Origin of the sequence: uncultured Oscillibacter sp., assembly GCF_910579365.1 — a bacterium.
Classification (GTDB): domain Bacteria; phylum Bacillota; class Clostridia; order Oscillospirales; family Oscillospiraceae; genus Oscillibacter.
In genome coordinates this window covers 1-52,003 of record NZ_CAJTUX010000013.1, presented here as the reverse complement: position 1 = coordinate 52,003, position 52,003 = coordinate 1, and the positions used below count along the sequence as shown (strand labels likewise).

The window sequence follows — 52,003 nt, the reverse complement described above, 5'->3', positions numbered from 1 at the left end:
GTATATACAAGCACCCGGGCTTCTGGCAGTGCATGGACACCCAGCGGGACCGGGGAAGACTGGAGGCACTGTGGGCCCGCGGCCGTGCGCCATGGGCGGTTTGGAAATGAGATTTCCGATTTCATAGACGGGATATGCGTGTGAGGAGAAAGACATGGAAGAACAAGTCGTCCTCCAGATTTTGGAGCTTTTGGAGACCATGCAGGAGGCATGCCAGGAACTGTATACCAGCGCAGAGGTGGAAGACACTCTCCACTTCGATCAGCTTTGCGGAGATATGTCCCTTGGACTGACGCAGATTTTGCAGGCGATCGAAGGGACGGACACGGCGGGAAACCAAAAACTGACTCCCGCCTGTGAGTCGATTTTGGATTCTCTTCGCAGGGTGAAGAGGCATTACCGCACGGATCGGGAAATGTGCCTACGCAAAATTGAGTTTGAATTGCTGCCGCTGTTGCAAACCGCATATGGAACATATTATTTTTTTCAATACTTAGTAGATCATCCGGATCGAATGGCGGAATATGATGCCGAAAAAAAGAAGTTGCTGTTTGCAAACAGTTATATTGACGACGCCGTAAAAACGGGAACTTTTAAGTATGAGCTTTCTATTTTTATTCAGGCGTATAATAAATTGGATTATACAAAAATGTGTGTGGAGAGCTTGCTGGCCAATCTTCCGGCGGATTTGAACTACGAGCTGATTTTGGTCAATCATGGCTCTAGCGATGGGACAAAAGAATATTTTGAAAGTCTTCACCCCCAAAAGCAGCTGGATGTTGCGGTTAACGGAGGCGGAGTGAGTGCGGTTTCCCGCATTTTTGAGGGTGAGTTTTTGCTTGGCATTTGTAATGATGTCCTGGTAATGCCCCATGCTATTGAGAATATGCTGTCCTGCCTTCGCTCCGCCCCCCAGATTGCCTGGGTAGTACCATCGACCCCCAATGTCAGCAATTTACAATCGATTCCGGCACAGTATTCTTCTTTAGAAGAATTGGTAAGGTTTGCAAGACAAAATAACTTCTTATCCCCTTTTCGCTGGGAACAGAGGGTTCGGCTGTGCAATCCGATTCATATCATGCGGTCCAGTGTGTTTTATGCATCTGAGGGACTGTGCGTTAATGGTGCATTTCATACCAGTAACCCGGTCTATGCCACATCTTTTCCGGATGATAAGACATCTTTGCTGCTGCGTAGGAATGGCTATAAAATGATGCTGGCTAAGGATGCGTATTGCCACCATTTTGGCTCTGTGACTTTGAAGAGCGAGATTCAGCAGCATAATGAGCAAAAATATTACGCAGAAGGCCGGGAAGAATTTCGGGCGGCCTATGGCGTAGACCCATGGGGATGTGGCTTTTGTTATGACCCGGTATTTATGGACCGGATAGTTGGAAACGACCAGGGGCATATTGAGGTGCTTGGAATTAACTGCGGCCTGGGGAGCAATGCTTTAAAAGTCAAAGAGCAGGTAAAAGAATTTGGCCACAATATGGACTGTAAGCTGAGTTTTCTTACCGACGACACCAGATACTTGTCCGATTTGATGGGAATCGGGGATGAAGCGAAAACAGTTTTATCGTATGAAGAGTTGGCTGAGGCTCTAAATAATTGCTTGTTTCATTATATTGTATGGGAAACCCCTATTTTGATTCAATATGAATTCAAGATGCTTTTGGACTGTTTCAAGAAAAGCCTGTCACTGTCTGGAAGATTGATTATGAAGCGAACGGATCAGAACCGGAGCATGTTTTCAAAGAGCAATTTAGACGCGAAAGCACTGGGAAATGATTGGTTCGTGTTTCAATATAAAGACTTGGCGTGATTTAACCGTATCCGGCCTTTGTAATACGTACGGTGCATCTAACGAATGGAGAATGGTGATGAAATACGGAATTCTTAGCGTAACTGCTACTTCAGAGGCGGATGACATGTCCTTTTTGAATCTGGGAGATCAAATGCAGTCCGAAGCGATTGCATATGTTTATCAAAAGATGGGCATTCCGGAAAAGGATATTATTTCAATTGAACTGAAACATTTGGCAGGAGGCTGTACGCCGGCGGCAGCCGAGAAAGAATATATAATTCTTCCTATTAATATAAATTTGGAGTTTAACAACTCGATAAAAATGTTTCCACTGTCCCCTCATATTATCCCCGTATTTTTAGGCTTGAGCTTTTACTCTGCGGGTTCCCTTCCTCAGGAGCTGGTCGATTATTTCCGCTGTTACGCTCCTATTGGGTGCAGAGACGAATCTACATTAAATCTGATGAGACAGCATCAGATTCCCGCGTACTTTTTCGGCTGTGTTACCGCTCTTCTCCCGCATAGATATACTGCCGGGAATAAAGATGGAGCAGTATTTTGGGTCGATGTTCCGGAGTCCTTTGAGCGTTACTTCAAGACGTGTGGAAAAACATTTGACCATATCGAGCATATTACACATATCCGTCCTGGCGGCAATAAAAATGGAGAAGAATACCTGCGGAAGGAAACAAGGGCTTTGATTGAACGGTATTCTTCAGAGGCCCGGCTGGTGATCACCTCCAGACTCCATTGCATGGCTCCGTGTATGGCAATGGGAGTTCCTCTGATACCTGTAACCGATAATATTTCCACAAGAATGGCATGGATTGACCGGTATCTTCGAATTTACACACCAAAGACGTATTCAGAAATTGATTGGAATGGCCAAGTCGTTGATTATGAAAATCGAAAACAACAGATGCTTAACATTGCCGTCAAAAGGATTCGGGATACGGCGAGAGACTATGAAATGATTTCAGATTACAGCTGTTATCTTGAATCGAGAGAGCGTGCGGATTATGGGAATTTCTATAAAGAGCGAATCGCAGAAATTCCAAAAGAGCGGCAGGAAAGACTGGAATACGTGATCTGGGGATGCGGGCAAGCTGGAATTCACACGTATCATGCCATGCGGGAAATGTACCCGGACAGCAGGCTGGTTGGTGTGGTAGACAGCTATTGTGAGGGAATCTTTTGCGAAGGCACGCCGATTCAAAAGCCCACTGTGCTCAAGGAGACGGATGGGAAGTATATATTGATTGCAACTCACTCGGGCGAATTCTGTGCGCGCTGCTGTCTTGCATCCTTAGGCAAAGAAGAATATCGAGATTTTTTGAGCCTGTCAACCATCACAGGGTGACCGCTCAGAGGAAAAGAGGCTTCATAATATGGCGGACAGCTTTATTCCGCTCTCTACCCCCAACTTCTGCGGGAACGAAAAAAAATATGTAGACGAGGCCATCGACACGGAGTGGGTCTCCACCGCCGGGGCCTTTATCAGCCGCTTTGAGGAGCAAATGGCGTCAAAACTGTCCGTCCGGCAGGCCTGTGCCTGCCAGTCCGGCACAGCGGGCCTTCACCTCTGCCTGCGGCACTTTGGCGTTTCGGCAGGAGACTTGGTGCTGGTTCCGACGCTGACCTTCATCGCCACCATAAACGCTGTGCTGTATCAGTCCGCAGAACCGGTGTTTTTCGACTGCGACAACCATATGTGCATCCAGGTGGAGCAGGTTGCGGCGTATCTGGAACAAGAGTGCCGTCTGGAAAATGGACGCACGGTGGAAAAGGCCTCCGGCAAGACGGTGAAAGCCATCATCCCGGTGCATGTCTTCGGCGACCACTGTGATATGGAGCGCTTGATGGACCTGGCGGAGCGCTTCCGCCTGGTTGTAATCGAGGACGCCACTGAATCCCTGGGCGGCGTGTTCAGCCAAGGGCGGTACAAAGGGCTCCCCACCGGCACGGTGGGCCACGCGGGAGTGCTGTCCTTCAATGGAAACAAGATCATTACCACCGGCGGCGGCGGGATGATCGTCTCCAACGATCAGAGCGCAATAGAGCATATGCGCTATTTATCCCAGCAGGCTAAGGACGACGCCGTGTACTTTGTCCATGAGGAGTGGGGCTACAACTACCGCATGACCAATTTACAGGCGGCCCTGGGCCTTGCGCAGCTGGAAGAGCTGGACGGCTTTCTGGAGATCAAGCGCCGGAACTATGCCCTCTACCGGGAGAAACTGGCAGACTGCGGCTATGGAGAGCTCCTTCCTTTTGGAAGCGGAGACGGCTCCAACCGCTGGTTCTACTCCTTCGCTCTTCGGAAGCCCGACGGCGAAAAGCGGGACCGGCTGCTCCGCTATTTGAATGACCGTCACATCCAGGCCCGGCCCATCTGGAAGCTGAACCACACCCAGACGCCTTTTCGAACATACCAAGCCATGGACTGTGGGACCGCGTTAGACTTTTACAATCGCGTCATCAATATTCCCTGCGGGACGAACCTGACCAGGGAGCAATTGGATCGGGTTTGCGAGGAATTGCTGGCATTTGCGCCCAAAGCCTGAAGTCATCCTCTGGGGGCGCACCTCAAATCTTAAACATATGAAAGGAATCCACGATGTTGACGAAAGAGCTGCTGCAATTTGTCCAACAGGAGAAAAACATCAGCATGGAGTTTGTAAAGCAGGTGAACGCCTGCGAAGAGGGAGACTATAAGGTCCATTTGTACGGAGCCGGCGTACAAAAGCTGTATGTCGTCAGATTCCTGCAAAAGCATGGAATCAAGATCTGCGCAATTCTAGACAGCTTCCAGCAAGGATGCTACAAAGGAATCCCCATCGTTTTATTTGACGATTTTCTTCGTTCCAACCCGGACCCCAAGAGTTTGTTTGTCATTTCCGCGCCTTCCGTGGAACATGAGATTCGTGAAGCGCTGGAGGGGCATTTTCCGGAGGAACAGATTTTCTGCTTTGAGACATCGCCTTATGTGGAGTGGATTCCGGATGTGGAAGAATACCGCGCCTACCTTGTAGAGCATTGGGATGAGTTCTCTCAGATGTACGATACGCTGGCGGATGCGCGCTCGAAGGAGACCTTTGTCAATATTATAAAGGGGCGGATTTCCGGAAGAACCGATTATTTTCGGGCTGTTTATGAGCCTGACCCGTATTATCCCAAGGATGTAGTGCATCTTTCTGATAGAGAAGTGTTGGCAGAGGTGGGCTCATATGACGGGACAACGCTTGGGAACTTTTTGAGGCGCTGTCCGGATTATAAGGCTGCGTACTGCTTTGAACCAGATTCCAGCAACCTGCGGGTTTTGTATAGAGCCGTGGAGAGGTTGCAGCAGGATGGAAAAATCAAAGTAGTTCCTTATGGCGCATGGGATCATAAAGGAACCTTATATTTCAGCAACAGCGGCGGAGCCACAAATCTCTCTCATGTTGTGGAAGAGCGGTCGCAGAGCAGGGACTGCATTGAGGTTGTAACGGTTGACGAAACAATTCCCGAGCCCATTACCTACATGACGATTAGCAGCAACGGCGCTGAAATGCACGTGCTTTATGGCGCAAAACAGCAGATTGCAAAAAATCATCCCAAGTTGGCAGTTTATGGTTCCTGCAGCGGAGGAGAATTTTTGGACATCTGGAACTATTTGCGGGAATTGGTTCCGGGCTATCGGTTTTATTTGCGCCATCATCTGGAGCACGGAGGAATCGAGAGCTTTTTGTACGCAGTCTGATTCTCCAAATTCTTCAATACGCGGTCGTCATACATACTGAGGTGATTCAGATGGATTTCCACCAATATCTGATTCCGGACACGCTGTCCGTCTCCGGCGCGGTCAAAGCCATTGATGAGGGCGGCAAAAAGGTGGTCTTCTGCCTCCGGGAAAATCGCCTCTCCGGCTGCTTTACCGACGGCGATATGCGCCGGTACATTCTGCGGGACGGCGATATGCAAAAGCCGGTGTCTCAGGCCATGAATCCGGCTCCCATAGCCTTCTCCCGTTCTCGGGAGGAGGAGGCCCGGAAATTTATCCGGGACAGCGGAGCTGTGGCCGTGCCCCTTGTGAACGAGGGGGAGGAAGTCGTCAAGATATTGTTTCGCGGAGACGATACATCCATTGTCCGTCTGCTTCCGGAGCCGGTTCCGTTGGTGGTGATGGCCGGGGGAAAGGGGACGCGGCTGTACCCCTTTACCAAAATCCTCCCCAAGCCTCTGATTCCCATTGGCGAGACGCCAATTTTAGACCGGATCATGGACTGCTTTGGAAGATACGGCGTTCAGGATGTATATCTGATTCTGCATCATGGGCGGAACATGATCAAAGCCTATTACAACGAGACCGGCCGGCCATACCAGATTCATTTTGTGGACGAGGAGCGGCCCCTGGGCACCGGGGGCGGGCTGTCCCTTCTGAAGGGGCGGATGAACGGCACATTTTTTCTCTCCAACTGCGATTGTCTGCTGGACGCGGATTATCTGTGCATGTATGAGTACCACAAGTCTCACAAAAATGCCATGACCATGGTGGTGGCGGCCAAGAATATGGGAATTCCCTATGGCATTGTCGAACTGGACAGTGGGGGGAATCTCCAGACAATCCGGGAGAAGCCGGAATACAGTTTTTTGGTCAACACGGGAATCTATATCATGGAGCCGGACGTGATTGACTTTATAAAAAGGGATGAACATATTGACATCCCGGAACTGGCGAAACGCCTGCTATCGTCCGGACGCAAGGTGGGCGGCTATCCCATTACGGAAAAGAGCTGGCTGGATATGGGCCAGTTCAGCGAGATGAAGACCATGATGAAAGAGCTGGGGCTATAACGATCAAGAGGACGGAAAAGATTTATGGGAAACACAAAGGCAGAGTTGCTGGAATTTATAAAAGCGCAGAAAAATATTTCCCTTGATTTTGTGGAAAAGGCAAGGGATTTTCAAGGGGATATCTATCTCTTTGGAGCGGGAAGTCATCTGCCGTTCGCCGTTGGGTTCATGCAAAAATACGGTCTGCGGGTAAAAGGAATTTTGGATAGCAGCAAATCCGGCAAATATCATAGAAGCTCTTGTAAGAGCTTCTATGATGGGGATATCCCCATCATAAAGTTCGATGAATTCCTTTTGGGAGAGGATGCAAAGAAGAATTGCTGGTTTGTGATTTCAGCCCCCTCTGCGGAGGAAGCCATTCGGAAAACAATTGCGCGGTATTTCCCGGAGGAGACCATTTTTTCCTTTGAAACAGAGCTGTATGTGGACTATTTTTCTCTTTTGGATGTAGAAGCTTACCGCGCATACCTTTTGGATCATTGGGACGGATTTTTGGAGCTGTATGATGCGCTTGCTGACGGCAAGTCCCGTGACACGCTTACATCTGTACTGAAGGGACGGCTTTCTGGAGAGCTGTCGTATTTCCGCCAGTGTTGTGTTTCAGATCAGTACTATCCCTCCGATATTATCCGTTTTTCAAAGGATGAAGTGACGGTGGATTTGGGGGCATATGAGGGTGAAACGCTGTTGGAACTTATCCCCAGGTGCCCGGATTATCAAGCGGCGTATTGCTTTGAGCCGGATGTAAACCTGCTGCCGCAGCTTGAAAAGGTCAAGGAGCAGCAGGCTGAGCGGAAAAAGAGGGTCTATGTTGTTCCCAAGGGAGCGTGGGACTGTAGCACAACGCTGAAGTTTTCCACCGCAGGCACGCTGGAGGGCTCCTCCCATATTATGGATGATTGCGAGGGGGAGCGCAGCTATGCAATAGAAACAGCTGCGGTGGATGAGGTGGTTAAAGAACCCATTTCCTATATGAAAATGGATATCGAGGGCTCGGAGCTTCGGGCGCTTCATGGAGCGGAGACGCAGATCAGGACAAACAGGCCAAAGCTGGCGGTATGTGTCTATCATAGAAATGAGGATATTTTGGATATTTGGAACTATCTGCGCAGTTTGACGCCAGAATATCAGTTTTATCTGCGCCACCATACGACGGCAGGAACGGAAACCGTACTGTATGCCGTGCCTATTGTGCGCAGGCCCGTTGACGTATGGAGCGTCCGGAGGTTCTGACCGGTCGTATCCGAAAACGATGAGGTAAGGAAACGCAGATATGAAAGTATTGGTAACAGGGTCAGAAGGTTTTATAGGCAGCCACTTGACAGAGATGCTTCTGGACATGGGATATGATGTCCGTGCCTTTGTGCTATACAATTCCTTTGGTCAATGGGGGTGGCTGGACACGCTGCCAAAGGAAAAGCGGGACGCGCTGGATGTGGTGATGGGCGACGTGCGGGACCCGGTGTTTGTGCGTAAAGCGATGGAGGGTGTGGAGTGCGTGTTTCATCTGGCGGCACTGATTGCCATTCCTTACAGTTATTACGCGCCGGACGCCTATGTCGACACGAACATCAAGGGTACGCTGAATGTGCTGAATGCCGCGCGGGAACTGCGCACAAAGCGGGTATTGATAACCTCCACCTCTGAGGTTTATGGAACCGCGCAATATGTGCCTATAGACGAACGGCATCCGTTCCAGGGCCAATCGCCTTATTCCGCCACAAAGATCGGCGCAGACCGTCTGGCGGAATCGTATTTCCGCAGTTTCGATCTGCCAGTGACCATCGTCCGGCCATTCAATACCTACGGCCCCCGCCAATCGTCCCGGGCGGTAATTCCTACCATTATTTCCCAGCTGCTGGCTGGGTACGATGAGATTCAAATGGGAAGTCTGACGCCGACGCGGGACTTTGTGTTCTGCAAAGATACCGCCCAAGGCTTTGTAGAGCTGAGCAAATGTGCCGCCGCCATTGGACGGGAGGTCAATATTGCCTCGGGCCGGGAGATTTCCATTGGCGATTTGGCGCAGAAATTGATTGCTTTGCTTCGGCCGGAGGCGAAAATTGTCTGCGAGGAGCAGCGTCTGCGCCCGGCGGCAAGCGAAGTGGAGCGGCTGCTGGGGAGCAACGAGCTGCTGTATGCCCTGACGGGGTTCCGGCCTCAGACTCCGATTGAGGAGGGGCTGAAGCTTACGGCGGATTGGCTCCGGTCGCATATGGACGCATATAAAATTGACCGCTATATGTTATGACTGCATGGGAGGACCCACATGAAAGTTTCAGACTATATCATCCGCCGTCTGGAGGAGCACGGGGTCAAGGACGTATTCCTCCTCAGCGGAGGCGGCATGATGCACCTTCTGGACTCGGTGTTCCGGAGTGAGATCATCCGCCCCTGGTGCAACCTGCACGAGCAGGCCTCCGCCGTCTGCGCCGAGGCGTACGCGCAGGCCTCCGGCGGGCTGGGGGTGTGCATGGTGACCTCCGGTCCCGGCGCCACCAACGCCATTACCGGCGCGGTGAACGCCTGGATTGACTCCGACCCGGTGCTGGTGATTTCCGGACAGGCCAAGACCTCTGACCTGGTGGGAGAGCGGGGCGTCCGGCAGACGGGCTCCCAGGAGGTCAACATCACCGCCATGATGCAGGGCGTGACCAACTATGCCGTTACGATTACGGATAAAACGCTGGTGAAATACCACCTGGATAAAGCGGTCTATCTGGCCACCCATGGCCGGAAGGGCGCCGTGTGGCTGGACGTCCCTCTGGATATCCAGGGCGCGCAGGTGGAGGAGGAAGAGCTGGCGGAGTTCGACCCTGCGGCGGAGGGGCTGCTTCCGGACTGCGCGGTCTCCGAGAGGGACCTGGATGAAATTCTGGAAATGCTCAAAAACGCGAGGCGACCGCTGGTTCTGGCGGGCAAAGGCGTGCTGCTGGGCCGCGCGGACGGCGTCCTCCGGGAATTTTGCCGCCGCCTGCAAATTCCGGAGCTGTCCACCTGGCCGGCCAGGATGGTGTTCTCAGACGACGATCCCCTGTATTTTGGCCAGCCCGGCAGCCCCGCCCCCCGCTATTCCAACTGGATGCTGCAAAGCTGCGATCTTCTGCTGACCATCGGTTCCCGCCTGAACCCGGCGGTCACCGTTTTTGACGAGGCCCGTTTTGCCTGTCAGGCCAAGCACATTATGGTGGACATCGACCGGAATGAGATCGCGAAGCTCCGCATGAACTTTGCCAAAACGGTGGTCTGCGACGCCGGGGTGTTTCTCACGGAGCTGAACGCCCGGTCCCAGGGGCTTGGTCCCCTGGACACGGCGGCGTGGCTGGCCTACTGCCGCTCCGCAAAGGAGGCGTATCCCGCTTGGCGGGAGGCGCAGCCAAAGCCCCAGAGCCAGGTGAACGCCTATCTCTTCGGACATGTTCTGTCGGACCTGCTCCGTCCGGAGGATGTCAAGGTATACAGCTCTACCGGCCGGGCCTCCGTGATCTCCGGAATGTGCTATGAGCGGAAGGCCGGGCAGACGGTGGTGGATTTGGAGAGCCTCGGCAGCATGGGCTTCGCGCTGCCCGCCGCCATCGGGGCCTGTATTGCCTCCGGCAAACGCCGGACCGTCACCATCGAGGGCGACGGCAGCATGCAGCACAACCTCCAGGAATTGGCGCTGATCCGGGGATACGGGCTGCCTATTAAATTGTTCGTCCTGAACAACGGCGGGTACTCTTCTATTTCCGTGATGCAGGACAACCATTTCCAGGGCCGTCACGCCGGCTGCGACACGGCCAGCGGCGTGTTCTTCTGCGATATGAAAAAAGTCGCGGAGCTGTATGGCCTGCGCTATGACGCCATCCGCAGCGACGATGAGATCGAGCCGGCGCTGGGGAGGGTCATGGCGGATGACGAGCCGGTGCTCTGCGAGTTTTTTGTGGACCGCACCTTTGATGAGATTCCCAAGGCGGTGTCCCGGGTCAATCCGGACGGCGCCATGTCCTCCTCCTCCATGGAGGACCTGTTCCCCTTCCTGCCCGGGGAGGAGACGGAAGCGTGGATGCGGGCCGGGAGGGAAGTTTGATGAGGCGGATCCTGCTGACAGGAGCCGGTCCGCATGGGTTCATCGGGCGGAATCTGGCTCCCGCGCTGCGGGAGCGTTACGAGGTGTTCGCCCCCTCCAGCCGGGAGCTGAATCTCTGCGCCTATGACGCGCTGGCCCGGTATGTGGACGCGCACCGGATTGACACGATAATCCACGGAGCGGTCCAAAACATAACGCGCGTCGGGGCGGAAGACGCCATGCTCCACGATATGCAGATGTTCTATAACGTAGAAAAGCTCTCGGGACAGTTGGACAAGGTCCTGTATTTCGGCTCCGGCGCGGAGTTTGACAAGCGGCTTCCCATGGAGCGGATTCGGGAGGAGGAACTGGGCCGTTCCGTCCCGGCGGACTACTACGGATTGGAAAAGTACGCCATGGCGCTCCGGGCCCGGGAGAGCCGGAATCTCTATAATCTGCGGCTGTTCGGCATCTTCGGGCGGTATGAGGAGTGGCAGAGCAAGTTTATATCCAATCTCTGCTGTAAGGCGGCCTATGATCTGCCGCTGACGGTCCGCCAGAACTGTATGTTTGATTTCCTCTATATCGACGACCTGATTCCGGTTGTAATTTGGTTCCTGGAGCACACGCCCCGGTACCACGACTATAACGTCTGCACCGGACAGCCGGTTGATCTGGTGAGCATTGCGAAAACCGTGCTGGAAGTTTCCCGGAAGCAGCTGCCCATCGTGGTGGCGAAGGAGGGCTGGAATACGGCCTATACGGCGGATAACAGCCGCTTGGCGGAGGAGATGGGAGGCGTGGGGCTGCATGCGCTGCGGGATGCTGCGGTGGAGTTGTATGCGTATTATCTGAAAGAGAAACCATGGATTTCATTTGATGAGCTGAAAGAGACGCGGTAGGTTGAGTAGAGTAAGCGTTGATTTAAAGGAGAATTTAGTGTATGAGACGCGAAACAAAGCGTACGGCCCTACAGGAGGTTATCCCTCTGGAAACGCCCTTTGTGCTGCATATTGAGCTTACAAATGTATGCAATTTGAAGTGCAAATTTTGCACGGAACAAAATGAGGACTTGATGCGGAAATTAGGGATTCAGCGGGGCTTTATGAAGCGGGACGTTTTTGAAAGCATTATTGATAATTTAAAGAAGTTCCCCAAAAAATTAAAGCGTTTATATCTCTACCATGGGGGAGAGTCTTTGCTTCATAAGGACGCCATATCCTTTATCCAATATGCCAAGCAAGCTCAGATTGCGGAGCAGCTGGTTCTATTTACAAACGGGACGCTGTTAACGGAGCAGTTGGGAACGGAGTTGGCGCATTCTGGTCTTGACCTGATTCAGATTTCAGTGGAGGGCGTATCTGCGGAACAGTATGAGGAGATAGCGGGAAGGAGAATTGACTACGATAAGTTCCTTGCCGGTATAGCGAATTTGTACCGGCAGAAACCATTGGGCTGTGAGCTGCATGCAAAAATTTTAGATTGCGGACTGTCGGAAGAGGATAAAGCGAAATTTCACCGGGATTTTGCCGGTATTTCCGACCAGCATTACATCGAGCAGCTTTTGGATTCCTGTCCGGCAGACGTGATGGACACCACTCTTGGACGTGGGGCGACGACCACACAGGAGGGTAAGGAACTGAAAGAGAAGCTGGTATGCACACAGCCGTTCTATGTGTCGGTAATCTATTATGATGGAACCGTGGGGGGCTGTTCATGCGGTGATTGGCGGCGGGCAACGCATATAGGAAACGTGACAGAAGAGATGTTTTATCAGATTTGGAACGGAGAAAAGCACCGTGCATTTTGCAGGCTGCAATTGGCGGGTGAACGGAAAAAGTGCCTTTCGTGTAGCGATTGTAAAGATATTCAAAACCAGTTGGACGACATCGATCCATACCGAATGGAACTTTTAAAAAGATTGGATGAAAAGCAGGTGATTGTGTGATTGCAAAGCGGGAAAACCTTGTTTGTCAAGAGCGCCATAAGCTGGAGGACGTTCTGCCGCTGAAGACACCCTATTCCATTAATATAGATCCTTGCAACATATGCAATTTCAAGTGTAAGTTCTGTGCAGTTCAAACCTCCGGAGAGGCATTGAATTTTAAAAAGCAAATGATGCCCCTTCCATTGTTTGAGAAAATAGTGGATGATCTCTCCGCCTTTCCCGACAAACTTAAGCTGCTTGGAGTGGTGGGCAACGGGGAGCCGCTCCTCAATCCTGACTTTCCCCAAATGGTCCGTTATGTGAAGGACAAAGGTATCGCCAACCTTGTGGAGACGAATACAAATGGCAGCAAGCTGAACCCGGAACTGAACCAGGCTTTGATTGAAAGCGGGCTGGACCGGATTCGGATTTCTGTTGAGGCAGTCAGCGAGGAGGGCTATCTCGAAATTGCAGGGGTTAACATAGACCTTGAGCGGTTTATTTATAATATCAAGGACCTGCATAGGAGAAGTATCCATGCGGGGGGGAGTTGCGAGATTTATATTAAAACCGTGGATGCTGCGGTAGATACTGAGGAAAAGCGGGCGCTTTTTTTCCGGCTGTTTGAAAGTGCTTGCGATAAAATATTTATCGATCATGTGATACCTCTTTGGGCGGACTGGCAGGACATTCATGACCGCTTTTCCATACAGAAGGTCGGCGTTCATGGACAGGATGTGCAGACGATACAGGTTTGTCCGTACCCGTTTTACAGCTTGTGCATTAACTCGGATGGAATGGTGGTGCTGTGCTGCGCAGACTGGAAACGGGAGCTGGTTGTAGGGGATTTGAAAAAGCAGACGATGATGGAGATTTGGAATGGCGAGGCGTTGCGGACATTTTGGATCGATATGCTGTCCGGGCATAAAGAACCATATTCCATGTGCAAAAAATGTCAGCTGCCAATGTATGATTGTAACGATAATATTGACGCCCATGCAGAGCGGATATTGAAGAGAATGCAGAAATCTTTTTAAACGGCTGCCATTTCAATGAAAGCCTGCCCTGCAGAAACGTGCGATAGCGGAACAGGAGTCAGGGAGCGGAACAGCAAAGGAGACGCGACAGTAATGAAAGCAAAACGAGAAAGCCCTATCAATCGCGAACGCCATAAATTGGAAGAGGTCCTGCCGCTGAGGACGCCATACGCAATGGATATTGATCCCTGCAATCTATGCAATTTCAGATGCAGGTTTTGCGCAATGCAATCCTCCGAGGAATCCTTGAACTTTAAAAAGCAAATGATGCAGATGCCGCTGTTCAAAAAAGTAATTGACGATATCACGGAGTTTCCGGAGAAATTGAAGATTCTGCATCTTGCGAATTATGGCGAACCCTTACTTCATCCCGATTTTCCGGAAATGGTTCGCTATGCGAAGAAAAAAGATGTTTCTGAGCTGGTTGCAACGGTAACAAACGGAAGCAAGTTAAACCCGGAGCTGAACCAGGCGCTGATTGATAGCGGCCTTGACAGAATTCGTATATCGGTTGAAGCGGTCAGCGAAGAAGGATATTTAGAAATCGCGGGCGCGAAAATAGACCTTGAGCAGTTTGCCGCCAATATCCGGGATTTGCATGGGCGGAGTCTCAAGGCTGGGGGAAGCTGTGAGATCTATGTTAAAACAGTGGATGTTGCGGTGGAAACGAAAGAGAAGCAGGAACGGTTTTATCAGTTGTTTGAGGAGGCCTGTGATAGAATCTTTATAGATTGTGTTACGCCGATTTGGGCAGGCTGGGAAGAAATTAACGAGCGGTTTGATATAAAGAAAATTGGAAGCCACAAACAAGAGTGGCAGAGGGTGCGGGTATGTCCGTATCCATTCTACAACTTATGTGTTACACCGGACGGAATTGTGAATGCCTGCTGCGCAGATTGGAAGAGAGAACTGGCCTTAGGAGATTTGAAGGAACAAAGCCTTGTGGAAATATGGAATGGCGAGAATCTGCGCAGGTTCTGGATGGATATGTTGTCCGGGCATAAAGACCAATATCCTATTTGCGAAAGCTGTCAGTACCCTATGTATAATTGCAATGATAATATCGATTCGTATGCAGAAGTATTATTGCAGAAGTTTCAAGCGAAGGGATAATAAAATTTTACGGCAGGCAACGCTGAAGGCGCGGTACCTGACTTGGTGAGTTATCGGAAGCCCTGCAAGGGAGAAGTGTATGTTGAAACTGGTTGAAAGCAGCCAAAAAGAGCTGTGGGACAGCATTGTGAAGTCGTTTCCCAATTGGGACGTCTACTACCTGTGCGGATATGTCCGTTCCATGGAGATTCACGAAAAGAGCCGCGCGTTTTTGCTGGACTTTTCGTTTGGCTCCGAGCGGCTTTGTTATCCTGTGGTGGAAAAGGACATCGCGGAAGTTCCTGAGTTTCAAGGGCTCCTCCCCGGCAATACCTGGTTTGACTGGGAAACTCCTTATGGCTACGGCGGCCCCCTGACGGATGGAAACCTGTCCGCAGCGGCGCAGAACGCGTTTTGGGATGCGGTTCTAGCGGTATGCAAAAAAAGACGGGTGGTCACGCAGTTCCTGCGCTTTCACCCGCTGCTGCAAAATCAAGCCGTATTGGGCGGCGCCGTCCAGTATAAGACGCTGAAAAACACGATTTTTATGGACCTTACCGATGAAGAGAGCTTATTCCGGCAGCTGGACAGCAAGAACCGGAATATGGTCCGCAAGGCTCAAAAGTCCGGTGTTACTGTCTTTATGGACCACGGGGAGCACCTGCCGGATTTTTTGGACATCTACCATGAGACGATGGACCGCGCCCATGCCGAACCCTATTATTACTTTGAATTGGAGTATTACGAGGTCTTACGAAATGCCCTGGGCGAACATGTTCTCTTTTTCTATGCTGTACGAGAAGGACAAATCATCGCCGCGTCCATATTCCTCTATAACGAACGCTTCATGCACTACCATCTCTCCGGCGGCAGGACGGCCTTTCGCCAATATGCCCCCACCAATCTCTTGATTTACGAGGCGGCCCGCTGGGGAGCGAGGCATGGAATCCCATACCTCCATCTCGGCGGCGGCACCGGCAGCGGAGACAGCTTGTTTGCGTTTAAAAAGCAATTTAACCGCAGCGGCGAAATTCCATTCTATATTGGCAGAACGATTCTGAACCATGCTGCCTATCAGGAGCTGCTGCGAATCAGACAGGCGGCTAGTTTCGATTTCAAACCCAGCGCATCGTTTTATATTCAATACAGGGCTCCGGAGAAGGAAGGAAATATGAAGGGTACATACATTATTGCGGAAGCGGGCGTTAATCACAACGGCAGCCTTGCGCTTGCGCTGAGACTGGTAGACGCGGCAAAGGAAGCGGGCGCGGACTGCGTGAAATTTCAGACGTTTGTTACGGAGGAAGAGGTTTCCAAATATGCCGTAAAAGCAGAATACCAAAAAGAGACCACAGAAGCGGAGGAAGGCCAGTTCGAGATGATAAAACGTCTGGAGCTGTCTTTTGAGCAGTTCCGGCAGATCAAGGATTATTGCGACGAGAAGGGCATCCGCTTTTTATCGACGCCCTTCGATCTTTTGAGTATCGGTTTTTTGGATACCATAGACATGCCCTTCTGGAAGATTCCCTCCGGCGAGGTGACGAATCTCCCCTACCTCCTGGCTATCGCAAAGACAAAAAAACCGGTAGTCATGTCCACCGGCATGTGCGAAATGGAGGAAATCCAGGCGGCCATGGACGTTTTGAAGGCCAACGGAACGCCTAAAATCACCCTGCTGCACTGCAACACGGAGTATCCCACGCCCTATGAGGACGTCAACCTCCGGGCCATGGAGACCATGCGGGAGCGGTTCGGCGTGGACGTGGGGTATTCGGACCACACGCCGGGGATAGAAGTGCCCATCGCGGCGGCGGCCATGGGCGCGGTCATCATTGAAAAGCACTTTACCCTGGACCGAAACATGGAGGGGCCCGACCACAAAGCCAGCCTGGAGCCAAATGAACTGGCCGCTATGGCAGCTGGCATCCGCAAGGTTGAAACGGCGCTGGGAAGCAGAGAAAAGACCGCAAGCCCCTCGGAGGGGAAGAACCGGGACATTGCCCGAAAGAGCATCGTTGCCCGCCGGGCCATTAAAAAAGGCGAGCTGCTCACAGAGGAGAACATCGCCGCCAAACGGCCCGGAGACGGCGTCAGCCCCATGCGCTGGTTCGAGGTCCTGGGCACGCCCGCTGTGCGGGATTTCGAGGAAGATGAGCGGATTGAGCTTTGACGGAAGGGGAGAATCCCGATGAAGACCGTGCGGAAGAATGCGCGTTTTCAAATTTGCGTCCTCACCACCACCAGGGCGGACTATGGGATATTGCGGAGGCTGCTGCTGGCCCTTTCCGAGGATGACAGCCTGGAACTCCGCCTGGCGGTGACGGGAACGCACCTGTCGGAGGCCTTCGGCATGACCGTTCAGGAAATTGAGGCGGACGGCGTTCCCATCGACGTGAAAATCCCCATCCTTCAGGGGCCATGCGATTCTCCCGCGGAGATGTCCCGCGTAATGGCCAAGGCGGCAGAGCGCTTCGGCGCCTATTTTCAGGCGCGCCGCCCGGACCTGCTGGTGGTTTTAGGGGACCGCTATGAGGCTTTTGCGGTCTGTGCCGCCGCAGTCAGCGCCTGCGTTCCCATCGCGCACCTGTCCGGCGGAGAGACCACCGAGGGCGCGATGGACGAGTGCTTCCGCCACTGCATTACGAAAATGAGCTATCTCCATTTCACCGCCGCCGAGGCGTATCGAAAGCGGGTCATCCAGCTGGGAGAAGACCCTGAAAGAGTGTTCTGCGTGGGGGAGCTTGGCGTGGAAAACGCGCTTCATGAGGAGATGCTCTCCCCTGAGCAGCTGGAGGCCGGTCTGGGGTTTCCGCTCCTCCGTAAGCCGTATGTGGTAACGACCTTTCACCCCGTTACACTGGAGGCCGGCTCCGCAGAAGAGCAGCTGGAGGAATTGCTGGCGGCCATTGCGGAGCGGACGGATTTGCACTTCTTAATCACAAAGTCCAACGCCGACATCGGCGGGCAGGGCATCAACGAAAAATTGGACGATTTCGCGAAGCGGGCCTCCCATTGCCGTGTGGTTGCCTCGCTGGGAATGCGCCGGTATTTGAGCGCTTTGAAATACGCCCTCTGCGTGCTGGGGAATTCCTCCAGCGGCTTAGTGGAGGCTCCGTCCTTCGGAATTCCCACCATCAACATTGGTAACCGCCAGAGGGGGAGAATTCAGGCGGAGAGCGTCATCAACTGCCTGCCGGAGAAAGCGGACATCCTCCGCGCCCTGGAGACGGCCTGCTCGCCGGAGTTCAGAGAATTGGCGGCGAAGGCGGCTAATCCGTATGGGGATGGAAATACCGCGGGGAAGATACACGAGGCGATCAAGCATACGCTGTTGTCCGGTGAGATCGATCTGAAAAAGAAATTTTATGACATTCCCTTTTAGCAAGGAACGACACATGTCTACAGAAGAGTGGAAAGGGAGCAACCAGATGGACGGGATGAACGAGATCGTAGGGTTTTTCCGGGGCAAGCGCGTCTTTCTGACCGGACACACCGGCTTCAAGGGCGCATGGCTCAGCGAATTGCTCCTGTACGCGGGGGCGGAGGTGACTGGCTATGCCCTTCCGGCCCCCTCCGGCGGAATCTTTCAGGCGCTGTGCCTGGAAGAGCGAATGACCTCCGTCATGGGGGATGTCCGGGACCTGGAGCGCCTGGAGCGGGCCTTCCGGACCTGCGGACCGGAAATTGTCTTTCATTTGGCGGCACAGCCCCTGGTGCGGGAATCTTACCGGGACCCGGCGGGAACCTATTCCACCAACGTGCTGGGGACCGTCAACCTGCTGGAGTGCGTCCGGAGCTGCGAGGGGGTCCGGTCTGTGCTGAACGTCACGACGGACAAGGTGTATCGAAATGAAGAGCGCGTTCAGGGATACCGGGAGGATGAGACCCTGGATGGCTACGACCCCTACGCAAACAGCAAATCCTGCTCCGAGCTGGTTACCTGGACATACGTCCGCTCCTTCCTGGCGGAGCGGGGCGTCGCCGTCTCCACCGCCCGCGCCGGGAATGTGATCGGCGGAGGCGATATGGCCGCCGACCGGATTCTTCCGGACTGCATTCGGGCGGCGAGGCGGGGCGAGGCCATCTTTGTGCGAAATCCGCATTCCGTCCGTCCATACCAGCACGTGCTGGAACCGCTGAACGCTTACTTACGGATCGCAAAGGAGCAGTACGCTGCTCTGTCCCTGGCGGGGGCTTACAATGTGGGGCCGTCTGTGGAGGACTGCCTGACCACCGGAGCCCTGGCGGACCTGTTCTGCCGGTGCTGGGGAGACGGCTCCAGATGGACAGCCGCGCCGGACGGCGGGCCCCATGAGGCGGCGCGCCTGACGCTGGACTGCGCCAAAATTGCGGAAACGCTGGGCTGGGCCCCCCGCTGGGGAGCGGAGACGGCGGTGAAAAAAACCGTGGAGTGGACGAAGGCGGTCCTCTCCGGGCAGGGGGCGGTTGACGTGACCCGCCGCCAGATTCAAGACTATTTTGGCGCCTCCCCGGCGCCGCAGGAGCAATGCGATGGATAAAGAGACCATTTTACAGGCCGTATGCCAGTACTACCAGGAGCATCACCAAAGGGAACCCTACCGGCCGGGCGGCCGGATTCCATACGCCGGCCGGGTATACGACAAAACGGAACTGTGCAGTCTGGTGGACGCCGCTTTGGACTTCTGGCTCACTGCCGGGGACTACACGAAGCGGTTTGAACAGGGATTGGCGGACTATCTGGGTATTCCGTTTTGCTCGCTGGTCTGTTCCGGCTCGGCGGCCAATCTGCTGGCGGTGGCCGCGCTGACCTCTCCGCTGCTGGGAGAGCGGCGGCTGAAACGGGGTGACGAGGTCCTTACGGTTGCCGCCGGGTTTCCCACCACCGTTGCCCCCATTGTCCAGTGCGGCCTGGTACCGGTGTTTGTGGACGTGAAGATGCCGGACTGCAATGTGGACGTGTCCCTTTTGGAACAGGCGAAGAGTGAGCGAACAAGGGCCGTTATCCTGGCGCATACGCTGGGCTGCCCCTTTGATTTGAACGCAGTGAAGGCGTTCTGTGACCGCTACGGCCTGTGGCTGATCGAGGACAACTGCGATGCCCTGGGGGCGGAGTACCAGCTCGGCGGGGTGTGGCGCAAAACGGGAACCATCGGCGACATCGGAACCTCCAGCTTTTATCCCGCCCATCATATCACCACCGGCGAGGGCGGCGCGGTTTATACCGGCAACCCCCTGCTGCACCGGATTATCCGGTCTCTGCGGGACTGGGGCCGGGACTGCGTCTGCGGCGGGGGACAGGACAACGCCTGCGGACGCCGCTTTACCGGCCAGTTTGGGACGCTGCCGGTGGGCTACGATCATAAATATGTGTATTCGCACCTGGGCTATAACCTGAAGGCCACGGATATGCAGGCGGCCATCGGCGCGGCGCAGCTGGAGAAGCTGCCGGAATTCGTTGCCCGGCGGCGGGAGAATTGGGCGTTCCTCCGCCGTGCGCTGGAGCCGCTGGAGGGGCGGCTGCTGTTCCCGGAGCCCGGCCCGGAGAGCAGCCCCAGCTGGTTTGGGTTTCTCATGACGGTCCGCCCGGGGAGCGCCGTCTCCCGGGATGAGTTGGCGTCCCATTTGGAGGCGCATAATATCCAGACGCGGCCTCTGTTTGCCGGGAACCTGACCCGGCATCCCTGCTTCCAGAGTCTGCGGGAGGGCGTGGATTACCGGATCGCCGGAACGCTGGAGGTTACGGACCAGGTGATGAACAACAGCTTCTGGGTGGGCGTTTACCCGGGGATGGAACGGGAGATGCTGGAGGAAATGTCTAAGCGAATCCTGGAAAAGATGCATCATAAATAGGATTCCTATTGGAGCGGGTTTATTGGTACGGGGCCTGTTCACAACACCCAAACGCACGTTTTTCTTAGGTGAACAGACCCCGGCTATCCGTTTTTATTTTCATTCTTTTGAGATGCGAAGTTTCATAAAAATAAAACATCCAATCCGGTTAAATGGCGGATGGAACCAACGGCATGCCGTTGGTTTAAAAGGATCGAAGATCCTTTTAAGATCAACTGTAAATATCTTGATAAAGAATAGGGATAGTGGCGATGGACGAAATTTTAATGCTTTACGGAGAGCTGCATGAGCTCTTGGGAACTCATGAACTATGTGCTGGGTTTTGTGAGAAGATTATACAGGTAATTCAGGATGCAGTGGATAAAATACCGTTTGGCTCCAGAGTTGGTATTCGATGCGCGGATCCTTGTATGGAGTATATTTTCAATAAGATTGACTTTAGCCGGACAAATGTAATCGGAGTCTTTGATCTGAGAAGAGAGGGGAGCTTTTGCGGATATCCGTTGTTCTTATCGGAGAAGCTGCCGGAGATGAATTGTGACTATGTGTTGTTTGCAACATATACGTACAGGGATGCCGTTTTGCGGGAGCTGAGTTCCTTTCCGGGAATCATTCTTGATGTGTACAGTTTGTTGGATGAGCACGGGATAACCCTGCGGGGTCCTATTAAATTTTATCAGATGGGCTGTCCGATGGTACTAAATCATTTTTACCTGAAATATGCGGAAGAGCGCCAAAGAATTCTGGAAGAAAAAACATTGCGGGATTGTTTGCAGGCCGCAATCGAGTACAAGGATTTTGTTTTGGTCTCTGAAATCTATAAGGACAACGGAGGAGAGCAAAGCAAATACCCAATTCTTGCGGAGGTTTGGGAACGGACACAGCATATATTAAGGAGTATTCAAAAGCAGATCAATGGACGAGAGGAAAAGGACATTGCCGCTTTTTGGATAGATTCTATGGATTATTCAGATTTAGATAATATGCCGCTTCTAAAAAACAAAGCGGAGAATGGATGCTTTTTTGAAAAGACATATGCGAATTGCCCTTGGACACGCCCTACGATGCAGACAATCTTCCAAGGTGTGCTTCCCATTGAGGGATTTTCAAATGAGAGAAAAGCGATTAACCATTCCAATAGCCCTATGATTTCTTATTTGGAGGATAATGGGTATGAGGTCCGGTGGGCGTCTTTCCCAACGTGGGCTATGGACTCTGAATATACGGTGCCGCAAATAGTAGAGGGAATGTCCAGCAGCGTGATATGGTGGCAGGGACTTCAGTCGATGCTACGCTCAAAAAAACCATGCTTTTATGTGTTTCACTTTTTTGTGGAAGGGCATGAGCCCATGCTTTCGCCCAATATGACAGAGTTTCATTTTTCAAGTCCACACCTTCATTTGCAGAGTGCGCAGATAGAGGAACAGAGAAAAAAGGCATTATCATATCTGGAACAATGCTTAATGCTTTGGAGTCAATTGCTGGAGAGCAAGACGCAGATATTTTTCAGCGATCACGGACCGAGCTATCCCAATATACCGAACTGGTCTGAAAAACGGCTGCATACCTATTGCTTTGTTTCAGGGAATGGCATTTTGAAAAGAAAGGCCGCTTGCTTTTTCGAGTATATTCATTTTGAACGGCTGATTCGATGGATACTTAACCCGCAGGAAACGCATTTTGACAGCCTTTTATCAAAAGAGGTTGTTTTTCAGGGCGAAGACTATTATGCGGAGAGGATTGTCAATTCCGCAATTAGTTTTATAAAAAAAGGACATCCCCACAACGGCATTGCCTTCCGCGGTATTCGCACCGGAAACTGCAAATACGTCCTCAACGCCCTAGGCGAGGAGTATTACTACATCATCAACGAGGACGGCACGGAAACGCTGACGCCGCTGGAGGACGACGCGCTGCGGGCAGAGCTGCGGAGCAAAAGTGGAACATATTTCATTGATATCCGAAAATACGACAAATTCAAACACAGCAGAAAATTATACGAGAGCATCTTACAGGATCACCCGGAGCTGGGTCCTCCCCTTTGGCTTGCCGGGAAACCGGAACACACGGTTTGAACAAAAGATAATACAAGAAGGCGGAATGAATGATTTTATGGCTTATGGGCATTTCCGGAGCCGGCAAGACCACAATCGGCCGGAAACTTCAGAGGTATTTTAACGAAACGGGCATCAAAAATTATCTGCTGGACGGCGACGAAGTTCGGGATTTGTTTGACCGGGATTTGGGCTATTCCGACGCGGACCGGGAGGCGAATGTGAAGCGCATCATCCTCGGCGCGTACCTCCTGGACCGAAATGACATCACGGGAATCATCTGCAACATCTCTCCCCTGGAGCCCCTTCGAGCCCTGGCCCGGCGGAAGATTGCCGGCTACAATGAGATTTACCTCAAAAAGGACCTGCGAACCAGTATGGAGCACGATGTGAAAGGCGTCTACCGGGAGAATGCCGGGAAGACGCAGCTGGTCGGCATTGACGCAACCTTTGACGAGCCCCGGCATCCGGATTTGGTGCTGGAGGTGGACCGCATGACAGAGGAAGAGACCTTTCAGGCCGTTCTTTCATACATCCGGCGGAAATACGGCGCGGAGTTTGGAGGCGTGGAATCATGATTGTGAAGATCAACGAAGAGACCCTTCAGGACGTCATCAATATCGCCTCCGGTGTGCTGGCGCCTCTGACCGGCTTTCTGGGCGCGGAAGATTTCCGCAGCGTGGTGGATCACTGCCGCCTGAAAGACGGACAGGTATTTCCTCTGCCGGTGACACTGGACCTGCCCAAGGAGCAATACGAGAGCGCGGAGCCCGGCAGCGTGCTGTCCCTGTCCTTTCAAGGAAAGATCGCGGCGGAATTAGAGATAGAGAGCCGGTTTTTGTTTCAGGAGTCCGACCTGAAAGCCGTGTTTCGGACTCTGGACGATGCGCATCCCGGCGTACATAAGGAGAGGGAGCGCTCCCCTTACCGTGTGGGCGGCCGGGTGACACTGCTGGATCCCGCGCTTTTAAACGGCGCGCTGCGTCCGGAGGAGACCAGGCGGGTTTTCACGGAGAAAGGATGGAACACGGTGGTGGGCTTCCAGACCCGCAATCCCATCCACAAAGCCCACGAGCATATCCAGCGCATCGGCCTAGAGGTGTGCGATGGGCTGTTTATCAATCCCCTTGTGGGCTGGAAGAAAAAAGGGGACTTTACCGAGGAGGCGGTGATGGCCGCCTACCGGAAGATGGCGAAGGAATTTTATCCGGCGGGGCGTGTCCATATCGCGGGGCTCAAGACGCAGATGCGCTATGCGGGGCCCCGGGAGGCGGTTTTCCATGGGATCATCCGCCGCAATCTGGGCTGCACCCACTTCATCATTGGACGGGACCATGCCGGAGTTGGCGGGTACTACGGTCCTTATGACGCCCATGCGCTGGCTCGGGAGCTGGAACCGGATTTGGGCATTCGCCTGCTTTTGACGAGGGAGCCTTATTATTGCAAAAAATGCGGGCAGATTGTTACGGACAAGCACTGCGCCCATTACGATACGGACCGTTTGGAAATCAGCGGAACCATCATCCGCCGGTATATTCAAGACGGCTTCATTCCCGATGAGCTGATGCTGCGCAGGGAGATTTTCCAGGCCATTCTGGACTGCGGGCAAGTGTTTATTTCGTGACGCCGTGAACTCGAAAGCGGCGTTGAGAAAACTGCGGGAGCTGCTGGACAGCGAGACGTATGAGGCTGTGGTGGAGCTCCTGGCCGGGACCACGGTGTACTTCCCCGCCAATGTCCGGTTCACCGATCTGGAAGAGCGCAATCTGCAAATCAAAGACGACTTTTTCAGCGGAGCCTATGAGGTGGCGGACCTGGCGCGGAAATACGACTTGAGCATTTCCCGAGTTTACAAGATCATACAGGCAAAATGACAGGCTCTACCCTGCGACGGACCGCGTTTCCCGTTCCGGTCCTTCCCAGGGGGAGAGCGCGTCAAATCCGGTCGCCTTTGGTTTCTCGCTTTCTTGGAGTGTAACCAAAGAGCGGCCGGATTTCTTGCGGCTGCGGATTTCATTTGCTAAACTTACGTCAGCAAACGCAAGGAGAAATCGGCATGACACTGAAAACGCTCTCGGAAAGCGAGATTTTTGCAACCTTTTTGGCGCTGGCCTTTTTGCTGGCGGGAGCCTACGTCTGCGGAAAGCTGATGGAGGCGATCCGGGCGCCGAAGGTTGTGGGCGAGATTGTGGGCGGAATGCTCTTTGGGGGAACGTTCCTCTATCATTTCTGCCCGGATTTGATGACAGGGATTTTTCAGGCATACCCCGAGGAGGGAAAGGTGCTGAACCTGTTTTACCAGTTGGGACTCCTGTTTTTGATGTTCTCCTCCGGCTTCAATACCCGCATAGAGATGGATCGGAAAAACGGGAAGATCATCGGCTACGTGTTTACGGGGGCGACGGTGCTGCCCATGCTGGGGGCGCTTCCCTTTGTTCCCTTGTTCCGGGAGCATTTCATTGGCGAGAAGGGAAACGACATTTCGTTTTTGCTGGTGTTCATCATTGGCGTGGCGATTACATCCATTCCCGTAATCTCCAAAATCTTTTTTGACATGGGAATTATGAATACCCGCTTTGCCAATACAGTTTTGACGGTTTCCACCTTCCAGGACCTGTGCCTTTGGATTTTGCTGAACGTGGCGACCCGGATGGCCTCCACCGACACAATCAACTTGGCGGACATGCTGCTTGTGATTGCCTTTACGCTGGGGATGTTTGTGATTGCCAAGCTGGTCAGCGACCATATTCGCCGCGGGTACAGCAAGACGCTGAAGGCCACGGATTTCTACACGGTCAGTTTCATCGCTCTGCTGCTGATCTCCGCGATTCTCTACCATTTCGGCATCAACCTGATGTATTCCGCGTTTCTGATCGGCTATATTGTAAAGGCGGTCTCCCAAAGCGACCGCGACGCGGAGGGACGGATGGAAGCGGTGGCCAATTTCTCGTTTTCGTTGTTTGTCCCCGTGTACTTCGCCCTGGTGGGAATCCAACTGAATCTGATTCACAATTTTTCCCTGGGCAGGTTTGCGCTGTTCTTCCTCATTGCCTTTAGCCTGGAGGGCGTCGGAACGGTGCTGATGCTGCTGTTTTCTGACCTGAAAAAGCCGGTAATCGTAAACTTCGCCGTGACGATGAACGCCCGGGGCGGCCCGGGAATCGTTCTGGCCACGGTGGCGTATTCCTATCAGATTATCAGCGTGGAATTTTTCACCGTGCTGATTCTCACAACCATGCTCTCCTCGCTGATCGCGGGCTACTGGCTCCGTTACCAGCAGAAGAGGGATGCGCGTATCTTTGTGGAACTGACAAAAGGGAATTGAGGAGGAGTAAGCAATGCAGAAGTACATTTTGACCACCGGACCAGCGCTGGCGGAGGAGGTGCCGTTGAGCCAGGTCCACAGCGGCAGGAATATTTACCGCATCAACGGCGCCCATGGCGGCATTCCGGATGTGGAACAGAGCATTCGAAACATCCGGGGCCAGATTCCGGGAGCGGAGATTTTACTGGACCTGCCAGGGAACAAGGTGCGCACGGCCAATATTTCCGAGGGTATCCGGCTGGAGAAGGGGAAGACCTTTGAAATCGCGTCGCCCCAGTTCAACTATCCGGATTTTTACCGCCACCTGAAGCCAGGTATGACCGCCTGGGCAAACGACAGCGTGTTCGAGTTTGAGGTGATCGCTGCGGACAGCGAAAAGGTGGTGTTCTTGTCGAAATCGGACGGGGTGCTGATTAACAACAAGGGCGTCCACGTGCGGGGTATCCACCAGGATATTCCCTTCCTGTTTGAAAAGGACCGGCAGCTGATCCGGCTTGCCAACCAGTACAAGCTGGAGTATGTGGGACTCTCCTTCGTCCGGACGGCGGAGAACGTGAAGGAGGCCAGGGCCCTGATCGGCGAGGGAACCCAGGTCATTTCCAAGATTGAGACCATTGGCGCGGTGGAACACATCAACGAGATTTTACCGCTGGTAAACTACATTCTGGTGGACCGGGGAGACCTGTCTACGGATATCGGAATCGAGAAGATTCCCCGCTTCCAGAGATATATCATCGACAAGGCGCTGTACTTTGACGTCAAGGTATTTCTGGCTACGCAGGTGCTGAAGAACATGGAGACCAAGCCGATTCCAACCATCGGAGAGATCGAGGCGCTGTACGAGATCATGAAATCCGGCGTTTACGGCGTGCAGATGTCGGAGGAGACGGCGGTGGGCCGGTATGCGGCGGAGTGCGTTGAGCTGCTGGAGCGTATGAACCAGGAGGTCATGGCGGAGACCATCGGACTTTGAGTCATAGGGCGAGCCCCCAGCGGCCATACCGCTCCGCCAGGGCCACGGCGGCGGCGTACTCCTGGGGGGTGTTGCAGTTCATCAGGAGCTCCGGCGGTCCGGCGTAGTCAAAAAACGAACGGGCGGCGATGCGTTCCAGGGCGCGCACCGGCGCGCCTCCGGGTTCGATCAGGGACCCGATGGCCTGGAAGAGCGTGGAGTCGTAGACGCCGGTCAGGGGTTCCTCCATGCCGGAGCGGCGCAGCACCGTCACGCCGCCCCGGTGGACGTCCCGGAGCTTGGCCAGGGCGGCGCGGGGCGCCAGAGGCGTGTCCACGCTCAGCACCAGGCAGGCGGGATGCTCCGCAGCGCGGAGGCAGGCGTGCAGCCCGCCCAGAGGGCCCCGCCGGGGCAGCGCGTCCGGGATGACCCGGGTCCCGGGAAGGGCGGGACAGTCTTCCCCAGAGAGGAGAATGTCCCGAATGCCCAGGGCCCGCAGCTTTTCCGCCTGCCGCTCCAGCAGGGTCTGGCCGGAGAGCTTCAGCGCGGCCTTGCAGGTTCCCATTCGCCGGGAGCCCCCTCCCGCCAGAACGATTCCGCTGAGGGGCGGCGGGGAAGGACGGGCCTCTCTGCGCAGACGGAGGCGCAGACGGGCGTCCGCCAGGGTTTCCTCCGGCACGCGGAAAGCCTGGAGCAGAAGTCCGGCGGCCTGCCGCTTCACCGGCGTGCCGGCGGGGTCGTAGGCCAGCAGCGCCGCGGAGAGCTCTGCGGCGCTTTCCTCCGGCGGGCAGGGGCGGAAGCTCTCAAAGTCCAGACCCAGGATGGATTCCCCTCCGGCGTCCCACAGGAAATTTCGCAGGTTTCCCTCCGCCGGCAGTTGGCCGCAGATTTGAAAGCACCGGCGGAGCCAGTCCGCCAGGGCCGCCCAGGGGGCGGGAGAGAAGCCCCCGCGCTCCTGGCGCTCCAGAACGTCCAGCAAAGAGGGGTGGGGGCAGTATTCCGTCACCAGCAGGCCCGGTTCCGTGTGAAGGACGGCGGGGTGGGGGAGCGCGCCTCCAAGGACTTGGTAGAGCCGGGTCTCCCGCTCCCAGTCCTCCATATGGGAGAAGTGTTTTTCCACGGCGGGCCGGTCCTGCCGCAGTACGGGATAGACCTGGTTTCTCCGGCTGAAAAAGGGGATCATGCGACGCACAGGGACACGACGCCGGAGACGCGGCGCTTGCTGTTGGGGTCCCCGAATACGACCATCTGCACGGCGTCTTCCTCCATCACCAGATAGACCTTGTCCGGGGCAAGAATTTCCTCCCGGGTTACGGCGGCGGAGTAGGCGTCGTCCGCTGTGACGGTGACCTGACGGAAGTCCGTGACGCCGCAGTGGGCGAGAAGCTCCGAGAGAAGAAGGCCCTGCCGGTGGATGGCGGTTTCCTCCCCCTTGCCGTTGACCACCGTTCCGCGGACGGGGGACAGCGTCAGCTCTGACAGGGCGGCTTCCACCGTTTCCCCCTGGGCCTCCACCAGGAGCGTGCCCTTGGGGACGGCGGTGCGGGTGGTCAGGTGCAGGGCGGCCAGGACGGCGGTGAGAAGGACCAGACCGGCCAGGAGCAGAAGGACGCGCTTGTTCAGGGTGCTGGCTTTCATAAGAGATGCTCCTCCTTTCGTGGATTGTCCCGCTGGAGCTCCGCGCCGATGACCGGCGCGACCCGGGCCGCCAGCCGGGCGGCCAGCAGGCCGCAGAACGCGCCGGAGGCGGAGGCGACGCAGAGGTACAGCAGCAGGGGAATGCCGCTGAGGCGGAAGACGATGAGATTCGCGGTCAGCGCCGCGCAGGGGGCGGCGGCGGTGTTGGCCAGAAGGATGCCCTCTTCCCGGGAGAGGGAGGCCCTTCGGGCAAGGCGCAGGGTCAGGTCCACGACCAGGCCGGGGACGATGTAGCCGATGGGGGAGAGGGCCCCCATGCTGCCCACCATGCCAAAGCCCAGGGCCAGGACGCTCTGCACCGCGCCCATGATGGAGCCGCAGAACATGCCGGGGAGCATGGAGGCGGCGACCACCAGGAACATCAGGGAAAAGCTGGTCCCGATGCCGCCGGGAATGTGGAGGGCGTCCGTGATCAGGTTGGCGAAGGGGTTGACGGCGCGCTTGGCGAAAAGGCCCAGGTCACAGCAAAGGGCCAGGAAGATGAGGGTGCGGAGTTTATAGGCTCTCATGAAGGCGCCTCCTTTATAAAAATGGGAAAACCGGAAGTCGGTCAAGACTTCCGGTTTTCCGTTTAATAAGGGAGAGTATGGACAGCGCCGCAGATAGAATTCCATCGTATCCACCTTCGCGGCGTCTCCTTTTCAAATACGGAAGGCCATCCCGTTTCCAGAATGACCCGGGCCGGCCGCCGTGGTTTCCTTTAGGCGGGGAGGCTCGGAGAAGTCGTTTGCTATTCAGTTGGAGAGAACGTCCAGCAGCAGCGTCTGCCCCATGCCCCGCTGCCGGGCGCGGTCATAGACGGTAACGGCGCAGTTTACGTCATGAGCGCCCATGCCCATGTGGGTGGAGACGATGATCTCCTCCTCCCGCTCCCGGCCGGGAATTTTCCCGGTGAGAAGCTCCGTCATGTCGCCGAAGACGTCCTCCTCCCGGAGGGCGAGGCCCGGGTTCAGGCGGGGGCTGCGGAGTATGAAGGCATCCGGCGGGCGATAGCCCAGATACCATTTGGCGGCCCGTTTCCCAATCTCCGGGTCCAGGTCCCGGAACCCCTCGATACCGACGACGGTGACGCCGGGACGGAGCATGTTCCACGTGAGCAGGGGGGACTGGGCTCCGGAGGCCGCCAGAACCAGATTGCTGCCTTGCAGCGCCTCCTCCGGGGAGGCGCACAGCACGGTCTCCGCCCGGCCGTCCAGGTCCTGGCGCAGCCGCTCCATGGGGCCCCGGCTCCGGCTGAAAACGCGGACCTGCCGCAAAGAGGGGAACTGGGTGAGAAACCCGAAGACGCCGGCCCGGGCCTGGGCGCCGCAGCCCAGCACGGTGAGGACGGCGGGGTCGGGGTTGGCCAGGTATTTGGCCTGGACGGCGCCGTGCCCCCCGGCGGTCCGCATGGCGGTGATCCGGGTGGCCCCGGCGATGGCCGCGGGAGACCCGGTGCGGATGCTGCTGAGGATGACCAGGTTCCCGTGGCTGAAGGGATACCCCGGCAGAGGCGCGCCGAAGGTGCCGATCCACTTCACGCCGGCGTAGCCCTTGTGGCGGAGGATGGCGGGCATGGAGTGGAAATTGTTCTTTTTCGCGTCGTCCGCGTACATCAGCGCCATCTCGCCCACGGTGACGTCGCCCAGACCGATGTGGAGGAAGGTGTCTTCCGCGGCCTCAATGGCGTCCGCGGGGGTCAGAAGGGCCTCCACGTCCCCCTCGCCTAAAAAGAGCAGTTCCTCCCGGATTTCCACGGCGGACCCTCCCCTCTTCAGACGGCGGCCAGAATGTCGGAGACGGACATCTCCGGGGAGAAGCCCAGATTCTCCAGCGTCCGGCCCCCGGCCAGATAATCCTGCCCGGTGATGACGCCGGCCACGCGGGTGAACGCCTCCAGCACCGGCAGCTCCAGCCCCAGGCGCTTGGCGAAGGACAGCAGGATTGCCGCGCCGCAGGAACAGTCCTCCGTCAGATAGCGGTGATCCACCCGGTCGGGACCCGCCAGGGTCATGAACACGCTCAGCTCCGGGTACTGGTCCGGATGGGTGATCTTCTCGTACATGCCCAGGGGGTTGGCGTGCTCCTCAAAGCCCAGGGCCTGGATGACGGACATGCGCTCTTCCCGGATGAGCCCGCCCACGCGGATGCCGGCGGGGGTGAAGCCGTGCTGGAAGAGGACGAAGTCCTCGCCCATGGTCTCGATTTTGGAGGCGGAGAGCACGGTGGTGCCGATGTGCATCACGACGTTGTTGGCGTTCAGGGCGCACTCAAACACGTTCCGGTTGGCCTTGAACTCCCAGACGCCCTCCAGCGCCCGGATTACCCGCTCCGTGTCCGACGCGGGAAGGGAGGCGATGCGCTTGGGCTTTAAGGGCATGCCCACGGTCACCTCCGCGTCCCCGGTCAGGCGGCAGGGGCAGAGGTTGCCCTCCTGGTCCGTGACGGTTACGTCCGCCGTCACGCCCAGCTCCCGGAAGACGCGGCGGAACACGAAAGCACCCAGGTTGCCCGGGACGATGAGGATGTGCTGTCCGTCATGCAGGTAGGGGGCGATGGTCCGGGCCACCTCCTCGTGGCGGGGGGACATGACGTGTACCGCGATGAGCTCCGCGCCGGGGATGGCCTCCTCCGGGGAGGTGGAGACGCGGGCAACCTGCCCGATGCCCCGGACCTTGCCCCGGAGGGCCACGCCGCCCAGCTCCCGCACCCTGGAGAGGCGGGGGGCAAACTCCTCGTGGTCGAACAGGGTGACCGCAAAGCCCTTCATAGAATAGATCGCGGCGGCGGCGTGGCCGGTGGAGCCCGCGCCGATGACGGTGATGTTCTGAATCATGGCCTGATATCTCGCTTTCGTTTTCATTCTTGGAGTTTGGAATGATAAAAGTCTATCCGCTTTTCCCGGCGCCGTCAAATCGCTTTTTCTGCTAAAGGCAATCAAAAAATGCCATTGGACGGGAGGGGGGAAAATCGTCTATAATTGTTGCTATAAAGCGGGAATTTCGCACGCGGGACGGCACGGAGACCCATGGGGCCGCCGGGGCGGACGAAGAGGCGCTTTCCCGCCGGACCGAGGCGCTTGCCGATCGGAGTCTACAAATTTCATGGGAGGGTCGTTATGAAAAAAATACTATCCGGATTGCTGCTGGCGGCCATGATTGTGGGAATGACCGCCTGCGGCGGACAGAAGCCCGGCGCCCAGGGGGCCGCCGCCCCCACCGCCGAAAATCCCGTTACCATTAAATGGGGCCTGTCCGTGTCCACGTCCAACCAGGCCTACATCAACGCGCAGGTGGTGGCGGACCATGTGATGGAGGCCACTGGCGGCGCCGTTAAGGTGGAGCTGTACCCCAGCAGCCAGCTTGGCAACGAGGCCGCCATGTGGGAGGGCATCCTCAGCGGCACCATCGACATGGCGAACATCTCCACCGGCACCCTGGCCAGCACGATTCCGGACTTCGAGGCTTTCACGCTGCCCTGTGTGTTCGGCAACGCGGAGACCTTCTGGAACGTCATGGCCCAGGAGGAGTTCCGGGAGAAGTTCTCCGAGCGGGCCTCGGAGAAGGGCGTCGTGTTCGTGGGCATTTCCTCCATGTTTACAAGGGGCATCGCCTCCAAGTCGCCGGTGACCCTGCCGGAGGATCTGCGCGGGAAAAAGATGCGGATCATGTCCGGCCACACCTATTCCGACATGTTTGACTCCTGGGGCGCCGGAACGGTCATCATGGGCTTCAACGAGGTCTATACGGCGCTGCAGCAGGACGTCATCGACGGGCTGTGCGTGGACGTGGGCGGCGCGGTGGACCAGAAGTTCTTCGAGCAGGCCCCCTATTTCGTGGACACCTTCCACGCCTTCCACTGCTCCCCCGGCGTGATGCGGGCCGGCCTTTGGAACAGCCTCAGCGCCGAGCAGCAGCAGGCCTTTGTGGACGGGTACAAGCTGGTGGCCGAGACCGGCGTGGACACCTATTACGCCGAGCTGGAGGCCTCCGTCAAGAAGGCCGGGGAGATGGGCGTCACCTTTACCTATTTGACGCCGGAGCAGAAGCAGCAGTGGATCGACGCCGTTTCCTGGATGTACGAGGACTATCCGTACATCGACGGCGATTTCCTGAAGTGGTTCATCGAGTTCATCGATTCCAACCGGGTGGACTCCCGCGGCTGAACGATCGACGAGACTTGAGAGGCTGAAAGGTGCGCCATGAAACTGATGAAAAAGCTGTATGCCGCCCTGACCATTTTTGAGGAGACCGTGTGCAGCATCGCGTTTTTGCTGCTGACGGTGGGAGTCGTCTGCGACGTCGTCTCCCGCAAGATCACCGGAAACAGCATCTCCTGGCTGGAGGAGAGCTCCCGGATGATCTTCATGTCCATCACCATGATTACCGCCAGCGTCGCCGTCACCACGGACGAGCATCCCCGGATGAACGCGGTGCTGGTGGCCCTGGGAACCAAGCGGGGCAATTACCTGATTTTGTTCACCGACGTGCTCTGCGCCGCGTTTTTCCTGTTCATGCTGCGCTACGCGGTTCAGTCTGCGGTGAATATGTACACCTTCGGAACAGCCTACACCTCCATTCCCTTCAAGGTGTGGCACACGTATATCTTCTTCCCCTTGTCCTTCGCGGGCATTGCGGTCCGGTATTTCGTCAAGGCCGTCATGGGCGTCCGGACGGTCCGGCGGGGCGAAGACATCGAGAGGGGGGAGGAGTCATGATTGTCATCGCGCTGTTTTTCCTCCTGCTTCTGCTGGGCGTCCCCATCGTGTTTATGATTACGATGGCGGCCACGGCGGGGGTGGCGGCCTACACCACCACGCCGCTTCTGATCGTCATCCAGTCCATGTACTCCACGCTGAACAGCTTTGTGCTCCTGGCCATTCCGCTGTTCGTGGTGGCGGGGTCCCTGGCCTCCGGCGGAAAGACCTCCAAATACCTGATTGACGTGATGAACATCTTCTTCGGCTGGTTCAGCGGAGGTCCCGTGGTGGCGGCCATTGCCGCCTGCGCCTTCTTCGCGGCGATCAGCGGCTCCGCCGTGGCCACGGTGGTGGCCATCGGCGGGGTGATGATTCCCGGCCTGATCAACGGCGGCTATTCCCAGCGCACCGCCGTGGGCGTCATCGGGGCGGGAGGCACCCTTGGGGTCCTGATTCCGCCCAGCACGCCGATGGTGGTCTTCGCGGTGGCGCTGGGGTGCTCCGTGGGCAAGCTGTTCACCGCCGGTCTTGTCCCTGGCATTCTGCTGGCGGCGCTGTGGGCGGTCTATTCCGTGATCGAGTGCCGCCGGAAGGGCTGCGGAAAGCCCATCAAGTATCCCCGGAGGGACGCGCTGGGCATCGTCGTCCGGGCCGTTCCCGCCATGCTGTTTCCGGTGATCGTCCTGGGGTCCATCTACGCCGGGTGGGCCACGCCCACGGAGTCTGCGGCGATTTCCGTGCTCTATGTGCTGCTGATCGAGCTGTTTGTGTACCGCAGCCTCTCCCTGCGGGAGGTTCCCCGGAAGGTGTTCCGGGGGCTGGTGCTGGCCAGCACGGCCACGTTCATGATGGCGGCCAGCGGCGTTCTGACCTGGTTCATCACCTACATCAACCTGCCCAATACCCTGAGCCAGTGGATCATTGCCAACATCGGCTCCAAGGAGATGTTCCTGCTGGCGATCGTGATCTTCTTACTGGTGGCGGGCATGTTTGTGGGTTTGCAGTCCTTGGTGGTGGTGATCTGCCCGATTCTTCTGCCTTCGCTGCTGTACTATGAGATTGACCTGATTCACTTCGGCATCATCTGCGTCATGATGGCCCAGATCGGCTTTTTGACTCCGCCCTTCGGCACGAACCTGTTTGTGACCATGTCCGTCTCCAAACGCTCCTTCGGCGAAGTGGTGAAGTCCACGCTGCCGTATACGCTGCTGCTGCTGGCCATGGCGCTTTTGATCGCCTACTGCCCGGCTGTCTGCCTGTGGCTCCCCGAGGCTTTGGGCATGTGAGAAACAGCTCGGCTTCCATTGCGCGCGAAGCCCTCCCCCAGGAGGGCTTCCTGTTTACCAGACGCCAAATTTCAACGGATCATGATAAGGAGGAAACAACATGGATAAGAAATACCCCCTGCTGTGCAGCCCCATTCGAATCGGAAACGTCATCTTCCGGAACCGGATGTTCTCCTCGCCCACCAGCGGTACGGACATCACCAGCGACCACTGCATTGGCCCGAAGACCACCGCCTATTACGAGCTGAAGGCCAGGGGCGGAGCCGCAGCCGTCACCATCAGCGCGGTGAAGGTCCATCCCCCCACGGACGGGAGCAACCAGTCCTTCCAGCTGAATCTCCAGACCCTGGGGTCCCTGGCCAGCTTCACCTACACGGCGGACGCCATCAAGCGTCACGGCGCGGTGCCCAGCATGCTGCTGTCCCACGGCGGCCAGTTCGCCGGGGCCTACATGAAGGACAAGGAGAAGCTGAACAGCCTGGTGCAGTACGGCCCGGTGGACTGCGTCCGCTATGACGGCGTCCAGGTGCGGGCCCTGACCCACGAGCAGCTGGCGGATATCGCCAGGGCCTATGGCGAGACGGCGGCCCTGGCCAAGCGGGCGGGCTTTGAGATGGTCACGGTTCACGGGGGCCACGGCTGGCTTTTGAACCAGTTCTTCTCCCCCTACTTCAACAAGCGCACGGACGAGTACGGCGGCAGTCTGGAAAACCGGGTCCGTTTCCCCCGGGAGGTGCTGGACGCCATCCGCGCCGCCGTGGGTCCCGGCTTCCCCATCGAAATCCGGCTCAGCGGCCGGGAGGGCATGGAGGGCGGATACGAGGTGGACGAGGCCTGCCGGATTGCGGAGGCCATTCAGGACAAGGTGGATCTGATCCACGTCTCCGCAGGCTCTCACCGCTTCGGCTTCCACATCACCCACCCCTCGATGTTCGACGAGCACGGCTGCAACGTCCACCTGGCGGCGGAGATCAAAAAGCACGTCCATGTGCCCGTGGCGACGCTGGGCGCGCTGAACGACCCCGCCATGATGGAGGAGATTCTCCAGTCCGGGAAGGCGGACATCATCGAGATGGGCCGGGAGCTGCTGGCGGACCCCTATCTCCCCGCGAAGACCATGGCCAACCACCCGGAGGACATCAAGAAGTGCCTGCGCTGTTTCACCTGCATGGCGGAGCGGGTGAACACCTCCACCCGGCGCTGCGCCATCAATCCCTTCATCGGCCATGAGCTGGAGGGGCTGGAGGTCGTTCCCGCCCTGCGGCCCAAGAAGGTGCTGGTGGCCGGCGGAGGCGTGGGCGGCATGCAGGCCGCCGTCACCGCCGCCCAGCGGGGCCACAAGGTCCTTCTCTGCGAGAAGAGCGGCGAGCTGGGGGGCATTTTGAAGAGCGAGCAGATCATCCCCTTCAAGCGCGAGATGTACGAGCTGGGCCTGAGCCTGGCCCGACAGCTGGAGCAGGAGGGCGTGGAGGTCCGTTTGAACACCGCCGTGACGCCGGAGCTGGCGGAGGAGCTGGCCCCGGACGCCCTGATCGTCGCCGTGGGGTCCGAGCCCATTGTGCCCCCGATTCCGGGCATCGACGGCGAAAACGTGGTGGTGGTCAACCGCTATTACCTGGAGCATGAAAAGGTGGGCGACACTGTGGTGGTGCTGGGCGGCGGCCTGGCGGGCTGCGAGTGCGCGGTGCACCTTGCCCGGGAGGGAAAGAAGGTCCACATCGTGGAGATGCGGGACGACATTGCCGTGGACGCCAACGTGCGCCACCGTCCGGCCCTCATGAGGGAGATTGAAAAACAGGGCATCTTAGTACATACCGGCTGCACTGGAAAGAAGATCACGGAGGAGGGCATCCTCTGCGGCGGCAAGGACGGCGGGGAGGAGCTGGTCCCCGGCGCCAGCGTGATCTGCGCCGTGGGGCAGCGGCCCTGCCGAAGCGCGGCGGACAGTCTTTTGAACTGCGCGCCCGTGGTCCGGCTGGTGGGCGACTGCGTGCGCCCGTCCAATATTACCAACGCCGTCTATCAGGGACACCACGCCGCGCTGGACGTCTGAGTTCCCCTCCGCTTCCGTCTGGAGGCCGGGGACGCGGAAGCCGCCCGCCGCAATGGGAGTTGATTTATGAAAATTGAGCATCTTTTCTACCTGAAGGAAATCGCCCGGTGCCGGTCCATCTCCGCCGCGGCAAAGCGGCTGTATATCGGCCAGACCACTCTGAGTGCGATCATCAAGTCCATGGAGGAAGAGATCGGCATCCAGATTTTTCGCCGCATTTCCAGCGGCGTGGTGCCCACGCCGGAGGGGGAGCGGATTTTGGAGCTGTCTGACGAGATCATTGGCAAGTACAACGAGATGGTCTTCTCCTTCCGGACGGGGGACGCGCTGGAAAAGCGCATCCATCTTCTGTGCGACGCGACGATGTGCCGCTATTTCTCCGTACACCTGACTATGGTGCTCCAGGAGGCCAACGAGATGGCGTCCATCGTGTTCCATGAGACGGAGCGGAAGAAGCTGCTGTCCCTTCTGCTGGACGGCATCGCCAACATCGGCGTGACCTCCATGGACGAGACGGTGGAGCTGGGCGGCTTTCGGGAGCAGGCGGAGAAAAACGACCTGGAGGCGATCTGCCTGGGCGTGGACAAGTTCTATCTCTGCGTGCGGAAGAATCACGAGCGCTTCGCCCGCCGCAGTCAGGTGGACATCAACGAGCTGATTGGGGAGCGGTACGCCGCCCCCCAGCACTACTCCACCGTGCCCAACGGGACCGCCTTCAGCGAGGCCTTCCGGCGGATGCACTGCGTGGCGGTGTTTCCCACGCCGGAGCTGGTCAAGGAGGCGGTGGTGGGGAGCGACATGATTACCATCCTCTCCGGCCGGGCGCTGGTGAACGACCCCTATGTGCGGATGGGGGCGCTGGTGGCGATTCCGCTGACCGGGTTCTCCGTTCCCAACCGGACGGGCATCTATATGTTCAGCCGGAAGCGGACCACCCTGAACTACTTTGAGAAGATCGTCTACGATACGCTGGTGGAGTACCGGGGCCACATGCAGGACCCCGCCGCGCAGGACGAGCCCTATCCGCCGCTCTCGCCGTTCCGGTGAGGGGATGGAGAGCGGGAAAACCACAGCGGAGCCGGGAGAAATCCCGGCTCCGCTGTGGCTTCTTTTCAAAAGGGGCTGTGGGAAGGGGCGAAGGCGCCGCCTCAAAGAGTCAGCAGCCTGCCCATTTCCGGCAGTTTGACGCCCACCCCGGCGCAGCGCAGAGAGGCCCAGATGCTGGCCTGGTTGCTGGTGACCACCGGGAGGCCGAAATCCTCCTCCATGTAGCGGATCATGTCGATGCAGTCCAGGGCGGTGCAGCTGACGAAGATGCCGTCCGCCCCGGTCAGGTCCAGCTTCTTCACCTGCTGGTAGACGAACTGGGGGGTCAGGGTCGGAATATACTCCCGGGTGGGATTCATGTCCACGATGGTGGTGACGCCCACGCCGTTTTTCTCCAAAAACAGCTTCTCCGCGTCGTTGGTGGCGTCGGGATAGGGGGTGATGACCGCCAGACGGGTCATGCGCAGGGCCTGGAAGGCCTCCAGAATGGCGGTGCTGGTGGTCAGGCCCTTGGTGCCGGTCACGTCCTCGATGATCCGGACGCACTCCTTGTCAAAGGTGGGTCCGCCGATGAGACTGCCGGAGGTGCAGGCGAAGATGATGACGTCCTGCTTGTCCCGGGGGTCGTAAAACCGGCGGCAGCCCTCCTCCAGGCCGCTGGCCATCATCTTCAGGTTCTCCGGCGTGGGGCCCGCGCCGGGCTTTCCCCAGGGGATGTGCATGGTGCTGACGCCCACGCCGGGGGGAACGCGGTGGTTAAAGTCGTTTTCAACGGTGACAGCCGGGCCGGGGCAGATGGCCCCGATCTTCGCGCGCCAATTCAGCATATGGATACCCCTTTCTATTACAGTGTGAAGAGCCGGCCCAGGCCGCCGGTCCTGGCGCCCACCCTGGCCAGGCGCAGGCTGGCCCAGAGGCTGGCCTGGTTGCTGGTGATGACCGGCAGGCCGAAGTCTTCCTCCATCTCCCGGATCACGCCCATGCAGTTCAGGCCGGTGCAGCTGACAAACAGGGCCTCCGCGCCGGTCTTGTCCATTTTTTTGGCCTGGCCGTAAACATAGACGGGGTCCAGGGAGGGGATGAACTGCCGCTGGGGATTCATGTCCACCAGATTGGTGACCTCCACGCCGTTTTTCTCCAGGAACAGCCGCTCCGCCTCGTTGGTCTCGTCGGGGTAGGGAGTGATCAGCGCCACCTTTCCCGCGCCCAGGCGGCGCAGGCCCTCCAGCACGGCGGTGCTGGTGGTCAGCCCCTTGGTGCCCGTGACCCGCTGGATGAGCTGAATGCACTCCTGGTCGAAGGTGGGCCCGCCGATGAAGCTGCCGGAGGTACAGCCGAAGATGATTACGTCCTGCTCCACCCGGGGGTCCAGGAAGGAGCGGCAGCCCTCCTCCAGATTGGCGGCCATGGACTTGAGCCGCTCCGGCGTGGGACCGTTGCCCGGGGCGCCCCAGCCGATGTGCATGGAGCTGATGCCGACGCCCTCCGGCGCATAGCGGTTGAAGTCGTTCTCCGCCGTGACGGCGGGGCCGGGGCAGATCAGACCGATCTTTGCGCGCCAGTATAACATGGGATCATTCCTTTCCTTTGATTTTGAGCTCTCCTTCCAGTATACCCCTCCGACCCGTTTCCGGCCAATCGCTTTTTCTGCTTGCTTCCATAAAGAAAACCGGAATCCGGCGGCGCGGGAGCGGGCGGCGTTTTTTTGAACTTTTTTGAAAGAAATCCCCGGCAAAAGGGACGGTCCGCAAAATCTCGGAACCGGTATGCGTTTTTTTGGTAGCGGAGAGCGTAAATCACCATTGGACACCCGGAGATGGGAGCCATTACAATAAAAGCGGAAATTCCAAATTTACAGTACAGCCGGGGAGTGAAAAACTATGGGTTTTAGTCAGCACAAGCTCACGACGAATTACACGCAGATTCTCTCGGAATACATCCGGAACACCAAGTATGAGGACCTTCCGCCGGAGGTGGTGGAGCGGGCCAAGATCATCACCACCCAAGTGATCGGCGTGGCGCTGGCGGCCAAGGACATGGGCGAGACGAAAAAGGCCATTGAGCTTGCCAAGCAGTGCAACGCCGGCGGAGGCGGAGAGGCCACCGCCTGGGTGGACGGGTCCAAGCTCAGCCTGGAAAACGCCTGCATGCTCAACGGCACGCTGGCGGACATGCTGGACTGGGAGGACTGCTCCTGCACGGGGCACCCCTCCTGCGGCATCGTCCCCGTGGCCTGGGGCGTGGCGGAGAGCCGGAAGCTCTCCGGCAGGGATTTTATTACGGCGGTGGTGGTGGGCTATGAGGTCTACCAGCGCATCGCCATGGCGGTGCAGCCGTCCCTGGACGAGCGGACCCGCCGGGGCTGGGGCCTGACCAGCTGGCAGCTTTTCGGCTCCCTGGTTCCCGCGGTGAAGCTGATGGGCCACGATTCCCTTCAGATCAACAAGGCCTTGAGCATGGCCACCACCTGCGCCCCCATTCCCACCAATCTCCACGAGTACACCAAGTCCGACGTCTATCATTTCGAGCACGGCTTCCGCAATCAGGTGGCTGTTACCCTGGCCCGCTGCGCCAAGCTGGGGGTGGAGAACCTGGAGGACGGCATCGACGACTTCGGGGCCTTCGGCACCCTGGTGACCCAGGAGCGCCACGATCCCAGCTGGTACACCCGGGAGCTGGGGCAGCGCTACATGATTATGGAGACGCTTTTGAAGCACTGGCCCGCCAACATGTGGGTCCAGACGCCAGTGGAGATTGTCTACAACATCGTCACCAAAAACGGCATCGGTCCCGAGGACATTGAGGAGATCATCGTCAAGCCCGGCACCCACCGCCGCATGGACCCCGTGGGGGACGGCTTCACCTCCATCACCCACGCGCAGTTCAACATCCCCTTTGTCCTGGCCGCCATGCTGTATGACCGGACGCCCGGCTCCGCCTGGTACACCCCGGAGAACATGAGGGACGAGAAGGTCGTCGCCCTGGCCCGGCGTGTGAAGGCCAGCGACGATCCCATCGACTCCCCCATCAACGGCTTCGAGCTCTTCCAGCGGGGGGACTATCCCTGGAAGACGATGATCGTGAAGACGAAGGACGGGCGCACCTTCTCCGAGAGCATGAGCTGCCACCCCGGCCATCCGGCCAACATGATGGACCGGGAAGAAATCTCCTCCCGCTTCCGGATTCAGGCCGCCCCCGTTCTGAGTGAGGACAGGATGGAAAGGGCGCTGGAGGTCCTTTTGAATCTGGAGAGCTGCGAAGACCTCTCCACCCTGGATTGGATGCTGCACTGAGCGGCGGCTATTACGGAAAACGGAGGTTCCTGATATGCATTACAGCTGGCATAAAATTGAGACGAACTATACCGACATCCTCAGCGAGTTTACGGAGAAGACCCGGTTCGAGGACATCCCGCCGGAGGTCGTGGAGCGGGCGAAGATGATTATGCTGCAAACCATCGGCGTGTCCCTGGCGGCCAAGGACGTGCCCGGCACCAAAAAGGCCGCCGAGATGGCCCTGGCGGCCAACGGCGGCGCCGGAGGGACTGCCACCGGATGGGTCAGCGGCGACCGGCTGGCCCCCGCCAACGCCGCGTTCCTGGCCGGCGCCCTGTCGGACATGCTGGACTGGGAGGATACCTCCTGGACCGGACACCCGGCCTGCGGCATCGTGCCCTGCGCCTGGGTGGAGGCGGAGCACCTGAAAAAAAGCGGCAAGGACCTGCTGACGGCCATCGTCCTGGGCTATGAGGTCTATCAGCGCATCGCATGCGCCGTGCAGCCCACCCTGGATTTCCAGCAGGAGCACGGCTGGGGCCTGACCAGCTGGCAGATCTTCGGGTGCATCATCCCCGCCGTGAAGCTGATGGGCCTGGACGCCAACGCCATCAACAAGGCCATCGGCCTGGGCACGGCGTGCAGCACCCTGCCCACCTGCCTCCATGAGTTCACCATGTCCGACTTCTACCACTACGAGCACGGCCTGCGGGCCCGGGACGGCATCGTCATCGCGAACCTGGTGCAAAAGGGCGTCCACAACTTCATGGACGGGCTGGACGATCCCGCGGCTTACGCCAATCTGATGACGGACCATTACGATCCCTCCTGGTACACCCGGGAGCTGGGGGAGACCTGGCTGACCATGACCACGCTTTTAAAGCACTGGCCCGCCAACATGTGGGTCCAGACCCCCGCCGAGCTGGCCTCCGAGATCATTTTTGGAAACGGCCTGCGGAAGGAGGACATTCGGGAGATCATCGTCGATCCCCCCAGGATGAGCCGCATGGACCTGCCGCCGGAGGGGGGCTTCAAGTCCCTGACCCACGCCCAGTTCAGCATTCCCTACGTCATCTCCGCCATGCTGCACGACCCCACCCCCGGCGCCAACTGGTACAGCCGGGAAATGCTGAGCAATCCGGACGTCATCGCCTTCGCGAAACGGGTTGTTCCCGGAAACTCCCCGCCGGACCCCCGGGGACTGGGCTTCAAGCTCTTCCGGGAGGGCTCCTTCCTCATGAAGACCATGACCGTCAACACCTTCGACGGGCGCAGCTTCACCAAATCCATGGACTGCCACCCCGGCCACCCCGCGAACATGATGACCCGGGAGCAGTTTGTGGACCGCTTCCGGATTCAGGCGGCCCCCGTCCTTGGCGGAGAGAAGCTGGAGCGGGCCATCGACGCGCTGTGCAGCATTGAAACCTGCGAGGATATTTCAACCCTCAGCGGGTTCCTGCACGGAGACGGCGGGAGGACGATATGAACAAAATCGCCATTGTGGGCTTCGGCGGCGCGGGGTATCACGCCGCCTCCGAGGCGCGAAGAAGGGACCCGTCGGCCCAGATCGACGTCTACGCGGACGTGGACCTGGGGCCCTCCAACCCCATGCTGACCACCTATTACGTCAAAGGCGCGATCCCCTATGACGCCCTGTTTCCCTTCGGCCCTCTGGAGAAGATCACCCGGGAGCTGAACCTGAACTTTTACGGCAAAAAGCCCGTCACCGGGCTGGACGCCGCCGCCCGGACCCTCCGTTTCGCGGACGGGAGCCAGGCGGCCTATGACAACATCCTGATCAGCACGGGCGCCTCCGCCCTGGTGCCGCCCATTCCGGGAATCGACCTGCCGGGCGTTGTGAAAATGCGGACGGTGGCGGATGCCGTGGCCCTGAAAGAGGCCCTGGACGCCGGAAAGATTCGAAGCGGCCTGGTCATCGGCGCGTCCTGGGTGGGCATCAAGGTGGTGGAGGACCTGGTGGAGCGGGACATTCCCTGCACGCTGGTGGACGGCGCCAAGTGGATGTTCTGCGTGGCGGCCTTCGAGGAGACGGCCCTCCGCATCCACAAGGACCTGGAGGGCAAGGGCGTCTCCCTGGCCTTTGAGCAGATGCTCTCCTCCATTGAGCGGGAGCCGGACGGACGGCTGACGGCGGTGATGCAAAGCGGAAGGCGCTTCACCGCAGACATGGTGGCGGTGTGCATCGGCGTCCGGCCCAACGTGGGCTTTTTGAAGGACAGCGGCCTGGAGCTGGGCCGGGCGGTCCGGGTGGACCCGGGCATGCGGACCAGCGCCGAAGGCGTCTACGCCGCGGGGGACTGCTGCGAGGCGATTGAAAAGCAGTCCGGCGTTCACAAATACGTGGGCGTGTGGGCCAACGCCGGGAACCAGGGCCGGGTGGCCGGGGCCAACATGACCGGCGGGCGGGAGGAATTTGACGCCAACATCCTTTTGAATCTGGCCCACTACCTGCACTTTGACTTTATCAGCATCGGCGACGTCAGCGCCTGCCGGCCCGGGGACGAGGTCTATGAGTATGAGGACGAGACCTATTACATCCGGGGCGTGCGGAGGGGAGCGGACATCCAGTGCGTGAACCTCATCGGCTCGGCGGAGAGCAACGGCATTTTGAAAAACAGCCTGCTGAAGGCCTTCTCCAGCCGGCCGGGGCAGATGGACGTGGCTTCCGCCTGCAAGCTGAAGGAGAAGGGCTTCCCCGACAGCTTCATTGATTTCATAGGAGGGAAAAAACTTGACTGAACTGGAGAAAAGGATCAAGGCGAAAATCCCCGGTGAGGACACGGGGATCGAGGTCCGGCGGTCCCTCTGCGCGATTTGCAGCCCCGGACACCACTGCGGCCTGGACTGCTATGTGAAGGACGGCAAGGTCCTGAAGGTGGAGGGAACGAAGGAGCACCCCTACAACAAGGGCTATATCTGCGCCAAGGGCGTGAACAACCGGGACTATATCTACCGCAGCGACCGCCTCCAAACGCCCCTGCGCCGGGTGGGCCGGCGGGGCGAGGGAAAATTTGAGCCCATCACCTGGGAGGAGGCTTACGCGGAGATTGACCGCAATCTCAAAAAGGTGAGGAAGACTTACAGCCCCCACGCCGTGGCCTTCTTCTCCGGCTACTGCAAATGGTACCGCCCGATTCTCCACCGCTTTGCCTACGCCTTCGGCTCCGTGAACTACGGCAGCGACGACAGCACCTGCAACCAGGCCGGCGTCCTGGCGGGGATGATGACCGCCGGAGCGGGGGGCGGACCGGATTTCGCCCGGGCGAACACCTTCCTGGGCTGGGCCTACTGCGGCTATTACTCCAACCATCTCTCCGTGCAGAAAGTGCAGGCCCTGAAGGCGCGGGGAGGGAAGGTCATCATCGTGGACTCCCGCGTTACGCCCGCCGCCAAGAATCTGGCGGACATCTTCCTCCACATCAACGCGGGCACCGACGCCGCCCTGGCTTCCTGCATGGCCAACCTGATTATCCAGAATGGCTGGGCGGACATGGACTACATCCAGCGGTATACTTACGGCTATGAGGAGTACGCCGCGTACGTCAAGCGCTTCGACCTGGAGACCACCAGCAAAATCACCGGCCTGGACCCGGCGGACATTCTGGAGGCCACCCGCGTCTTCGCCACCAACGGCCCCGCCTGCATCAACCAGTCCACCTCCACGCTGGTACACTACACCAACGGCTTCCAGACCTTCCGGGCGATCTTCTGCCTCTCCGCCCTGACGGGGAATTACGACCGGGCCGGCGGCAACATCCCCAACCCCATGACCTACCTCCACAAGCCCGCGGGCTTTCCCACCCGGGAGAAGGAGTTCTACTCCTCCATCCGGCCCACAGACGAGCGCCGCATCGCCGAGGGGAAATTCCCCATCTGGGACAAGTATTACGACGAGTTTCAGGCCATGGACCTGGCCCGCCAGATCAAGACCGGAACGCCCTATCCCGTCCGGGCCATTGTGGGCGTGGGCATGAACATCAAGATGTTCCCCGAGACGGACAAGCTGGCGGAGGCCATCCAGACGCTGGACTTCTTCGTGGACAGCGACCTCTTCATGACGGAGACAGCCAAGTACGCCGACATCCTGCTTCCGGCCTGCTCCTCTTTGGAGCGGGGAGAGCTGAAAGCCTATCAGGGCGGCTATCTGACCTTTACAAAGCCGGTGATTCCGCCGCTGTACGACTCCAAGCCCGATGTGGACTGGCTGTGTGAGCTGGCCCGCTACATGGAGCTGGAGGACGAGATGCTCAGCGCCGGATACGAGGCCTGCATGGACTGGATCATCGACGGCTGCGGACTGACCGTGGCGGACCTGAAGGCCAGCGACCTGCCCGTCAAGGTGCCCATCGCCAAGCCGGTGATGCCGGGGGCGTACATCGAGCACTGCAAGACCCCCTCCGGGAAGTTTGAGTTCACCTCCCAGAGGGTGATGGAGTTCCAGAAGGTCTATGGCCTGAATCCCCTCCCGGAGTACTACGACGCCCTGGGGGACGAGGACAGCGAGGAGATGCGCCGGGACTATCCCTTCCACCTCTCCACCGGCACCCGGACCGGCACGGCCATTCACTCCCGGCTTCACGAGTCCCCCTGGGCCCGGAGCATCCGTCCGGAGCCCCTGTGCGAGATTCACTTCCAGGACGCGGAGGCCCTGGGCATCCGGGACCGGGACCCGGTGATCCTCTGGAGCCCCAAGGGAGAGATCCGCGTCAAGGCGAAGCTGACCAGCAAGCTCAAGCCGGGGCACCTGCAAATGCTGCACGGCTATTCGGAGGCCAACGTCAATCTGCTGGTCTCCACCACGCACCTGGACCCCTACACCGGCTTCCCCGGCTTCAAGGGGCTTCGGTGCAACATCCGGAAAGCGTAAGGAGGAGAGAGTTCATGAAATATGTCATCGCGTTTGATCCGGATCAATGCAGCGCCTGCTCCGCCTGCGCCATTGCCTGCATGGACCAGAATGACATCGACGTCCAGGCGGGGGAGGCGGCTTACCGCAAGACCTATGACACGGAGTTCAAGACGCCGGAGGGCTATTACTGCGCCTATGTCTCCGCCGCCTGCATGCATTGCGCGGACGCGCCCTGCATCAAGGCCTGCCCCGTGGGCTGCATCCAGAAGGACGGCGATACGGGCTTTACGATCTACGACAACACCAACTGCATCGGCTGCAAGAGCTGCGCCATGGCCTGCCCCTTCGGCGCGCCCCGCTTCCGCCAAAGCGACGGGAAAATGGTGAAGTGCGACGGCTGCTATATGCGGGTGAAAAACGGCATGCAGCCCGCCTGCGTCCGGGCCTGCTCCTTCGGCGCGCTGCAATGTATGACGGAGGAGGCGTTTGAGGCTCAGGAGGGCCTGCGGGCCCTGCACCGTCTGGCGAAGAGCGTGGATATTTGACGGGAGCCCGTCAACATTACAGAATCATGAGGGAGGAAACATCATGGCTAACGAAGCGAAAAAGGGAATCGTCCGGAGCAAGGCCTACTACGTCAATGCCATCGTCGGCGTGGTCCTGATGTTCGGAATTGGCTTTATTCCGCCGGTGGAACCGATTACCGAGATGGGCATGAAGGTGCTGGGCATCTTCATCGGCATGATCTACCTGTTTTCCGCGTGCGACGTGCACTGGCCTGCGCTGCTGAGCATCTGCGCCCTCTCCATTGTGGGCTACTGCTCGCTGGGGCAGGCGGCGGCGGGCAGTCTGGGCCACGCGGTGGTGTTCCAGAGCGCCACGGCGTATATTGTGGCCGGCGCCCTGAACTACTACGGAGTCACGGAGCATATCGCCCGCTGGATGCTGTCCAGAAAGGCCCTGAAAGGGCATCCGTACCTCTTTGTCTACATCATCTACGCGTCGCTGATGTTCATCTGCATCTTCACCAGCTCCCTGGCCATGATTATTTTGTACTGGGCCATCTTCGACGGAATCTTGAAGGTCCTGCACTACGAGAAGGGAGACAAGTTTGCCAACAGCACCATCGTCGGCATTGCGCTGGCCTTTGTGACGGGCGGCGCCATCGCCCCCATCCGGGGCTGGCAGATGTCGCTGTTCAACCTGTGGGGAGAGACAGTGGCCCCGCTGTCTTTGATGAAGTTCATGGCGGTGACCCTGCCGGGCGCGCTTGCCAGCATGGGGCTGTATCTGCTCTATCAGGTGAAGGTTCTGAAGGTGAATACAAAGCCGCTCCATGACTTCGACGTCACCTCCCTGGCCAACGAGACGGGCATGGACAAGCGCCAGCGCAAGCTGCTGTGGTCCGCGGCGGTGGTGTTCTTCTTCGTGTTTCTCAGCGCCCTGCTGCCCAAGAGCTTCCCTCTGTACGACCTGATTGCCAACAAGATTTCCGCCGCCGGCTTCTTTGCCCTGGGCGCGGCCTATATCTCCATGGCGTCGGCGGACGGGCGGGAGTCCCTGATTAAATTTTCCGAGGTGGCGGGGAACTGCATCCAGTGGCCGGTGCTGCTGATGATCGGCTCCACCATGGTGGTGGCCTCCGCCATGACGAACGAGGCCACCGGCATCATTGCCTTCATCTCCCAGACCCTGGGCGGCGTGTTCCATGGCCGGGGCCCCTGGTTTGTGCTGATTGTGGCGATGCTGGTTACCAGCATTTTGACAAACGCCGCGTCCAACATCGCCATCGGCACAGCCATGGTTCCCATTCTGGCTCCCTTCATTGAGTCCACGGGGTCCAACGCCATGGCCATCGGCATCATGCTGATCTGGCTGGTAAATATGGGCCTGATTCTGCCCGGAGCCTCCGCGCCGGTAGGCCTGATCCACGGCAACGAAAATCTCACCAGCCGGGAGGCGTATACCTATTCCTGCGTTGGAATGCTGGTGATTCTGCTCGCGACGATTCCGCTGGCGGTGATTGCGAATATCTGCTTCTGAGCGGCGCGCCGCGGAGAAGACCGGCGCATAATGGCAGAACGCCGTTCCGGCGGGAGGCAATTGCCTCCCGCCGGATTTTTGCGGAGCTGGTTCCATGGCCGGCGGTCGGGTAAACGTGTTTTCCAGACATCACCAAGACTTCCGGCGGCATAAGGCGGCTAAAATTGTGGATACTAGCATTTGCCAGAGTGACATAGCAACCATCACTTTTCAAAGGAGTTTTTCAATATGAAGGCAACTGGAATTGTGCGGCGGATTGACGACCTCGGCCGGGTGGTTATTCCGAAGGAAATTCGCCGCACCATGCGTATCCGGGAGGGCGACCCGTCGCAGACAACATTGGAGCCGTGGGAGCGGTTCTGCGGGGGGATGATGAGGCTGGAGAAGAGAATGGGGTGGGGTACATAGGCGGTTTGACTTGTTGATGTGGGCAGGAAATGGTATAATAGAGAAGAGAGCGTTACACACAGGCTGAAAGGATACGTGTATGGATGAATTGACAAAACGAGAAAACCTGCCGAACAGCCCTCAGTCTGAGGACGCCTACCGCTCCATCCGGGGCTATGTCATCGAGGCCCAGGGGCAGGTCTATGCGGCGGTGAACGCCGCCATGGTGACGGCCTATTGGAAGATTGGCAAGTCGATTTTTGAAGCCTGCGGGGAAAACGACCGGGCGGCCTATGGCAAGCAGGTGCTCCAGTACATTTCTGGGCGGCTTACGGAGGAATTTGGGAAGGGGTTCAACCTCCGCAATCTGCGGTACATGCGGCAGTTTTATCTGACTTTCCCAAACGTGAACGCACTGCGTTCCGAATTGAGCTGGACGCATTATCGTTCCCTAATGAAGGTAAATGATGCCAAAGCGCGGACCTTCTATATGGAGGAGTGTGCAAAGGCTGGATGGAGCTCCCGTCAGCTGGAGCGGCAGATTAACACCATGTTTTACCAGAGGCTACTTGCCAGCCGGGACAAGGAAAGCGTGGCGGCGGAAATTCAGACCAAGGAACCAAAGCCCGAGTATGAGCAGATTATAAAGGACCCCTATGTGCTGGAGTTCCTGGACCTCCCAGCCAACGAACATTTCTACGAGTCGACCCTGGAACAGGCCCTGATTGACCATTTGCAGAAATTCCTTCTGGAGCTGGGGCGTGGGTTCTCCTTTGTGGCGCGGCAGAAGCATTTCAATGTGGATGGGCAGCATTTTTATATTGACCTGGTGTTTTACAACTATATTTTAAAGTGCTTCGTGCTGATAGACTTAAAGACAGGCATCCTCACCCACCAGGACATCGGACAGATGCAGATGTATGTGAACTACTACACCCGCTATCAGATGAACGAGGGAGACAACCCGCCGGTGGGTCTGCTCTTGTGCGCCCAAAAGAGCGACACCCTGGTCCGGCTGACCCTGCCGGAGGACAACCGGCAGATCTACGCCGCGAAGTATATGCCTTATCTGCCTACGGAAGAGGAGCTGAAACGGGAGCTGAATCTGGAGGACTTCGAGAAGCTGGAGGAGCGGTAGGACAAGGAATCCCAAATTTCGACAGGTTTCGTTGGCAGGAGCGGTTTTTGTTGCTTACTGACACTATCGGCCCTGAAACTAAATAAAAGGAGCGATCAGTATGGGAAAAGTTCGCAGTCAAGAAGGTAAAAACCGGCATCAAATTTAACCTGAAAGCCGGGAACGGCGAGATCATTGCCACCTCCGAGGTCTACACCTCCCGATCCGCCTGCCTGAAAGGCGTGGCAAGCGTGCGAAAAAACGCGCCGGAAGCCGAGACGGTGGATGAGAAAGAGTAAACATCTGTGGAAATCAAAAGGGGGTGGTGGCATGGATCATCGTCCCTTTTGTATTGCCTGCTTGCCAGCCCACAACGGCGGGGGTATACTATGATGGAAGTCAAAAATTGACAGAATGTGAGGATGTTTTTATGGAGCCTGTATTTTACACCGTCCAGAATATCAACGGAGACTACGCCTATATGGTCAGCGACACAGGAGTGGACAACCAGGTGGCTATGTTCCTGCTGCCGGAGGGCACGGACGTGGGTAGCCGGTTGAAGTGGGAGAATTTTGAGTGGGAGCTGTTGAGATAATCGGAGGGACTCATGATGCGGATTGAAACAAGGAGGCTGTATATCCGGCCAATGACGGATGATAATCTTGACCTAATGTCCCTGATCTGGCTGGAACGGTCCCCTACGTTGTTTGATAACGACAAAGAATTTCAGGAGAAAATTCTTCCAGAATTATGGAAAACCACAAAAAATCCGTCTGTGCTGTCCTACCTGATTTTCCTGCGGGACGGCGGCCAATTCTGCGGCCGCGTGAATATGCAGAAAATAGATGAGGAAGTCCCGGAATTAGGTATTGACCTTCTGGAGAAGTACCAGAATCATGGCTATGGCCCGGAGGCAATCACTACCTTTGCAAACTGGTATGGGGAGAACCGCCATGTGTCGGAAATCAAGGTTCGTATCATGACCGTAAATACCCGCAGCACCCACGTGTTTCAAAAGCTGGGGGCGGAATATCTACAGGAGGATTCGACCTTTTCGGCTGCTATAAAGCGTCTGGCGGAGGAGCTGCCGGAAAAGCAGGAAACCATTATGCGCGACCTGAGCGTGCGGGAATATCTTCTGAAACTGCCGATTGCCAGCGTTTCAGATACAGCCCTGTAATGCTGTCCGGGTTCCACGTAATCTCCTCCAACCTCTCTCTGCCGCCACAATCCGTCCCCCGGTCTCGCCGCCGGACAGGCTGGGGATCTCATTCCTAAAGTCAGATAGCCCAGGTCCTTCAAGACTTGGAGGCGTTGGCGAACCAGCTTCATATCTTTGCAAACTTCCAGCGCCGTGTCCACATCCGTAGCCATCAGCTCCGGCAGTTTTGTTTTGCCCACCGCTGTCTCTAGGCCGGGGACCGGGCTCTCCAAAATCAAGGTGGTCTTGCCAGGCCCAGACACGCCCGTGACCACCACCAAGTGGCCCTTGGGGATGTTCGTGTCCAGAGGCTTCACCGTATGAATAGCCCTGGCGACGATGACGATCTGATTCCGGAGGACGTCTACGTCGGTGTTTTTCAGGTTATGGACCCGAACCCCGTAGATACTGCTGGTTTAAGACATGGCGGTTTCCTCCTGAGATAGGTAGGGGGTATCCCACACCAAATGGAAGAAAACCCAGTTTTATGAACATTCCTGATGTTGGCTGCGAAATTTGTATTAACATTGACAATTTTTTCATCTTGCACTACAATTAAAATAATTCCTGCTACTTTTTGCTGCGGGATTTGGCTGTCACTGGCTGATACTGAGTACCTGGAGGGCTAATAACATGAGTGACTTCAAACTGAAAATTATAATCGGCGATGCCCAGATTGAACTTGAGGGCGAGGGAGAACTCGTTCATACAATGTTTCAGGAGCTCAGAGAATCTGGCTTGGGAAATATTTCACCACTCGTCCACACGAAAGCACAAAGTGTGCAAAATTGTGAAGTCAGCAAGAGCAGCAATGAATCGACGACAGCATTATTGGCCGAGGAGCCTGCAGTTGTTGGTGAGGCCTCCGATTTTGAGCTTCCCCCTTTAAACAGCGTCGTTATGCAAGGTTTACCTCAAAAGGAATCCGAATGGATGCTCATTTATGCTTTATATGCTTCAAATTGCGGAAAAGGGGTTTTTAGTAAGGAGGACTTGCGTGCGAAATATGAGGAGTCAAATCGTGTCACACAGTCGCATAGTAATCATTTCATCGAAAATCTAAGGACTCTGTTGTCTTTAAAATACATCTCTGCGGTCAGCCAAACCGATTACCGCATGGAACAAACCGGCATTCAAAAGGCCAGAACCATTTTGTCGGGAACTTCTGAAGGTCAAAATGGGCAGAAGTCTCGCAGAGCTTCACGAAAGCGTAACCCACAAAAATATCTATTTTTGGAGTTGAATCTGTTCGAGGCAGAACGTACGCAGTTCAAAAAGTTTTGGAATGGGCATAAGCACACGTCCAACATAGACAAGGCTGTCTTGACTGCATATTGGCTGAAGGCAAAAAAGAACATTGAAGGTTTTACACCTGACCATTTATTTAGAAACTGTACCAATAGAGGGAAAAGTAGTATAATGAGGGAATGATACAGAA

Annotated in this window: 45 protein-coding genes, 3 pseudogenes and 1 riboswitch; of the genes and pseudogenes, 41 read left to right on the top strand and 7 right to left on the bottom strand. The window is 57.2% G+C overall.

The genetic code is table 11. From position 1 onward, the window contains the following. The 24 genes and pseudogenes from QZ329_RS05585 to QZ329_RS05470 all read left to right on the top strand — a co-directional run. Positions 1-110, top strand: a pseudogene (locus QZ329_RS05585) (glucose-1-phosphate cytidylyltransferase); the annotation flags it as partial. 44 nt (positions 111-154) lie between these two features. Further along, positions 155-1,825: a glycosyltransferase gene (locus QZ329_RS05580; protein WP_295749356.1), complete on the top strand. Its 1,671-nt coding sequence runs from the start codon at positions 155-157 to the stop codon at positions 1,823-1,825. A gap of 58 nt (positions 1,826-1,883) precedes the next feature. Continuing rightward, positions 1,884-3,167 carry a polysaccharide pyruvyl transferase family protein gene (locus QZ329_RS05575; RefSeq protein ID WP_295749353.1) on the top strand — a complete coding sequence of 428 codons (1,284 nt, stop codon included), beginning with the start codon at positions 1,884-1,886 and terminating at the stop codon, positions 3,165-3,167. A 28-nt stretch (positions 3,168-3,195) separates the two neighbouring features. Then, positions 3,196-4,371 carry a LegC family aminotransferase gene (locus tag QZ329_RS05570; protein WP_295749349.1) on the top strand — a complete coding sequence of 392 codons (1,176 nt, stop codon included), beginning with the start codon at positions 3,196-3,198 and terminating at the stop codon, positions 4,369-4,371. 53 nt (positions 4,372-4,424) lie between these two features. Further along, on the top strand, positions 4,425-5,549 hold the full coding sequence (locus QZ329_RS05565) for an FkbM family methyltransferase (protein ID WP_295749346.1): 1,125 nt from the start codon (positions 4,425-4,427) through the stop codon (positions 5,547-5,549). A 50-nt stretch (positions 5,550-5,599) separates the two neighbouring features. Continuing rightward, positions 5,600-6,643: a sugar phosphate nucleotidyltransferase gene (locus QZ329_RS05560; RefSeq protein ID WP_295749344.1), complete on the top strand. Its 1,044-nt coding sequence runs from the start codon at positions 5,600-5,602 to the stop codon at positions 6,641-6,643. Positions 6,644-6,667: 24 nt separating this feature from the next. Next, on the top strand, positions 6,668-7,876 hold the full coding sequence (locus tag QZ329_RS05555) for an FkbM family methyltransferase (RefSeq protein ID WP_295749341.1): 1,209 nt from the start codon (positions 6,668-6,670) through the stop codon (positions 7,874-7,876). A gap of 40 nt (positions 7,877-7,916) precedes the next feature. Beyond that, on the top strand, positions 7,917-8,894 hold the full coding sequence (locus tag QZ329_RS05550; RefSeq protein WP_295749337.1) for an NAD-dependent 4,6-dehydratase LegB: 978 nt from the start codon (positions 7,917-7,919) through the stop codon (positions 8,892-8,894). An 18-nt stretch (positions 8,895-8,912) separates the two neighbouring features. Beyond that, complete coding sequence (locus tag QZ329_RS05545; RefSeq protein ID WP_295749335.1) at positions 8,913-10,712, top strand: thiamine pyrophosphate-binding protein; 1,800 nt, start codon at positions 8,913-8,915, stop codon at positions 10,710-10,712. Beyond that, positions 10,712-11,593 carry an NAD(P)-dependent oxidoreductase gene (locus tag QZ329_RS05540; RefSeq protein ID WP_295749333.1) on the top strand — a complete coding sequence of 294 codons (882 nt, stop codon included), beginning with the start codon at positions 10,712-10,714 and terminating at the stop codon, positions 11,591-11,593. The genes QZ329_RS05545 and QZ329_RS05540 overlap by 1 nt, the downstream gene beginning before the upstream one ends. Before the next feature lie 41 nt (positions 11,594-11,634). Continuing rightward, positions 11,635-12,639 (top strand): radical SAM/SPASM domain-containing protein, encoded by a 1,005-nt coding sequence (locus QZ329_RS05535; protein ID WP_295749330.1) that lies wholly within the window; start codon positions 11,635-11,637, stop codon positions 12,637-12,639. Next, a complete protein-coding gene (locus QZ329_RS05530) occupies positions 12,636-13,655 on the top strand; it encodes a radical SAM/SPASM domain-containing protein (RefSeq protein WP_295749326.1) in 1,020 nt (339 codons plus the stop codon). Before QZ329_RS05535 ends, QZ329_RS05530 begins: the two co-directional genes overlap by 4 nt. Positions 13,656-13,748: 93 nt before the next feature. Further along, on the top strand, positions 13,749-14,768 hold the full coding sequence (locus QZ329_RS05525; protein WP_295749323.1) for a radical SAM/SPASM domain-containing protein: 1,020 nt from the start codon (positions 13,749-13,751) through the stop codon (positions 14,766-14,768). A gap of 79 nt (positions 14,769-14,847) precedes the next feature. After that, positions 14,848-15,783, top strand: a pseudogene (locus tag QZ329_RS15590) (peptidoglycan bridge formation glycyltransferase FemA/FemB family protein); the annotation flags it as partial. Between the two features lie 135 nt (positions 15,784-15,918). Further along, positions 15,919-16,917 carry an N-acetylneuraminate synthase gene (gene neuB / locus QZ329_RS05515; protein ID WP_295749363.1) on the top strand — a complete coding sequence of 333 codons (999 nt, stop codon included), beginning with the start codon at positions 15,919-15,921 and terminating at the stop codon, positions 16,915-16,917. Between the two features lie 18 nt (positions 16,918-16,935). After that, positions 16,936-18,129 carry a UDP-N-acetylglucosamine 2-epimerase gene (gene neuC, locus QZ329_RS05510; RefSeq protein WP_295749320.1) on the top strand — a complete coding sequence of 398 codons (1,194 nt, stop codon included), beginning with the start codon at positions 16,936-16,938 and terminating at the stop codon, positions 18,127-18,129. Between the two features lie 13 nt (positions 18,130-18,142). After that, a complete protein-coding gene (gene rfbG, locus QZ329_RS05505) occupies positions 18,143-19,267 on the top strand; it encodes a CDP-glucose 4,6-dehydratase (protein ID WP_295749317.1) in 1,125 nt (374 codons plus the stop codon). Next, positions 19,260-20,579, top strand: coding sequence for a lipopolysaccharide biosynthesis protein RfbH (gene rfbH, locus QZ329_RS05500; RefSeq protein WP_295749315.1), 1,320 nt, complete (start codon positions 19,260-19,262; stop codon positions 20,577-20,579). The genes rfbG and rfbH overlap by 8 nt, the downstream gene beginning before the upstream one ends. A gap of 251 nt (positions 20,580-20,830) precedes the next feature. Further along, the gene (locus QZ329_RS05495; protein WP_295749313.1) at positions 20,831-22,654 is read left to right on the top strand and encodes a sulfatase-like hydrolase/transferase; all 1,824 of its coding nucleotides are present in this window, start codon (positions 20,831-20,833) and stop codon (positions 22,652-22,654) included. 29 nt (positions 22,655-22,683) lie between these two features. After that, complete coding sequence (locus QZ329_RS05490; RefSeq protein WP_295749310.1) at positions 22,684-23,211, top strand: adenylyl-sulfate kinase; 528 nt, start codon at positions 22,684-22,686, stop codon at positions 23,209-23,211. Further along, the gene (locus tag QZ329_RS05485; protein WP_295749307.1) at positions 23,208-24,257 is read left to right on the top strand and encodes a sulfate adenylyltransferase; all 1,050 of its coding nucleotides are present in this window, start codon (positions 23,208-23,210) and stop codon (positions 24,255-24,257) included. The genes QZ329_RS05490 and QZ329_RS05485 overlap by 4 nt, the downstream gene beginning before the upstream one ends. Positions 24,258-24,279: 22 nt before the next feature. After that, on the top strand, positions 24,280-24,507 hold the full coding sequence (locus tag QZ329_RS05480; RefSeq protein ID WP_295749305.1) for a Mor transcription activator family protein: 228 nt from the start codon (positions 24,280-24,282) through the stop codon (positions 24,505-24,507). Positions 24,508-24,689: 182 nt separating this feature from the next. Beyond that, entirely contained in the window at positions 24,690-25,958 is a 1,269-nt protein-coding gene (locus QZ329_RS05475; RefSeq protein ID WP_295749303.1) for a cation:proton antiporter, read from the top strand. A gap of 13 nt (positions 25,959-25,971) precedes the next feature. Further along, complete coding sequence (locus QZ329_RS05470; RefSeq protein WP_295749300.1) at positions 25,972-26,931, top strand: pyruvate kinase; 960 nt, start codon at positions 25,972-25,974, stop codon at positions 26,929-26,931. 1 nt (position 26,932) lies between these two features. On the opposite strand, the gene QZ329_RS05465 is transcribed toward QZ329_RS05470, so the two are convergent. From QZ329_RS05465 to QZ329_RS05445, 5 genes are all read right to left on the bottom strand, one after another. Further along, entirely contained in the window at positions 26,933-28,093 is a 1,161-nt protein-coding gene (locus tag QZ329_RS05465; protein ID WP_295749360.1) for an NTP transferase domain-containing protein, read from the bottom strand. Further along, complete coding sequence (locus tag QZ329_RS05460) at positions 28,090-28,548, bottom strand: hypothetical protein (RefSeq protein WP_295749297.1); 459 nt, start codon at positions 28,546-28,548, stop codon at positions 28,090-28,092. Before QZ329_RS05460 ends, QZ329_RS05465 begins: the two co-directional genes overlap by 4 nt. Further along, positions 28,545-29,117, bottom strand: coding sequence for a hypothetical protein (locus QZ329_RS05455; protein WP_295749294.1), 573 nt, complete (start codon positions 29,115-29,117; stop codon positions 28,545-28,547). Before QZ329_RS05455 ends, QZ329_RS05460 begins: the two co-directional genes overlap by 4 nt. Positions 29,118-29,225: 108 nt before the next feature. Continuing rightward, positions 29,226-29,340: riboswitch (molybdenum cofactor riboswitch) on the bottom strand. A gap of 2 nt (positions 29,341-29,342) precedes the next feature. Next, positions 29,343-30,344, bottom strand: a complete 1,002-nt coding sequence (locus tag QZ329_RS05450; RefSeq protein ID WP_295749291.1) for a hypothetical protein — start codon at positions 30,342-30,344, stop codon at positions 29,343-29,345. Between the two features lie 17 nt (positions 30,345-30,361). Further along, a complete protein-coding gene (locus QZ329_RS05445; RefSeq protein ID WP_295749289.1) occupies positions 30,362-31,423 on the bottom strand; it encodes an NAD/NADP-dependent octopine/nopaline dehydrogenase family protein in 1,062 nt (353 codons plus the stop codon). Between the two features lie 282 nt (positions 31,424-31,705). Between QZ329_RS05445 and QZ329_RS05440 the strand changes: the two genes are divergently transcribed. The 5 genes from QZ329_RS05440 to QZ329_RS05420 all read left to right on the top strand — a co-directional run bounded on the left by QZ329_RS05440 (position 31,706) and on the right by QZ329_RS05420 (position 37,672). Beyond that, positions 31,706-32,752 carry a TRAP transporter substrate-binding protein gene (locus QZ329_RS05440; RefSeq protein ID WP_295749287.1) on the top strand — a complete coding sequence of 349 codons (1,047 nt, stop codon included), beginning with the start codon at positions 31,706-31,708 and terminating at the stop codon, positions 32,750-32,752. Positions 32,753-32,788: 36 nt separating this feature from the next. Further along, a complete protein-coding gene (locus tag QZ329_RS05435) occupies positions 32,789-33,304 on the top strand; it encodes a TRAP transporter small permease subunit (protein WP_295749284.1) in 516 nt (171 codons plus the stop codon). Then, positions 33,301-34,572, top strand: a complete 1,272-nt coding sequence (locus QZ329_RS05430; protein WP_295749282.1) for a TRAP transporter large permease — start codon at positions 33,301-33,303, stop codon at positions 34,570-34,572. Before QZ329_RS05435 ends, QZ329_RS05430 begins: the two co-directional genes overlap by 4 nt. Before the next feature lie 100 nt (positions 34,573-34,672). Continuing rightward, positions 34,673-36,625, top strand: coding sequence for an NAD(P)/FAD-dependent oxidoreductase (locus QZ329_RS05425; RefSeq protein WP_295749280.1), 1,953 nt, complete (start codon positions 34,673-34,675; stop codon positions 36,623-36,625). 66 nt (positions 36,626-36,691) lie between these two features. Continuing rightward, a complete protein-coding gene (locus QZ329_RS05420) occupies positions 36,692-37,672 on the top strand; it encodes a LysR family transcriptional regulator (protein ID WP_295749277.1) in 981 nt (326 codons plus the stop codon). A 101-nt stretch (positions 37,673-37,773) separates the two neighbouring features. Here the strand turns inward: QZ329_RS05420 and QZ329_RS05415 are convergent, their stop codons facing one another. Beyond that, positions 37,774-38,499: an arylmalonate decarboxylase gene (locus QZ329_RS05415; RefSeq protein WP_295749274.1), complete on the bottom strand. Its 726-nt coding sequence runs from the start codon at positions 38,497-38,499 to the stop codon at positions 37,774-37,776. 17 nt (positions 38,500-38,516) lie between these two features. Beyond that, complete coding sequence (locus QZ329_RS05410) at positions 38,517-39,242, bottom strand: arylmalonate decarboxylase (protein ID WP_295749271.1); 726 nt, start codon at positions 39,240-39,242, stop codon at positions 38,517-38,519. 310 nt (positions 39,243-39,552) lie between these two features. Between QZ329_RS05410 and QZ329_RS05405 the strand changes: the two genes are divergently transcribed. The 12 genes and pseudogenes from QZ329_RS05405 (at position 39,553) to QZ329_RS05345 (ending at position 51,996) form a co-directional block, all read left to right on the top strand. After that, positions 39,553-40,965 carry an MmgE/PrpD family protein gene (locus QZ329_RS05405; protein WP_295749268.1) on the top strand — a complete coding sequence of 471 codons (1,413 nt, stop codon included), beginning with the start codon at positions 39,553-39,555 and terminating at the stop codon, positions 40,963-40,965. Between the two features lie 34 nt (positions 40,966-40,999). Further along, complete coding sequence (locus tag QZ329_RS05400; RefSeq protein ID WP_295749265.1) at positions 41,000-42,433, top strand: MmgE/PrpD family protein; 1,434 nt, start codon at positions 41,000-41,002, stop codon at positions 42,431-42,433. Next, entirely contained in the window at positions 42,430-43,707 is a 1,278-nt protein-coding gene (locus tag QZ329_RS05395) for an FAD-dependent oxidoreductase (RefSeq protein ID WP_295749262.1), read from the top strand. The genes QZ329_RS05400 and QZ329_RS05395 overlap by 4 nt, the downstream gene beginning before the upstream one ends. After that, on the top strand, positions 43,700-45,835 hold the full coding sequence (locus QZ329_RS05390; RefSeq protein ID WP_295749260.1) for a molybdopterin-dependent oxidoreductase: 2,136 nt from the start codon (positions 43,700-43,702) through the stop codon (positions 45,833-45,835). Before QZ329_RS05395 ends, QZ329_RS05390 begins: the two co-directional genes overlap by 8 nt. 14 nt (positions 45,836-45,849) lie before the next feature. After that, positions 45,850-46,362: a 4Fe-4S dicluster domain-containing protein gene (locus QZ329_RS05385; RefSeq protein WP_295749257.1), complete on the top strand. Its 513-nt coding sequence runs from the start codon at positions 45,850-45,852 to the stop codon at positions 46,360-46,362. A 43-nt stretch (positions 46,363-46,405) separates the two neighbouring features. Beyond that, the gene (locus QZ329_RS05380) at positions 46,406-47,860 is read left to right on the top strand and encodes an SLC13 family permease (protein ID WP_295749254.1); all 1,455 of its coding nucleotides are present in this window, start codon (positions 46,406-46,408) and stop codon (positions 47,858-47,860) included. 228 nt (positions 47,861-48,088) lie between these two features. Beyond that, positions 48,089-48,193, top strand: a pseudogene (locus QZ329_RS05375) (AbrB/MazE/SpoVT family DNA-binding domain-containing protein); the annotation flags it as partial. Positions 48,194-48,347: 154 nt separating this feature from the next. Next, positions 48,348-49,385 (top strand): PDDEXK nuclease domain-containing protein, encoded by a 1,038-nt coding sequence (locus tag QZ329_RS05370; RefSeq protein ID WP_295749251.1) that lies wholly within the window; start codon positions 48,348-48,350, stop codon positions 49,383-49,385. Between the two features lie 137 nt (positions 49,386-49,522). Next, positions 49,523-49,663: a YegP family protein gene (locus QZ329_RS05365; RefSeq protein WP_365351497.1), complete on the top strand. Its 141-nt coding sequence runs from the start codon at positions 49,523-49,525 to the stop codon at positions 49,661-49,663. A gap of 131 nt (positions 49,664-49,794) precedes the next feature. Beyond that, a complete protein-coding gene (locus tag QZ329_RS05360; protein ID WP_295749248.1) occupies positions 49,795-49,959 on the top strand; it encodes a hypothetical protein in 165 nt (54 codons plus the stop codon). Between the two features lie 12 nt (positions 49,960-49,971). After that, positions 49,972-50,544 (top strand): GNAT family N-acetyltransferase, encoded by a 573-nt coding sequence (locus QZ329_RS05355; protein WP_295749245.1) that lies wholly within the window; start codon positions 49,972-49,974, stop codon positions 50,542-50,544. Positions 50,545-51,198: 654 nt separating this feature from the next. Beyond that, positions 51,199-51,996: a hypothetical protein gene (locus QZ329_RS05345; protein WP_295749242.1), complete on the top strand. Its 798-nt coding sequence runs from the start codon at positions 51,199-51,201 to the stop codon at positions 51,994-51,996. The last annotated feature ends 7 nt before the right edge of the window (positions 51,997-52,003 follow it).

Excerpts from the sequence above, each read along its gene's own strand:
- QZ329_RS05580 (WP_295749356.1), top strand. The coding sequence starts at position 155 with ATGGAAGAACAAGTCGTCCTCCAGATTTTGGAGCTTTTGGAGACCATG.
- QZ329_RS05575 (WP_295749353.1), top strand. The coding sequence starts at position 1,884 with ATGAAATACGGAATTCTTAGCGTAACTGCTACTTCAGAGGCGGATGAC.
- QZ329_RS05570 (WP_295749349.1), top strand. The coding sequence starts at position 3,196 with ATGGCGGACAGCTTTATTCCGCTCTCTACCCCCAACTTCTGCGGGAAC.
- QZ329_RS05565 (WP_295749346.1), top strand. The coding sequence starts at position 4,425 with ATGTTGACGAAAGAGCTGCTGCAATTTGTCCAACAGGAGAAAAACATC.
- QZ329_RS05560 (WP_295749344.1), top strand. The coding sequence starts at position 5,600 with ATGGATTTCCACCAATATCTGATTCCGGACACGCTGTCCGTCTCCGGC.
- QZ329_RS05555 (WP_295749341.1), top strand. The coding sequence starts at position 6,668 with ATGGGAAACACAAAGGCAGAGTTGCTGGAATTTATAAAAGCGCAGAAA.
- QZ329_RS05550 (WP_295749337.1), top strand. The coding sequence starts at position 7,917 with ATGAAAGTATTGGTAACAGGGTCAGAAGGTTTTATAGGCAGCCACTTG.
- QZ329_RS05545 (WP_295749335.1), top strand. The coding sequence starts at position 8,913 with ATGAAAGTTTCAGACTATATCATCCGCCGTCTGGAGGAGCACGGGGTC.
- QZ329_RS05540 (WP_295749333.1), top strand. The coding sequence starts at position 10,712 with ATGAGGCGGATCCTGCTGACAGGAGCCGGTCCGCATGGGTTCATCGGG.
- QZ329_RS05535 (WP_295749330.1), top strand. The coding sequence starts at position 11,635 with ATGAGACGCGAAACAAAGCGTACGGCCCTACAGGAGGTTATCCCTCTG.
- QZ329_RS05525 (WP_295749323.1), top strand. The coding sequence starts at position 13,749 with ATGAAAGCAAAACGAGAAAGCCCTATCAATCGCGAACGCCATAAATTG.
- neuB (WP_295749363.1), top strand. The coding sequence starts at position 15,919 with ATGAAGGGTACATACATTATTGCGGAAGCGGGCGTTAATCACAACGGC.
- neuC (WP_295749320.1), top strand. The coding sequence starts at position 16,936 with ATGAAGACCGTGCGGAAGAATGCGCGTTTTCAAATTTGCGTCCTCACC.
- rfbG (WP_295749317.1), top strand. The coding sequence starts at position 18,143 with ATGTCTACAGAAGAGTGGAAAGGGAGCAACCAGATGGACGGGATGAAC.
- rfbH (WP_295749315.1), top strand. The coding sequence starts at position 19,260 with ATGGATAAAGAGACCATTTTACAGGCCGTATGCCAGTACTACCAGGAG.
- QZ329_RS05495 (WP_295749313.1), top strand. The coding sequence starts at position 20,831 with ATGGACGAAATTTTAATGCTTTACGGAGAGCTGCATGAGCTCTTGGGA.
- QZ329_RS05490 (WP_295749310.1), top strand. The coding sequence starts at position 22,684 with ATGATTTTATGGCTTATGGGCATTTCCGGAGCCGGCAAGACCACAATC.
- QZ329_RS05485 (WP_295749307.1), top strand. The coding sequence starts at position 23,208 with ATGATTGTGAAGATCAACGAAGAGACCCTTCAGGACGTCATCAATATC.
- QZ329_RS05475 (WP_295749303.1), top strand. The coding sequence starts at position 24,690 with ATGACACTGAAAACGCTCTCGGAAAGCGAGATTTTTGCAACCTTTTTG.
- QZ329_RS05470 (WP_295749300.1), top strand. The coding sequence starts at position 25,972 with ATGCAGAAGTACATTTTGACCACCGGACCAGCGCTGGCGGAGGAGGTG.
- QZ329_RS05465 (WP_295749360.1), bottom strand. The coding sequence starts at position 28,093 with ATGATCCCCTTTTTCAGCCGGAGAAACCAGGTCTATCCCGTACTGCGG.
- QZ329_RS05460 (WP_295749297.1), bottom strand. The coding sequence starts at position 28,548 with ATGAAAGCCAGCACCCTGAACAAGCGCGTCCTTCTGCTCCTGGCCGGT.
- QZ329_RS05455 (WP_295749294.1), bottom strand. The coding sequence starts at position 29,117 with ATGAGAGCCTATAAACTCCGCACCCTCATCTTCCTGGCCCTTTGCTGT.
- QZ329_RS05445 (WP_295749289.1), bottom strand. The coding sequence starts at position 31,423 with ATGATTCAGAACATCACCGTCATCGGCGCGGGCTCCACCGGCCACGCC.
- QZ329_RS05440 (WP_295749287.1), top strand. The coding sequence starts at position 31,706 with ATGAAAAAAATACTATCCGGATTGCTGCTGGCGGCCATGATTGTGGGA.
- QZ329_RS05435 (WP_295749284.1), top strand. The coding sequence starts at position 32,789 with ATGAAACTGATGAAAAAGCTGTATGCCGCCCTGACCATTTTTGAGGAG.
- QZ329_RS05430 (WP_295749282.1), top strand. The coding sequence starts at position 33,301 with ATGATTGTCATCGCGCTGTTTTTCCTCCTGCTTCTGCTGGGCGTCCCC.
- QZ329_RS05425 (WP_295749280.1), top strand. The coding sequence starts at position 34,673 with ATGGATAAGAAATACCCCCTGCTGTGCAGCCCCATTCGAATCGGAAAC.
- QZ329_RS05420 (WP_295749277.1), top strand. The coding sequence starts at position 36,692 with ATGAAAATTGAGCATCTTTTCTACCTGAAGGAAATCGCCCGGTGCCGG.
- QZ329_RS05415 (WP_295749274.1), bottom strand. The coding sequence starts at position 38,499 with ATGCTGAATTGGCGCGCGAAGATCGGGGCCATCTGCCCCGGCCCGGCT.
- QZ329_RS05410 (WP_295749271.1), bottom strand. The coding sequence starts at position 39,242 with ATGTTATACTGGCGCGCAAAGATCGGTCTGATCTGCCCCGGCCCCGCC.
- QZ329_RS05405 (WP_295749268.1), top strand. The coding sequence starts at position 39,553 with ATGGGTTTTAGTCAGCACAAGCTCACGACGAATTACACGCAGATTCTC.
- QZ329_RS05400 (WP_295749265.1), top strand. The coding sequence starts at position 41,000 with ATGCATTACAGCTGGCATAAAATTGAGACGAACTATACCGACATCCTC.
- QZ329_RS05395 (WP_295749262.1), top strand. The coding sequence starts at position 42,430 with ATGAACAAAATCGCCATTGTGGGCTTCGGCGGCGCGGGGTATCACGCC.
- QZ329_RS05385 (WP_295749257.1), top strand. The coding sequence starts at position 45,850 with ATGAAATATGTCATCGCGTTTGATCCGGATCAATGCAGCGCCTGCTCC.
- QZ329_RS05380 (WP_295749254.1), top strand. The coding sequence starts at position 46,406 with ATGGCTAACGAAGCGAAAAAGGGAATCGTCCGGAGCAAGGCCTACTAC.
- QZ329_RS05370 (WP_295749251.1), top strand. The coding sequence starts at position 48,348 with ATGGATGAATTGACAAAACGAGAAAACCTGCCGAACAGCCCTCAGTCT.
- QZ329_RS05360 (WP_295749248.1), top strand. The coding sequence starts at position 49,795 with ATGGAGCCTGTATTTTACACCGTCCAGAATATCAACGGAGACTACGCC.
- QZ329_RS05355 (WP_295749245.1), top strand. The coding sequence starts at position 49,972 with ATGATGCGGATTGAAACAAGGAGGCTGTATATCCGGCCAATGACGGAT.
- QZ329_RS05345 (WP_295749242.1), top strand. The coding sequence starts at position 51,199 with ATGAGTGACTTCAAACTGAAAATTATAATCGGCGATGCCCAGATTGAA.